This is a genomic window from Agromyces sp. NPDC056965, from assembly GCF_042673425.1.
GTDB lineage: Bacteria > Actinomycetota > Actinomycetes > Actinomycetales > Microbacteriaceae > Agromyces.
In genome coordinates this window covers 1-57,671 of the sequence record NZ_JBHURI010000010.1, presented here as the reverse complement: position 1 = coordinate 57,671, position 57,671 = coordinate 1, and the positions used below count along the sequence as shown (strand labels likewise).

Sequence of the window (57,671 nt, the reverse complement as noted above, 5' to 3'; positions counted from 1 at the left end):
CTTCGAGCGTTCGTTCGTCGGTGGAGCCGCGTGGGAGACGGCGGCCGAGGAAGTCGGCTCGGCCTGGTACGTCGATCCGGCCGATCGCGCCGTCGTCCACTCACCGAGCGGTGCGCATCCGGCGCCGTGCGCGACGGTCGTGCAGCTCGCCGTCGGCGGTGACACGCTCGCCGCGGTGCTGTGCGACGACGGGTCCGTGCACGCGACCGTCGACGGAGCCGGGAGCTGGCTGCCGCCTGTCGCGGTGCCGGGCGCCGCAGCCATCGCGGCCGGCGGTGCCGGGTACCGTGTCGCCGTGCTCAACGAGGGCGACTGCGCGGGGGCGCAGCTCGTCGAGATCGCGTTGACGGATGCAGGGCTCGATGCGGGCGCCCCAGGGGCCTGCCTCGCAACCACGGTGGCGGCGGGTGGAGCAGCGGTCGCGACCGGAGAATCCGGAACGACATGGCTGTGGGCGGGCGACGCTCTGGGACGCACTGACGACGGGGGAGCGACATGGCAGTGAACGAGGAGCGCCAAGGCATCATCGATCGTGGATATCGGTCGCGCCCGGTGCGATTCGGTACGCAGTTCGGTCTCGATGCGATCTCATGGGCGTTCGCGATCGCCCTCGCGGAGGTGTTCAGGTACGAATTCGATCTGGCCCGCATCGCCGTCGTTCCGATGCTCCTGCTCATCGCGTGCGCCGTGGTGTTGCAACTCGTGATCGGGTGGATGTTCCACCTCTATCAGGGGCGGTTCACCTACGGCACGTTCGAGGAGGTTCGAGCGCTCGGGGCAGCGGTGCTCGTCGTCGCGGGAATCCTCTCGGTGCCGGTCGTATTGTTCGGAACCTCCGTCGGCGTGCCTCGGAGTACTGTCCTGATCGCCGTGCCGATCGGATTGCTCTTGATGTTCGCCGCCCGCTACCTGAAACGGCTGTACGTCGAGCGCCAGCAACGGCCGCGGGCGGACGCGGATCGCACGCTCATCTACGGAGCGGGCGATCTGGGTGCTTCCCTCGTTCGCCGCATGAAGACCGAGACCGAGTCCGGATTCCTGCCGGTCGGCCTGCTCGATGACGACGTGACCTACAGCAACGTTCGCTATAGCAACGTTCCGGTTCGCGGTACGCTCGCCGACCTCGATCAGGTCGTCCGCGATACGAAGGCGACCGTCCTCGTCGTCGCGATCGCCCGAGCGGATTCAGTGATGCTCCGACGAGTCTCCGACGACGGTCGCCACCTTGGGCTGCAGGTCAAGGTGCTTCCCAGACTCGACGAGATTCTGGCCGGTGGGACCGGTCTCCACGAAGTGCGGGATGTCTCGATCGAAGACCTCATCGGGCGGAACCCCGTCGACACCGATGTCGGGTCGATCGCCGGATATCTCGCGGGCAAGCGAGTACTGGTGACCGGTGCCGGCGGCTCCATCGGGTCGGAGCTCTGCGGACAGATCCTGAAGTACGCTCCTGCCGAGCTCATCATGCTCGACCGCGACGAGACCGGGCTGCAGGGTGCTCAGCTGCGCACCGTCGGCCATGGGCTGTTGGACACTCGTGATGTCGTACTCGCCGACATCCGCGACGGCGGAGCGATCGATGGACTGTTCGAAGAGCGGCGGCCCGAGGTCGTCTTCCATGCGGCGGCGCTGAAGCACCTGCCGATGCTCGAGCAGTATCCCGATGAAGCCTGGAAGACGAACGTGCTCGGCACCCTGAATGTGTTGAACGCGTCGCGTCGCGTCGGCGTCGAGACATTCGTCAACATCTCGACTGACAAGGCGGCGAACCCTACGAGCGTGCTGGGGCACTCCAAGCGCGCTGCAGAGAAGTTGACCGCCTGGATGGCTTCCGAGACCGGTCTCCGCTACTTGTCTGTGCGGTTCGGCAATGTGATCGGCAGCCGCGGTTCGATGCTGCCGACGTTCAACGCGCTCATCGAAGCAGGCGGACCGGTAACAGTGACACATCCAGACGTGACTCGGTTCTTCATGACGATTCCGGAGGCGTGTCAGCTCGTGGTGCAGGCCGGTGGCATCGGTGCGCCGGGAGAGGTGCTCATCCTCGACATGGGAGAACCAGTGCGGATCCTCGATGTCGCGAAACGGATGATCGAGATGTCGGGCAAGGAGATCGCGATCGTCTTCACCGGTCTGCGGGACGGTGAGAAGTTGCATGAAGAACTCGTCGGCGCAGCCGAGACGACGGAGCGTCCGCGTCATCCGAAGATTCGGCATGCCATGGTGCAGGGCGCTTCGCCGAGTGAACTCGAACTGGATGGTTGGCAGACACTCGTCGGGATGTTGCGGGGTGAAGGCGATTCCAGGCGCGCTCTTCGTGTTCAGCCAGAGGCGCCAGGGAAGAGCAGAAATGTCTGACCGCATCTACCTGTCGTCGCCCGACATCGGCCCGCTCGAGGAGGAGTTCGTCATCCGCGCCCTGCGTTCGGGTTGGATCGCTCCGTTGGGTCCTGAAGTCGACGGCATCGAGGCCGACTTGGCTGCACGAGTGGGCAGGCAGCACGCCGTGGCGCTCTCATCGGGAACGGCCGCCCTGCACCTCGGGCTCGTTGCACTCGGTGCAGGCGCCGGAGACGTCGTCGTCACCTCGACGATGACATTCGTCGCAACTGCGAACGCCATCGTCTACACGGGCGCTGAGCCGTACTTCGTGGATTGCGATCCGACGACCGGCAACATGGATCCCGCCCTGCTCGCCAGTGCGCTGGACGAGCTGATCGACGAAGGGCGTCGGGTCGCGGCGGTCGTGCCGGTCGACCTGCTGGGCAAATGCGTCGACTACACCTCGATCGAGCGCATCGCCGCGGACCGAGGAATCCCGTTGATCGCCGACGCTGCTGAATCGCTTGGCGCTTCGCATCGCGGTCGGGCGGCCGGTTCGTTCGGACGAGCGGCGGTCTTCTCGTTCAATGGGAACAAGATCATGACGACGTCGGGCGGCGGCATGCTGCTGACCGACGACCCATCGCTGGCGGCTCGCGTGAGGTACCTGTCGACGCAAGCGCGGCAGCCTGTCGCGCACTACGAGCACACCGAGGTCGGCTTCAACTACCGCATGAGCAATGTGCTCGCCGCATTGGGACGTGCCCAGGCCTCCAGGCTCGACGGGATGATCGCGCGTCGGCGCGCGCACCGCGAACGGTACTCGGCACAGTTCGCCGGTGTCGCGGGTGTGGAGATATTCGGGGCGGAAGGCGATGAGCACGACAATGTGTGGTTGACCGCCATCATTGTGGATGAGGACGTCACCGGGTGGGGCTCGACCGACCTCATGAGCTGGCTCGACGCTTCATCGATCGAGTCGCGCCCGCTGTGGAACCCGATGCATCGGCAGCCCGTGTTCGCCGGGGCTCGCAGAAAGCTCTCTGGTGCCGCCGACGAACTGTTCCGCACCGGCCTCACGCTGCCGAGCGGGTCCGCGCTCGCACCTGAGCAAGTGGAGCGTATCGATGATCGCATCGAGGCGTTTTTGGAGGCGAGAGCGTGACGACGGTACGAGGCTATGACCCCGTAAAGCGGGCGTTGGACGTGATCGGAGCAACGCTCGGCCTGATCGTGCTCTCACCGGTGATGCTCGGCGTCTCGATCGCCGTCGTGGTCCGATTCGGGCGACCGATCCTCTTCACGCAGGAACGTCCCGGACTGGACGGCAGGCCCTTCCGGCTCGTCAAGTTCCGCAGCATGCTCGACGCGGATCCCGTCAGGGGGCTGACGAGCGACGCGGACCGGCGCACGCCATGGGGGAACGCCTTCCGTTCGACGAGCCTCGATGAGCTGCCCGAACTCTGGAATGTGCTCCGCGGAGAGATGAGCTTCGTCGGACCACGGCCATTGCTGCCCTCGTACCTCGACCGGTACACGCGACAGCAGTCTCGCCGGCATGAGGTGCGGCCGGGCATCACCGGCCTGGCGCAAGTGAACGGGAGGAACATGCTGTCCTGGGATGACCGTCTCCGCCTCGACGTGGAGTATGTCGATCATCGGAGCCTCCTGTTCGATATCCGAATACTGGCCCGAACGGTCCTTCCGGTACTCCGAGGCGCGGGCATCACCGCGCCCGGAGGTGCAGCATCGGAGGAATTCCTGGGCACCGCCGAGAATGCCGCGGAATGAGCGTCGATATCGTGATCGTCGGTGCCGGAGGGTTCGGTCGCGAATGCGCGAGCACCGCCGCCGCGCGGAACCGCGCCTTCCCGGACTCGATCCGCGTCCTCGGCGTGCTCGATGCGTCGCCGTCGACGCGCAATCTGGAACGACTCGAAGCGCTCTCGATGCCCTACCTGGGAACCCCCGAAGACTGGATCGCCGGCGCGGTCGATGCCGAGCACGTGATCGCGATCGGCGATCCGACCGTCCGGTCGCGGATAGCGGAGCAGTTCGCCGTGCACGGCAGGACCGCACACACACTCGTCCATCCGGGTGCGTCGATCGGTGAGGAATCGGTGCTCGCGCCGGGCGTCGTCGTGTGCGCCGGAGCGACGGTCTCGACGAACGTCGTCCTCGAGCGAATGGTCCATGTGAACCCCGGCGCGGTCGTCGGGCATGACAGCATCCTGCGCGAGTACGTCTCCGTGAACCCCGGCGCAGTGATCTCCGGCGACGTGTTGGTCGAATCGCAGGCGCTCATCGGCGCAGGGGCGGTTGTTCTTCAGGGGCTTCGAATCGGGACGGGAAGTGTGGTGGGCGCTGCGGCCTGCGTGGTTCGGGACGTGCCGGACCGAGTGACAGTGAAAGGAGTGCCCGCGAGATGACTCGTACGGTACTGATCACCGGCGGAGCGGGCTTCATCGGCTCGAATCTGGCTCGCCGCCTCAGCGATGACGATTCGACCTCCGTTCGGGTGCTCGACGACCTCAGTACCGGTCGGATCGAAAGTGTGCGTGATCTCGACGTCGATGTGATCATCGGGTCGATCCTCGATCGCGCCGCGCTGAGCGATGCGATGAACGAGGTCGATGCCGTCGTGCATCTCGCCGCACTGGGCAGTGTGCCGGCGTCGGTCGCCGACCCGCGCATGACCCATGACGTCAACGTCAATGGCACGCTCAACGTCCTGGAGGAAGCGAGAGTCGGTCGCCCGCACGTGATCTTCTCCTCTTCGAGCGCCGTGTTCGGCAGCAATCCCAAACTGTCGAAGGATCCTGAGGACTGGACGCGCCCGATCAGCCCGTATGGGGCCAGCAAGCTCGCGGCCGAGGGGTACGTGAATGCCTACGCGACGAGCTACGGGCTTTCGACACTGGCACTGCGGTTCTTCAACGTGTACGGTCCCGGCCAATTCGCCGACCACGTGTACGCCGCGGTGATTCCCCGCTTCGTCGAGGCGGCGCTCACCGGCGACCCACTGGAGATCCACGGAGACGGACTGCAATCGAGGGACTTCACCTTCGTCGACACGGTCTGCGAGGTGATCGTCGACGCCCTCGATCGTCGCTTCGAGCTTCCACATCCGGTGCACTTGGCCTACGGCACGTCGACGTCGTTGATCATGGTCGTCGATGAACTCGAGCGCGCCGTCGGCCGGCCGCTCGATCGTCGATTCGTCGCTGCGCGCATCGGGGACGTCCGGGCATCGCAGTCGAACACCGACGGCGTCTTCGAGTACTTTCCCTCCGTGTCCTCGATCGGCCTGGAAGACGGCCTCGCTCGGACCCTCGAATGGGCGAGGATGCAGCCTCGATGACCCGTATCGCCGTGATCGTGAAGACAAGCGAAGGCGCGAGATGGATCGTGCCCCAGATCGAGTCGCTGCTCGTGCGCGGAGGCGAGGTCGTTGCAGTGATTCCGTCGGGGCCGGGCCGGCTGGCGACGGAACTCGATCGGCTTGCAGCAGACGAACGTCGGTTCGAGGTGATCCGCACGCCGTTCGACTTCAGGTTCGCACCGCGCATCCGGACGCTGCGGGGGCTCCTGCATCTGCGCCGGACCCTTCGCCGGGTCGACGCAGATGCTGCGCTCTATCACCTGTACGCGAGCGCGCTTGCGAGTCGTTTCGCGCTTTCAGGCACCCGAACCAGACGGGTGCACATGGTCGCCGGTCCGCTGTACCTCGATTCGCCGGTGATCAGGGCCGTCGAGCGTCTCGCCGCACACTGGGACGATGTGCTGATCGCGGGCAGCGAGTACACGGCGGGACGCTACGCCGCGTTGGGCATCGCAGCCGACCGGATCCACTCGATTCCATATGGCGTCGACGTCGAGCGATTCGCCCCGGGCGAGCCGATCGGGGCAGCCCCATCCCCGGGCGCAGGGCAACGTGGGGCCTTCCGAGTCGTCATGGTCGCCTACGTGTACGCCCCGAAGCGCCTCGCGCACGCAGGTCGTGGCATCAAGGGCCACGACGTGATGCTCGAGGCCTGGAGCCGATTCTCTCGACGACATGGGGAAGCGGAGCTCCATTTCGTCGGCGGCGGATTCGACGCGGCGGGGGAACGCTACCGTCAGCGGGTGATATCCGAGTTCGAGTCGGTCATCCTCGACCGGGGGATCACCTGGTCGGCGTCGCTCGATGAAATCCGCACCGCCTACGCGCAGGCCGATCTGAGCGTCAGCCCGTCGCTGTCGGAGAACCATGGCGCAGCTCTGGAGGCTTCGGCGATGGCCGTACCATCGATCGTCAGCGACGCGGGGGGCCTGCCGGAGACGGTGCTCCCCGAAACGGGCTGGATCGTCCGCGCCGGATCCGTCGATGACCTCGACTCCGCCCTCGAGTCCGCCTTCCACGAGTGGCGCAGTGGTGTATTGGCAGATCGTGGTCTGCGAGCACGGATGTACATGACGCGACGGTTCGATGGGCGCGCCGCAGCCGACCGCGTCGCTGACGTGGTGCTTGATTCGGGCGGAGTCCGCCGATGAGCGGCCGGCGTGACGGCGCCATCGCCCTCTTCGTCGAGTCTCGAGCGACGCGGGGGGACGGCGGCCGGGGCACGTACACCCGCGATGCCGGAGTGGGCGGGCGGAATTGGCAAGCTGACCTTCGTGAGCACCAGGATCTTCGTCTCGTGCTCCGCGTCGATGACGCGTCGGCTCTCGAGGGCGCGCAGATCGATGGCACGGTCGTGGCTCTCCCCACTTACGTTGGACTCGTCGCGATGGTGCGGAGATTGCCGAGACTCGTCATGTCGATAGATCGCGCCGTACGGAACTCCGATGTGACGTGCGTCAAGCTTCCTGGGATCATCGGGCTGATCGCGGTCTGGCGGGCGTACCGCCGACGGAGGCCGATCGCTGCGCAAGTCGTGGGAGACATCGACGAAGTATTGCGAACCGGGGTGGCCGGGAAGGTCGGGTCGATGCTCGCACCGCTCGCCGTGCGACTCACGCGTCGTGCCATCCGTCGTGCTGACACTGTGCGCTACGTGACCGAGCAGTCACTCCAGCGCAAGTACCCGGCGCATACCGGAGCAGTGCGCGTGGCCTACACCGACGTTCGTGCCGAACCCATCGCCGTCCCGGCATCGCGCGTTTGCATCCCGGGAAGAATCATCGCGGTGGGATCGCAAGAACAATTGTACAAAGGGCACCCAGTACTCATCGAGGCCGTCGCAGCCCTCGTGCGAGACGGAATCGATGCCCAGCTCGATCTTGTCGGCGACGGGAGGAGGCAACCGGAGCTGAGCGCACTCGTCGGCTCACTCGGCATCACCGGTCGGGTGCGCTTCCTCGGGCACATCGACGATCGACCGTCGTTGCTCGCGCTGCTCGACCAGGCAGAGGTGTTCGCGATGCCGTCACTGACAGAGGGTCTCCCGCGGGCACTGATCGAGGCGATGGCCAGGGGCCTCCCGTGCATCGGTTCCGATGTGGGAGGCATCCCGGAACTACTGCCGCGGGTCGCGCTCGTGCCGCCGGGCGACGTGGTCGCGCTCACGAGAAGGCTTCGGCGCGTGCTCACCGACCCGTCGTTCCAGGCCGATCTCGCGGCTGCGGCGATCGAGTCCGCGGAGCGATTCAAGCCAGAGGCGCTCGAGCGCAGGCGACAGATCTGGTCCGCAAGCGTCGGTGCTCTCGTCAGCGGTCGCGGGAGCGGCTCATGAGCGCCACCACGGTTGTCCACCTCATCGGGTCTCTCGACCGAGGCGGCGCGGAGTCGGTCGCGCTCGACCTCTGTCGGCGAATCCCTGCTGGGGAGGTGCAGCAGGTATTCCTGTGTCTGTCGGGCAGAGTCGGGATACTCGCGCCATCGTTCGAGACGACTGGGGCGATCGTCGAGGCGATGAACATCCGTTCTCCGATCGAGGCCGCGAGACTCGTACGAGCGGCGGTGCAGCGCTACCGACCTGACGCCGTCGTATCCCACGTGTCACTCGCGAGCGGATGGTTGTTGACAGCGGCATGGACGGCCGGTGCGAGGATCAGGATTGCTCGCCTGCATTCGGTCGGCGACGGACGGGGTAACGGCTTCGGACGTCGGGCCTACCGTGTCGTATCGCGACTTCTCATGGTCGGCTTCGCGACACGGATCGTTGCAGTCTCTCGCTCGAGCCTTGAATTCGGCCTCGGAAGATGGGCGCCGTTCATCCGTCAGGGTCGATCGTTCGTTTTGGGGAACGGTGTGGACACGGAGCGATTCGCGCCGTCCGTCGAGGTCCGATCTGAGGGGGAGCCGCGAGTGATCCACGTCGGCCGCGGCTCCCCGGAGAAGAACCGAGCGGCACTCGTGCCCATCTTCCTCGCGCTCGAGCGAACGATTCGCACTCGTTGGTGGATCGTTGGCCCGGGCGACACCGCGGATCTCGGGACGCTGCCCGGAGATCGTTTCGAGGTGCTCGGGGACAGGTCGGACGTGCCATCGCTGCTCGGAAGGTCCGATGTGCTCGTCCTGCCCTCGCTCCGCGAGGGGCTCCCCGGAGTCATCCTCGAAGCGCTCTCAACGGGTGTGCCGGTCGTCGCATCCGAACTGGAGACCCTCCGAGAGCTCGCGACGGCTCTCCCGGGCATCCGGCTGGTATCGCCGCACGCCGCACCGGAGGTCTGGGCGGACGCGATCGCCGAGGTGATCGCGCTCGCTCATCGTGACGCGGAGGGACTTCGATCCGCCGTGGTCGACTCCGACTTCGCCATCGAGAGGAGCGTGCGTGACTGGCGTCACCTCTTCGGCGCCCGGTGACACGCTCGTGAATGACGAGCGAGTCGCGGGCAGTCCACTTCGCCGCATGTTCGGTATCGCATGCAGCGCTGCGGCGCTCGTGACGCAGCTGAGTGTTCCGGCGACGTTGCAGCTGTCGGCCGTTGTGCTCGCCGTGAGCCTGCTCGGCGCGATGATCGTCTCCTGGCGGCGCGACCGCGGCGTGGGCGGGGCGGCGTTCATCTACACCCTGGTGTTCGGGCTGTTCCATGGCGGGCTCGTATTCGCCGTCGCCCTCGGTGGTGAGCGCATGATCATCGGTCAGGGCAACAACGATTGGGTGCTCTCGAGCGAGGTGCACGGCGCCGTGACGGCTGTCTGCGTGGCCGTCATCGCCTGGGAGGTGGGTCTGCTCGCGAGCCTGCCGGGTCGTCGGGCACCGCAATCGCGTATGGCGCGGACCAGTCGGAGCAGGACAGATCTCGTCGGGTACGCGGGGGTCGTCCTCGGGCTTGGTCTCATCACACTGGCTCTGCAGCCGGGTGGTGGCATCGGTGTGCTGTTCTCCGGATATCTCGTGTTCCTCGAAAAGGTGGCGAACGACGGAATCTTCGGATACGGAATCGCGATGCTGGGGTACGGAGTGGGATTCCTCGTCGCCAGCGGCGGGCGTGAGCGACTGATCGGGTGGGCGTTGATGGGGGCGATCGCGCTCGTCGGCCTCCCGCTCGGCCTACGTGGCACCGTCCTCTTCTTGCTCGCAACGGTGCTGGTTGTGGAAGCGAAGCGCACGCGGATTCGCTCGGGGCTCTTCGCCCTCGCCGCGTTGCTCATCTTGGCGCTCGTGTCTGTGCTGCGGACGACGCGGACCGGCGGCCTCAGCGCTCTGCTCGATGATGGTCTTGCCCGGGCGACGCCGCTCGAAGCCGCAGCGGAGATGGGGTACTCGCTGTACCCCGTCGTCGTGGTGCAGCACTGGCTCGAGAGCGGCGTCGAGGTTCGCGGTGGAGTCACGTTCGTCGCGCCGATCGTGAGGTTCGCAGAAGGCCTACTCGGAATGGGTACCGTGCCCGGCGCGAGCGATCTTCGCATCTTCAACGTCGAGATGCTCACACTCCAGGGGCCGATCGGCGGGTCGCCAGTGGCGGAGGGGCTGCGAAACGGTGGAATCCTCGGGGTCTGCTTGCTGATGGGGCTGTTGGGATGGGTGATCGGCCGTGTCGACCGCCTGCCGGCGACCGTCGACGGCGGGGCACTCACGGCCGTCGTCTTCCTGCCGCTCATCATCGCGGTGCGGAACTCGTTCGCGCCCGTGCTCGTGCAGCTCGCGATCGGCGTCAGCATGCTGTTCGTTGCTCGGATGATCGGACGGAACCATCCGAGGAGTGAACCGTGACGAAGGCATCAGGGGTTTCCTTCACCAGGAATGTCGGCGCGCTGCTCGTCGGCTCCGGTGCGCAGCTCGTCGCCAGCGTCGGCGGCGCCCTGATCACCACCCTCGTGCTGCCTGTCGATCAGCGGGGTCTGATGGTCATCGTCGTCACCATCGCGTCGCTGGTCGCGCTGATCGGCGCGGCGGGCATCGGCAACGCGTACCGGCATCGTCACCCGGGTGAAGTCGACCAGGATGCGCTCTCGGCGGACTTCACCACGGTGTCGCTGGCGCTCATCGTCGTGTCTGGTCTCGGCGGTGCCATTGCCTGCGTCGCAATGGCCGGCCTCGCAGATGCTCGCCTGCTCGAATGGAACTACGTGCTCGGGGCAGCGCTTGCGGCGTCGGCCCAGGTTGCGACGCTGCTCGTCACGGAAGCGCGATTCGCGCTCGGACAGTTCGTCGAGGCGTCGCGGTGGGCGGCGGCTTCGGCGATCGTCGGATTCACCGGCGTCGCTGTCGCCCTCGCGGTCGGGGGCGATGCCGCAGCCGTCATCACCGCCCAAGCCTGCTGCCAGTTCGTCGTCGTCGTCGCGGCCGCGGTTGCGTCGACGCGTGCACGAGCGCTCGTGTGGGCCTCGACGAGCCGGCGCCGTGCAGGCCTACTCCTCAGCCACGGGCTGAGGTCCCTCGTGCTCCCGGTTGCGATCGTCGTCATCTCCCGGTTCGATCGTCTCGTGGTCGCCGCGTTCGACACGGCCGACGCCGTGGCGGTCTACGCGCTCGCAGCGACGGTCGTCGAGGTCGCCCGTCTCGCGCCGACGGCGATCGGACAGCTGGCCACCAGGGAGGTCGCTACAGGTTTGGCCTGGCGCGCTTTTCGGAGTCGACTCCTGCTCGCTACCCTCGCTGCCGCACTCGTCGGCATCGTGCTCGTCGCCTCGGCATTCTTGATCGTCGTGCCGGTGTTCGGCATCGAGTACGCCGAATCGCCCTTCTTGGCGGCGGTGCTGCTCTGGTCGGAGGTCGCGTATGCCGTGATCGTCGTCGCGAACCTCGCGATCATCGGCGGAGGGTGGTCGACGGCCGCGCTTCGGCTCGGTATCGCGGCGATGGGCATCGCGATCCCGCTCTACATCGCGGGAGCCGCGATCGCCGGGCCCTTCGGTGTGGCATGGGCTCGGCTTCTGGTCTTCGTGCTGATCGCGGTGCTGATGCTCGCCTCCGTCAGGAGCCGGCTCATTCGCGTCGCCGTGTGAGTTCTCGAGCAGGAACACCGGCCACGGTGCTACCCGGGCGGACGTCCTTCGTCACGACTGCGCCCGCCGCGATCGTCGCACCGTCCCCGATGGAGACGCTGCTGAGGATGATCGCTCCTGCACCGACCCAGACATCCGCGCCGATCCTCACCGGTGCTGCGGTGAAGCGCATCGCTCGAAGCGGCACGGTGTGGTCATGGTTGCCATCCCGGATCACGGTCCGTTCGGCGAGTTTCGAGCCCGGGCCGATCCGTATCGACCGTCGGGCGACGATCGTGGAGGAGGGGCCGATGTAGTCGGCCTCGATCCGCAGATCGGCGTCAGGGCCAGCGGTGACGACGCATCCGTGCGAGACATGGCATCCATCGAGCACGAGCCGGCCCGCTCCCTGGACGCTGATTTCGCAGTTCTTGCCGATGAACACCTCACCGTGCACGATGAGGCCGGGGTACATGGCCCGCAGTGCGAGCAACCGAGTGCGCGATGCGAAACGCTGTGCTACGAGTCGCGATCCGCGAAGGATGCGTGCGGAGGAGGCGCGCGCCCAGCCGTGGTCGACGACGACCATCGCAGGGCGGCCCGGATCCTCGCCGGCGTCGTGCATAGAGCTCCTCAGTCGGTGACCGTCCACGGACGGGTCTGTCGTTCGACACTACGCCGCCGGCCATCGCGGAGTGCCCGCCACGCTGCGGAGGTGGATCTTCGTCACGTGCGTGCGAGTCGAGGTGAGCTCCACGGGCGAATACAGATGGTCCTGCCGATTCGCGGCTGTAACGACGCCGATTCATCGACGGGACCCGCGTCGCACTGCTTCGCGACGATGCACTGAACCGACACCGGTGTCGGCGCACGTCCGCGCGCTCGTGTCGGCTAGCGTGGTCGAATCATGGAGCGCCGCGAAGGGGATTCCCGCCGACCGCTGATTCGGCGGCCCGTGTTCTGGGTGCCGCTGGCAGCGCTCGTGCTGCTCATCGTCGTCGGCGGCATCGTCGCGGCCATCCTCGTGCCACGGGCAATGGACGCCCGAGACCGGCTCCAATCGGCGCCGCAGCTCGTCGTCGAAGTTCAAGAGCACATCCTCGCCGGGGATACGCAGGGTGCGACGCGAGCCGCCGCCGAGCTCGCTACTCTCACTGATTCGGCCCGAAGGCAGACCAGCGGGGGATTCTGGCAGGCGTTCGAATGGGTGCCGTTCGTCGGCCAGAACCTCCAGGCCGTGCGCATGGCAGCCGCTTCGGCCGACGTGATCGCCCGCGATGCAGTCGTGCCCGCGGCATCCCTCAGTCTCGATGCGCTGAAGCCGGTCGACGGACGCATAGACCTCGCAGCGGTCAGCGCCGCCGCCACGACCGTCGACGGTGCGGCCGATGCGGTCACCGAGGCGACATCGATGCTCGAATCGGTGGATCGTTCGATGCTCGTGCCCGAAGTCGCTTCGGGGCTGCAGCGCCTCGATGACGCGACCTCGTCGGCCGGGCAGGTGCTCGAGCCCCTCCGAGAGGTGGTCGCGATCCTCCCCGGCCTGCTCGGCGCCGACGGCCCGCGCGACATCCTGTTCCTCTTCCAGAACAATGGGGAGGTCATGCCACGCGGTGGCACCGTGGGCTCCCTCGCGCAGATGCACATCGAGAGCGGGGCGATCACGCTCGCCGCGCAGTCGTCGGCGGCGCCCGTCGACATGCCGATGTACGACGCCGACGTCGTGCCGATCGCGGCGGATGTGCGAGCGACCTACCCGTTCGGGCTCGGCCGTTACGTTCAGAATCTGACGCGTACGCCGAGATTCTCCCTGACCTTCGACATCGCGAAGGAGATGTGGAAGCGAACCCACGGCGTCGACGTCGACATGGTCGTCGCGATCGACACGGTGGCGCTGAGTTACTTCCTCGATGCGACAGGGCCGATCGATCTTCCCGGCGGCCTTCAGCTGACGAGCACGAACGCCGTGCCGATGCTGCTCGGCGATCTCTATCAGACCTTCGAGCCCGATGAGGTCGATGCGATCAACCAGGCCTTCGCCGCCACGACGATGTCGCGGCTGATGTCCGGATCGGTCGAGATCCGTGCACTGGTCTCGGTCGTGCAGCGCGCGGCCGACGAGGGACGCATCCTCGTGCGGAGTGCGCGGCCCGCGGAGCAGGACCTCATCGCCGGTTCATCGTTCGAGGGGGAACCCCCGAGTGGAGACGCTCCCGCGGATGGGTTCGGTGTCTACTTCATCGACTCCACGCCGGGCAAGATGCAGCGCTTCATGACGCAGAACGTCGACCTCTCGCAGGCGGTCTGCGCCGCCGACGGACGACGGAATGTGCGAGTGACGGTCGTGCTGGGAAACGCAGTCGATCCAGCGGCCGTCGAGAGCCTGCCCGGCTACGTCACCGGTGGCGGGCAGTCGACCGAGGTCGGGAGCATGCGAGTCGAGGTGCTGTCGTACTCGCTGCCCGGCTACGAACTCGTCGCGCAGAGTGCGGACGGGACCGCCGAAGCCGTTCGCACGGGCACCGACGGCGAATCCGCGGTCGCGCAGCAGACGGTCACGATCGCCCCGCAGGAGTCCCGGACGCTGACGTTCGACTACGTCTCGGCGGATCCGACCGAGGTCGAGCTCGTCGCCGATGTCACACCGGTCGTGTCGCCGAATCAGATCACGACCGGACCGCTGGACTGTGCGGTGATCGCGGTCGGGTGACCCAGCGCCCCCGAGGCCATCTGTACGGCAGAATGGAAGCCGTTCGACAGAGACGAAGGGTCGACATGCGTATTTCGGTCATCGGCTGCGGCTATCTCGGCGCGGTGCACGCCTCCGCGATGGCCGAACTCGGCCACGACGTCGTCGGCATCGACGTCGACGAACGCAAGATCGCGGCGCTCGCGGCCGGCCGCCCGGCGTTCTACGAGCCCGGGCTGCCTGAGATCCTGGCGACGGCGACCGCGAGCGGGCGCCTGCGATTCAGCACCGACATCGCCGAGGTCGCCGATGCCGAGGTGCACTTCCTCGCCGTCGGCACACCGCAGGCCGCCGAGACGGGTGCCGCCGATGTGTCGTACGTCGATGCGGCGTTCACCGCATTGCTGCCGCACCTGGCCGAGGGGGCGCTCATCGTGGGCAAGAGCACGGTGCCCGTCGGCACCGCAGCCCGTCTCGCCGAGCGGCTCGCGGCCGAGGCGGGCCACGCCGGTCTCGCATGGAACCCCGAGTTCCTGCGCGAGGGGTTCGCCGTGAAGGACACCCTCTCGCCCGATCGCCTCGTGTACGGCGTCGCCGACGGCGACACCCACGCGGCGTCCGTGCTCGATCACGTCTATCGAGCCACGATCGAGGCCGGCACGCCCCGCATCGTCACCGACTACGCCACGGCCGAGCTCGTGAAGGTCGCCGCGAACGCCTTCCTCGCGACGAAGATCAGCTTCATCAACGCCATGTCGGAGATCGCTGATGCGACCGGCGCGGATGTCACGGCGCTCGCCGACGCGATCGGACACGATGCGCGCATCGGCCGGCGGTTCCTCAACGCCGGCGTCGGCTTCGGCGGCGGCTGCCTTCCGAAGGACATCCGCGGGTTCATCGCCCGGGCCGAGGAGCTCGGCCTGAACGACACCCTCGCCTTCCTCGGCGAGGTCGACGAGACCAACCTGCGGCAGCGGCGCCGTGTGGTCGACCACGCGGTGCAGGACCTCGGCGGTTCGGCGGCCGGCAAGAAGATCGCGGTGCTCGGAGTGACCTTCAAGCCCGACTCCGACGACGTGCGCGATTCGCCGGCGCTCGACATCGCGATCCACCTGCAGGAACTCGGCGCAGAGGTCGTCGTCACCGACCCCGAAGGGCTCGAGAACGCCCTCGCGCGGCGCCCTGATCTCGGCACGGCATCGACGACCCGGGCGGCCCTGTTCGGGGCGGACCTCGTGATCCTCGCCACCGAATGGAACGAGTACCGCACGCTCGATCCCGAAGCGACCGGGCGGCTCGTGGGGGAGCGCCGGATCATCGACGGACGGAACGTGCTCGATCCCTCGGCCTGGCGCGCTGCCGGCTGGCAGTACCGCGGCATCGGCCGGCCGTAGTGGGATCCGCCGGCCCGAGTGGCATCAGCCGGCCGGCCGTAGCGGCGACAGGCGCATCGGTCGTGCCGCAGTCTGCGCTGCGCTGACCGACCCGCGCCGGGTATGAGAAAACCCCCTCCCGAAGGAGGGGGTTTCACCCGGTCGGGGTGACAGGATTTGAACCTGCGACCTCGTCGTCCCGAACGACGCGCGCTACCAAGCTGCGCCACACCCCGGATCGGCCCTTGCGAGCCTCAACAAGAATAGCCGATAAATCGAGGCTGCCAGACCAACCGGCGTGCGAGATGGTGAGGGTTCCGCAGATCTTGCTGTGGGGGATCGACTACGCGGTGGGGACGAGTGTCAGCAGCGTCGCCTCCGGCGGGCAGGCGAAGCGGACCGGCGCGTAGATCGAGGTGCCGAGACCCGCGGAGACGTTCAGGAAGGCCGACCGCAATCCGTGACGCCAGACGCTGAGACCCTTCACCTGTTCGCGGGGGATGTCGCAGTTCGTGACGAGCGCTCCGAAACCCGGGACGCACACCTGGCCGCCGTGCGTGTGCCCGGCGAGCAGCAGCTGCGCGCCGTGGTTCACGAACGAGTTGAGCACCCGCTGGTAGGGGGCATGCGCGACGCCCACGGTCACGGTGGGGCGATCGACAGCGGATGCCTCATCGGGCCACGTCTCGTCGCCGAGCGGGTCTTCTGCACGCAGCTCGTCGATCGCCGCGGTGATGAGGTCGAGCCGGTCGTAGCCCCGGTGCGGGTCGTCGACCCCGAAGAACTCGAAGTGCGTGCCGCGCAGGTCGAGTGCCGTCGCGGTGTTGTCGAGGTCGCGCCATCCGAGCTCGGCGAAGTAGGCGTGCAATTCGCCGATGTCGAGGGACTTCGAGCGAAGGCCGAAGCGCGACGGCCCGGTGAAATAGGCGAACGGGTTCTTCAGGACCGGCCCGAAGTAGTCGTTCGAACCGTTGACGAAGACTCCGGGGATGCCGCGGAAGGGCTCGAATGCCCGACGGATCCCCTCGACGCCGCGCTCGTGCCCGAGGTTGTCGCCCGTGTCGACGATGAGGTCGGGCTGCAGCGCGGCGAGGCCGCGCACCCACTCCTGCTTGTCGCGCTGCCACGGGGCCATGTGCAGGTCGGACAGGTGCAGCACGCGGATCGGCTCCGCGCCCGGCGGAAGCACGGGGACATCCACTCGGCGAAGCGTCCACCGCGTGCGCTCGACCAGGGATCCGTACGCGAATGCGGCAGCGCCCGCCGCGACGACCGCAAGGGCGATCGTCGCGACGGGCGACATGCGAGTCGACGCCATGAATCGCGACTAGTCGTCGCCGGGGGCGGTGCCGCCCCCACCGAGCTTGCCGACCGAGATCGTGATCTGATCGCCCGGCTTGGCGAAGCCGCCGCCTGCCGGGTTCTGCGAGATCACCACGCCGACCTTCGTCGGGTCGGTCGTGTTCTCGTTCTGACGCTGCACCTTGTAGCCCGCCTGCTTCAGCGCGGCCTCAGCCTGATCGCCCGTCATGCCGACCACGTTCGGAACCCCTGTCATCGAGCCGTTGCTGGTGAAGATTCGGATGGTCGTGCCCTTGCCGGCCTGACCGGACGGGTCGGTTCCCGACACGGTACCCGCGGGGAGGTTCGAATCCTGCTGCCCGCCGTCTTCGGCGACGAAGCCGGCCGTCTCGATCGCCTGCTTCGCGGCGTCGAACGAGAGACCCGCGACCTGCGGGATGTCGACGAGCACCTGCTTGAACGCCGATTGGTCGGGCTTCGTGAACTCGCCGCCGCCGTACTTGTCGTCGGCGAGGGTCATGATCGATTTCCACATGCGGTGTCGGGCCGTGGCAACGGCGCCGCTGTTCCAGCTGTCGAGGCGACGCTGGTCGGCCTTGCCAGTGACGCTGCCGACCCAGACCGCCGTGGCGACGCGAGTGGACGCGCCGTTCATCCAGGTGTCCTTGTTGTCGTCGGTGGTACCCGTCTTGCCGATGTGCGGCACGCCGGAGCCCGTGTTCGATGCGCTTGCCGTGCCGCCGTTGAACGTCTGCGCCATCGCATACGACATTCCGGCCGCCACATTCGGCGCAACCGACTGGGTGCAGGTCGAGGCGGGCGGCGCCACCGGTTCACCGTTCGACTTGGTGATCGCGGTGATCGCGATCGGCGAGCACGTCGACCCGTTGTTCGCGATGCCGGCGAATGCGTTCGCCATGTTGAGGGGCGAGACCTCCTCGGTGCCGAGTACAGCAGAGGGCTGGAACGTCCAGTCGGGTTCGGAGACCGGCGTGCCGAGCGGGTTGCCGTCGGCGCGCTTCACGCCGAACGCCTCGGCGGTCTGCTTGATCTTGCAGAGGTCGAGCTGTTGCGCCATGGCGACGAACGAGGTGTTCACCGAGAACTTCGTGGCGTCGACGGCGTTGTTCGCACCTCTCGAGTCGTCGTTCTTCGGATCGAAGCTGCCACGCCACGTGCCGTTGCAGCTGTCGGGGAAGGAGGTGAATACGCGTCGGTTGCCATTGAACGTCTCACTGAGCGAGTGGCCCTCGTTCAACCATTCACCGAGGGTGAAGACCTTGAACGTCGACCCGGGCTGGAACCCGTTCGAGCCGCCGTAGGCGTAGTCGGTGGCGTAGTTGATCGACTCGAACTCGGCACTCGACGCGAGTTGCTCCTCGTCTTGCGAGTACTTCTTGTTCTGCACCATCGCGAGAACCTTGCCAGTGCCGACTTCGACGCTCACGGCGACCGAGCCGACATCGAACCGCTCATCGACCATCGGGACGTTCTCGGTCATCGCCTGCTCAGCACGGCCCTGGAGTTCGAGGTCGAGGGTCGTGTCGATGTCGAGGCCGCCAGTTCGGAGCATCATGGAGCCCTCGTTGACGTCGGGGGTCTCCGGGTCGTCGTAGTGATTCTTGATGATCCATGTGACGTAGTCGCAGAAGTACGCCGAACCGTTCGCCGTCTGGCAGCCGGTGCTCGGGGGCTGGATCACCGGCGCCACCGGTGTCGCTACCGCTGCTGCGTGCTCTTCGGGCGTGATCTTCTGATATTCGAGCATGCGATCGAGGATGTAGTCGCGACGCTCCTTGTTCGCGGCATACGGCGTCGGTTCGCCCTTGTCATTGACCGACGCGGCGCCGTTCGTCTCGTCTTCGGGCTGGTCGAGTCGGAGCGCCTCGGGGAAGTTCACGATCGCGATGAGGCTGGCCGCCTCCGGCAGCGAGAGAGTGGCGGCCGTCTTCGAGTAGTAGTACTGGGCAGCCGACTCGATGCCGTACACGCGCCCGCCGAACGCGGCGATGTTCAGGTATCCCTTGAGGATGTCGTCCTTGGGATACTCCTTCTCGAGCGAGATCGCGTAGCGGATCTCCTTGAGCTTGCGCGAGACGCTGACCTCGGTCGCCTCGTCGTAGGCCTTCTCGAATTCCTCTTCGTTCGTCGCCTTCTTCGTGTTGTTGTTGATCAACACGTTCTTGACGTACTGCTGCGTGATCGAGGAGCCACCCTGCGTGTCTTCGCCGGTGAAGGTCTTCAGCGCGCCGCGGATCGTGCCCTGGATGTCGACCCCGCCGTGTTCGTAGAAACGGGGGTCCTCACCCGCGACGGCCGCGTCCTTCACATACTGGTTGATCGCATCCCATCCGACCTCTTCGCGGTTGTCGTCGAAGAAGGAAGCAAGGAGATAGCGGGAACCGTCGGCCTGCGTTGCATAGATGTTCGACTTCTGCGAAAGCTCACCGGGCTCGAGGTATCCGGGCAGGTTCTCGAACATCGAGATGCTGTTGTTCGCGGCCATGCCGGTGACAGCGAGAGCCGGAGTCACTGCGGCGGTGACGAGCACGCCGGCGAGAGCGCTCATGCCGACGAAACCGAGGATTCCGGCGCCGACGTCGCTCATCGTACGTTTTTGGGCAGACATATAGTGGAGCTTAACGGAGAAGACTGACAAATCCCGCTATGCAGGCTGAAAGCCCGATCATGGCGGAGGCGCGCCGATCCATGCGAATGCCGCGCTCCGTTCGACACCGCGGGCATGGGGCGGCAGCGACCGCCGCACTCACGCGACACAGAGACGAGGAACAATGACGACCTGGGAGTACATCACCACTCCGCTGCTGATCCACAACACGGCGGCGATCCTGAACAACTGGGGATCCGAGGGATGGGAGCTCGTGCAGATCGTGCAGGGCCCCGAGGGCGGCCTCGTCGCCTACCTGAAGCGCCCCACCGGCGGCGAGTCGTCCGCCGCCGCGTCCGCGGGCGCAGCTGCCGCAGCGCAGGCCGCGAAGCAGTTCGAGGGCGAAGCCTGATGGCCGCCGTCGAGGCGCGTCTCGCCGAGCTCGGCATCGAGCTGCCCGACGTCGCTCCACCGGTCGCGGCGTACGTACCGGCCGTCGTCACCGGTTCCCACGTCTACACCTCGGGTCAGTTGCCCTTCACCGCCGGCGCCCTGCCCGCGACCGGCAAGGTCGGCGACGGCCATGGACTCGTGCCCGCCGACGATGCGAAGGCCTACGCCCGCACCGCGGCGCTCAACGCCCTCGCGGCCGTGCGCGCCGAGATCGGCTCCCTCGACAGGGTCACCCGCATCGTGAAGCTCGTGGGCTTCGTGGCGTCCGACCCCGCGTTCACCGGTCAGCCGGGCGTCATCAACGGGGCATCCGACGTGCTCGGCGAGATCTTCGGCGACGCGGGCCGTCACGCCCGCTCGGCGGTCGGCGTCGCAGTGCTGCCGCTCGACTCGCCCGTCGAGCTCGAACTGGTGGTCGAGTTCGCCTAGTCGAACTCCGCCACGAACGACGGATGCCGCATCGGGATCGCTCCCGACGCGGCATCCGTCGTCTCAGGGCCGGCGCGGCCTACTTCACCTGCTCGCTGATGACCTGCATGATCGAGGTGTCGGCGAGCGTCGTCGTGTCGCCGATCTCGCGGCCCTCTGCAAGGTCGCGGAGCAGGCGCCGCATGATCTTGCCGGAGCGCGTCTTCGGCAGCTCGTTGACGATGAACACCTGGCGGGGCCGGGCGATCGCGCCGATCTGCTGGGCGACGTGCTTGCGGAGCTCGTCGCTCGCGGCCGCGATGTCGGTCACCTGGTCGGCCTGGCTCGACTTCAGGATCACGAACGCGACGACGGCCTGGCCGGTCGCCTCGTCGGACGCGCCGACGACCGCGGCCTCCGCGGTCCACGGGTGCGCGACGAGCGAGGATTCGATCTCGGCGGTCGAGAGACGGTGGCCCGAGACGTTCATGACGTCGTCGACCCGGCCGAGCAGCCAGATGTCGCCGTCCTCGTCACGGCGGGCACCGTCGCCGGCGAAGTACTTGTCGCCGAACTTCTCCCAGTACGTCTCCTTGAAGCGCTCGGGGTCGCCCCAGATGCCGCGGAGCATCGACGGCCACGGCTCGGTGATCGTGAGGAGGCCGCCGCCCTCGCCCTCGATCGGAACGCCCTCGTCGTCGACGATGTCGATCGAGACGCCGGGCACCGGAACCTGGGCCGAACCGGGCTTCAGGTCGGTGATGCCGGGCAGGGCGGAGATCATGATCGCGCCCGTCTCGGTCTGCCACCAGGTGTCGACCACGGGGATGGAGCCGCCGCCGATGACGTGGCGGTACCAGATCCAGGCCTCGGGGTTGATCGGCTCGCCGACCGAGCCGAGCAGGCGCAGCGACCGGACGTTATAGCCGTGCACGACGTCGCGGCCCTGCTTCATGAACGAGCGGATGGCGGTGGGCGCCGTGTAGAGGATCGAGACCTTGTACTTCTCGACGATCTCCCACCAGCGGCCGGGGTGCGGGGTGTCGGGCGTGCCCTCGTAGAGCACCTGCGTCGCGCCGTTGGCGAGCGGCCCGTAGACGACGTAGGAATGGCCGGTGATCCAGCCGACGTCGGCCGTGCACCAGTACACGTCGCGCTCGGGGTGCAGGTCGAAGACGTTCTTGTGGGTGAAGGCCGTCTGGGTGAGGTAGCCGCCCGAGGTGTGCAGGATGCCCTTGGGGTTGCCGGTCGTACCCGAGGTGTAGAGGATGAACAGCGGGTGCTCGGCGTTGAAGCCCTGGGCCTCGTGCTCGGCGTCGGCCGCGGCGAGCTGCTCGCTCCACGACACGTCGCGCCCCTCGACCCAGGCGACGTCGTCGCCGGTGCGGTTCACGACGAGCACCGATCGCACGGTGGTCTCCGCGGCCGCGATGGCCTCGTCGACCGTGGGCTTCAGCGGGAAGGCCTTGCCCTTGCGGTAGCCGCCGTCGGCGGTGATGACGACCTCGGCCTGGGCGTCGTCGATGCGCGACTGCAGGCTCTTCGAGGAGAATCCGCCGAAGACGACGGAGTGCACGGCGCCGATGCGCGCGCACGCGAGCATCGCGATGACGGCCTCGGGGATCATCGGCAGGTAGATGGCGACGCGGTCGCCCGCCTGCACGCCGAGCGCGAGGAGCGCGTTCGCGGCGCGCTTGACCTCAGCCGTCAGTTCGGCGTAGGTGATGGAGCGGGTGTCGCCGGGCTCGCCCTCGAAGTGGAGCGCGACGCGGTCGCCGAGGCCGGCCTCGACGTGACGGTCGAGGCAGTTGTACGCGACGTTGAGCTCACCGTCGTGGAACCACTTGGCGAAGGGCGGGTTCGACCAGTCGAGGGTCTGCGTGAACGGGGTGCTCCAGGTGAGCAGGTCGCGGGCCTGGTCGGCCCAGAATCCGAGCCGGTCGGCCGCGGCGTCTTCGTAGAGACGCTCGTCGGCGACGGCTTGGGCGGCGAACTCGGGACTCGGGCGGAATCGCCGGATCTCCTCGAGCGCGTGATCGATCTGAACGGTCATGGTTCTTCAGTCGCTCCTTCGCGAGTGTTCTTCGGATGGGTCGCCTGCCCCACGCAGCACACTACCCGCCGCTCCGATCAGGCGCGGAATCGTGTCGACGTGTAGCGTCGCAGAGGGGATTCCCGGCCGAACGGCGCGCGTTCCTGTGTCTAAGCGCAGAGAATTCTGTATGTCGGCACAAATGAGGACAAAAAATGCTTGCGCATCCTTCCGCAGGCCGTATGCTGAGTACCGCCCGAACACTCGTTTCGTGGCCTGCAGCGCTCGCGATTCCCCCCAATCCTTGCGCTGCCGAGGCGGCACCTGTTCCCCCCAATGGGTGCCGCCCCCTTTCGTTAACAGGCATCGCACGTCGTGCGCTGCAGCACGATCGAGTCCTCCTCCACAACGATGTGGGGGAGGCTCTTTCCGTATCAGGGGTCGATCGGATGCCGCGGGGCCCGCGCCGGTTCCTACGCTCGCGACATGACCCATCCCTTCGTCGCGTCGCCGTCATGGCAGCGTGAACCGCCGGTGTCGCCCGCGACCGAGCGCACCTTCGGGCCGCGCGATCCGGCATCGCCGCGCGACCCGGCATCGCCGGGCGCATCGCGCCCGGGGCCCGGGCATCGGAGCGGCATCGATCTCTCGTTGCTCGGCCCGCTCGAGGCGTTCGCCGTCGACGGACCGGTCACCGATCTCTTCGTGAACGGCGAGCGGGGGCTCTGGATCGATCGGGGTGGCGGCGCCGAGCGGGAGCCGGCCTGGGCGGCCGACGAAGCAGAGGTGCGCGCGCTCGCCGTGCAACTCATCGCCCGTGGCGGGCGCCACATCGACGAGGCGACGCCCGCGGTCGATGTGCGGCTGGGCGCGGGCATCCGGGTGCACGCGGTGCTGCCGCCCGTCTCCGTGAGCGGAACGACGATCTCGGTGCGCGTGCCGCGGGCCGGCGGGTTCTCGCTCGCGGCGCTCGCGCGGGCGGGCATGGTCGACGCAGCCCACGAGGCGATGCTGCGCGAGGCGGTCCGTTCACGTCAGAACCTCCTCGTGACGGGCGCGGGCGGCACCGGCAAGACGACGCTGCTCGCCGCCCTGCTCGCAGAGGCGCCCGATGGCGAGCGGCTCGTCGTGATCGAAGACGTCGCAGAGCTCCAGGTCGATCACCCGCACGTGATCTCGCTCGAAGCGCGGCAGGCGAACCTCGAGGGCACGGGCAGGGTCGGGCTCGACGCACTGCTCCGGGAGGCGCTGCGCATGCGCCCCGATCGCCTGGTCGTCGGCGAGTGCCGAGGCGCCGAGCTCCGCGAGCTCCTCGCCGCGCTCAACACCGGGCACGACGGAGGCGCGGGCACGCTGCATGCGAACTCCCTCGCCGACGTCCCGGCGCGGCTCGAGGCGCTCGGCTCGATCGCCGGTCTCTCTCCCGATGCGCTCGCCCGGCAGACCGTGAGCGCCTTCGATCTCGTGCTCCACCTCGACCGCGCCGGCGGACGGCGCAGGCTCGCCCAGATGGGGCGATTCGAACAGCAGGGCGACCGGCTCGCCGTCGAGGCGATGTGAGCGAGCGGATGCCTCGGACGCCGCGGTTCGTCGAACGCCTCATCGCTCGCCGGCGCACCGACCCCGCGGCCGAGGTCGACGCGATCGCCGCGGTCACCGAGCGACTGGCGGTGCTGCTCGCTGCCGGCGTGCCCGCCGCGAGCACCTGGAGCAACGTGGTCGATGACTCGATCCCGGCTGCCGATGCCGCAGTGCTCGCGAACGCCGCGTCGGCCGCGCGGAACGGAGTCCCCATCGCACCGGCCATCGCCGGGTCCCTCTCCGCCCACCCGACCGCGTCGACGGCCTGGCCGGTGCTCGCGGCGGCATGGGCGGTCGCGTCGGAGTCGGGCGCGCCGCTCGCCGGGAGCCTCCGCGAACTCGCGGCGGTGCTGCGCGACGAGGCGCAGCTCCGCCGGGAGGTGCGGGCGGCGCTCGCCGGACCCGCCGCGAGCGCTCGCCTCGTCATGGCGCTTCCGGCCGTCGCACTGCTGTTTGGTGCGACGCTCGGGTTCGACACGATCGGCGTGCTGTTCGGCAATCCGATCGGACTCGCCTGCCTCGCGCTCGGGGTCGCATGCCTCTGGGGCGGCCATCGCTGGAACCGGGCGCTCGCCGCACGAGCCCGGCGCTCGCGCGTCGATGCCGGCCTCGAACTCGAGCTGCTGGCGATCGCGATGTCGAGCGGAGTGTCGATCGACCGGGCGCGGGGCCTCACTCGCGACACGATCGTGCAGTTCGTTCCGCATGCCGGCGATGGCGCCGAGGTCGATGCGGTGCTCGGGCTCGCGGCGCGAGCGGGCGCCCCGGTCGCCGACCTGCTGCACGCCGAGGCGTTCCGGCTGCGCAGGGCCGCGAGATCGGCGGGCGTCGAGCGTGCGGCCGCGCTCGGCGTGCGCCTCATGCTGCCCCTCGGCCTCTGCGTGCTCCCGGCCTTCGTGCTCCTCGGCGTCGCGCCCCTCATGATCTCGGTCGTCACCGGCACCCTCGGCGGTGCCTGGTGACCCGACTCGACTCGTGCCACTCGAGAGCCGGTCAACCGGCACTACAGAAGGGAACACCATGCACGAAGACTTCGGCATCGAACACCGCGACCGGCGCGTCCGCCGCGGTCGGGCTCTCCTCCTCGTCAGGCGGGTCGGCCTCCGCCTCGCGGGCGAGCGCGGGGCCGCGACCGCCGAGTACGCCGTGGCGACGATGGCGGCGGTGGGGTTCGCCGGGCTCCTCGTCCTCATCCTCCGCGGCGACGAGGTGCGCGGCATCCTCACCGACCTCGTGCGGAATGCGCTCACGGTCGGCTGAGCGCGAACGCGGCAGCGTGACCGCGGAGTTCGCGGTCGCGCTGCCTGCCGTCGCACTCGTGCTCGCCGCGTGCCTCGCCTCGGTGCAGCTGGCGGCGCAGCAGGTGCGACTGACGGATGCCGCGGCAGACGCCGCCCGAGCGCTCGGGCGAGGCGAGCCCGACGCCGTGGCGGCGTCGATCGCCGATCGCGTCGCGGGCGGGGCGGCGCTCTCGGCGGCGACCGATGGGCAGTTCGTCTGCGCCACGCTCACGAGTTCCGGGGGCGGGCTGCTGGCCGCGATCGAGTTGCGCGCCGAGTCCTGCGCCGTGACGGGAGGCCGGTGATGGCGCGGTGCGCAAGGCGAGCGCGGGGCCGCATGGCCGCTCGTGATCGCTTGACACGTCGTGATCGCACGACAAGAAGGGAGAGCGAGGAGAGGGGAGCGGCATCCGTGCTCGCCATCGGCATCATCGGAGCCATGACGGCGCTCGCCGTGGCCCTGCTCGCGCTCCTGGGCGTCTTCGTGGTGTCTCAGCGCGCGGCGAACGCCGCCGATGCCGCCGCGCTCGCCGCGGCGGATGCGATGTCGGGTGCCGTCGCGGGCGTGCCGTGCCGGCTCGCGGGCGAGGTCGCCGCTCGCAACGGAGCACGGCTCGGCGCCTGCGAGGGCGACGGCGCCGTGGCATCCGTCACGGTCGTCATCGAGGCGGCGCCGGGGTTCGCGGTCACCGCATCCGCGCGAGCCGGGCCGCCGGGCCGCCCGGCCGCCGTGCCGCCGTGATCGCGATCGATCAGTCGAACACGGTCTCCACGAAGCGGTACTCGACGGCCGTGGGCCGGTCGTCTCCGGGCGCTGCGAACTCCATGCCCGCTGCGCGCGAGTACACGTAGTGCTTGCCCTGGTCGGTGTTCAGCTCGATTCGCGGTCGAGGGTCGCCCGACTCGAGGAAGGCGGTGGCCACCGTCTTTCCCTCGAGCGGTCCGTCGATCAGCATCGCCGTGTACGAACTCGTCGTTGAGGTGTCCATGATGGCCATTCTCCTCAGCGCTCCGAGAACCGCAAGGGGGTGCGGGGAGGGTCGTCGAACCGGTTCCGCCCTGCCGTCCGTGCGCCTCCTCTCGGCCAGTGTGTGTATGGTGTGGCTGTCGGCGCAGCAATTTCGCCGGCTGATGGCACACCGCTCGGGGGCGCGGCTTCGAATGTGCGTTCTCGTCCCAATTGTCAACAAAGAGGAGTCTGGTGTCAGGCGCGAAAAAACTGGTCATCGTCGAGTCGCCCACCAAGATGAAGTCGATCGCCCAATACCTGGGCGACGGCTACGAAGTGCTGTCCTCCGTCGGGCACATCCGCGATCTCATCGAGCCGAAGAACCTGCCCGCCGAGCTCAAGAAGGGCCCGCTCGGCAAGTTCTCCGTCGACGTCGACAACGGCTTCGAGCCGTACTACGTGGTCTCCGACTCCAAGAAGAAGACCGTCGCCGAACTCAAGCGCGCGCTGAAGGGTGCCGACGAGCTCCTGCTCGCCACTGATGAGGACCGCGAGGGCGAGGCCATCGCGTGGCACCTGCTGCAGGAGCTGAAGCCGAAGGTGCCCGTGCGCCGCATGGTCTTCCACGAGATCACGAAGGACGCCATCCAGAAGGCGAAGGACAACACCCGCGAACTCGACACCGCACTCGTCGACGCGCAGGAGACCCGACGCATCCTCGACCGTCTCTACGGATACGAGATCTCCCCGGTGCTCTGGCGCAAGGTCGGCCCCGGCCTGTCAGCGGGCCGCGTGCAATCGGCGGCGACCCGACTCGTCGTCGACCGCGAGCGCGAGCGCCTCGCCTTCGTCGCCGCCGGATACTGGGACCTCGCGGCGCGGTTCTCGGCCGAGGCATCCGACAACGCGACCTCGTTCGAGGCCAAGCTCGTGCGCCTCGGCGGCGAGCGGGTCGCGACCGGCCGGGACTTCGACGACGCCGGCACGCTGAAGAGCAAGGCCGTCGTGCTCGACGAGGCGACGGCCGCTGCGCTCGTCACGGCGCTCGCCGATGACGCCGTCTCGCGCACCGTCTCGAAGGTCGAGTCGAAGCCCTACTCGCGCCGCCCGGCGGCGCCCTTCACGACGTCGACGCTGCAGCAGGAATCCGCTCGCAAGCTGCGGCTCTCGGCGAAGGACACGATGCGCGTGGCGCAGTCGCTCTACGAGAACGGCTACATCACCTATATGCGCACCGACTCGAACTCGTTGTCGCAGCAGGCGATCACCGCCGCCCGTGCGCAGGCGACCGCGCTCTACGGTGCCGACTCGATCCCCGACCAGCCCCGCGTGTACGCCGGCAAGTCGAAGAACGCCCAGGAGGCGCACGAGGCCATCCGCCCGTCGGGCGAGGTGTTCCGCACGCCGGGAGAACTGCAGAGCGTGCTGCGCGGCAGCGAGTTCAAGCTCTACGACCTGATCTGGAAGCGCACGGTCGCCTCGCAGATGGCCGACGCCAAGGGCCAGACGGCCACCGTCACGATCGAGGTCGGGCCGACGGCAGCGGATGCTCCTGCCCCCGCCGAGGCGTCGGCTCCGGTGGGCGGCACGATCGCAGAGTTCACCGCGAGCGGTACCGTCATCACCTTCCGCGGCTTCCTCGCCGCGTACGAAGAGAGCCGTGACGAGGAGCGCAACGCCGACGAGACGCCCGGCGAGGCGAAGCTGCCGCCGCTGAAGGAGGGCCAGTCCCTCGCCATGGCCGACCTCGAGGCCAAGGGCCACGAGACGTCGCCGCCGCCGCGCTACACGGAGGCGAGCCTCGTGAAGCGGCTCGAGGAGCTCGGCATCGGCCGGCCCTCGACGTTCGCCTCGATCATCTCGACGATCATCGACCGCGGATACGTCACCCAGCGCGGTCAGGCGCTCGTGCCGAGCTGGATCGCGTTCTCGGTCGTTCGCCTGCTCGAAGAGCACTTCGGCGACCTCGTGGAGTACGACTTCACCGCCGAGATGGAGGACGACCTCGACCACATCGCCGCGGGCGACGCCGACCGCGTCGACTGGCTCTCGAGCTTCTACTTCGGCTCCGACAAGCATCGGGGCCTCCGCCAGGTCGTCGACAACCTCGGCGAGATCGACGCCCGTGAGATCAACTCCGTGCCGATCGCGCCCGACATCACGCTGCGCATCGGCAAGTACGGTCCGTACCTCGAGGTCGTCGAAGCGGGCGCCGCGCCCGACGCGACGCCCCGCCGGGTGAACCTGCCCGAGGGCCTCGCCCCCGACGAGCTCACCGAGGCCAAGGCCCGCGAGCTCATCGACGCGCCCGTGCAGGAGGCGCGCGTGCTCGGCGTGAACCCCGAGAACGGCAAGGAGGTCGTCGTGAAGGACGGCCGCTTCGGGCCGTACGTCACCGAACTCGATCCCGAACCCGCCGCAGCGCCCGAGGCCGTTGCCGAGGCCTCCGTCGACCAGGCCACCGGTGAAGTGGTCGACGCGCCGAAGCCGAAGGCCAAGCGCGCCGCGAAGAAGCCCCCGGCCGAGAAGCCGCGCACGGCGTCGCTCTTCAAGAGCATGCAGGTGGCCGAGATCGACTTCGAGACGGCCCTGAAGCTCCTGAACCTGCCGCGCGTCGTCGGCGTCGACCCCGAGACCGAGACCGAGATCACCGCGCAGAACGGTCGCTACGGGCCCTACTTGAAGAAGGGCACCGACACGCGCACCCTGCCGAGCGAGGATGCGATCTTCGAGATCGGCCTCGACGGCGCACTCGAGCTCTTCGCCCAGCCGAAGTACGGCGGCCGCGCAGCATCGAGCGCGCTGAAGGAGTTCGAGGCCGACCCCGTGAGCGGCAAGCCCATCAAGGTGAAGGACGGCCGATTCGGGCCGTACGTCACCGATGGCACCACGAACGCGACCATCCCGCGCTCGGAATCGGTCGAGGAGATCACGTTCGAGCGCGCCGTCGAGCTGCTCCAGATCAAGCGCGACAAGGGCCCGGCGGCGCCGCGCGCCAAGAAGGCTCCCGCCAAGAAGGCTCCGGCGAAGAAGGCCCCGGCGAAGAAGGCTCCCGCGAAGAAGGCGGCGACCGAGAAGTGAGCGACGGGCTCTTCATCACCCTCGAGGGCGGCGACGGGTCCGGCAAGACGACCCAGGCCGAGCTGCTCGGTACCTGGCTCGTCGAGTCCGGACGCACGGTCGTGCGGACGCGCGAGCCCGGCGGCACCGAGGTGGGCGTCGAGGTGCGCGAGATCGTGCTGCACCATCGCGGCGACATCGCGCCGCGCGCCGAGGCCCTGCTCTACGCAGCCGATCGGGCGCATCACGTCGCGACGGTGGTGCGGCCGGCGCTCGCCCGCGGCGACGTCGTCCTCCAGGACCGGTACATCGACTCGTCGGTCGCCTACCAGGGCGCAGGACGGGTGCTCGACGCCGAGGCCGTGCGCGGGCTCTCCGAGTGGGCGACCGAAGGGCTCGTTCCCGATCTGACGATCCTGCTCGATCTCGACGCTGCGTCGGCGCGCACACGTCTCGACGACGCGCGCACGCGCTACGACCGGCTCGAGGCCGAGGCGTCCGAGTTCCACGACCGGGTGCGCGGGGCCTACCTCGAGATCGCGGCCGCAGAGCCCGAGCGCTTCCTCATCGTCGACGCGGCGCGGCCGGTCGAGGAGATCGCCGCGGCGATCCGCGACCGAGTGGCCGGGCTGCTCTGAGCGCGCCGAGTACATCGTCAGCCGCTGACGGTAGCGTTGAACCGTGAGCGTGTGGACTGAGTTGACCGGGCAGGATGCCGCGATCGCACTCTTCCGGGCCGCAGCGGAGTCGGCCGGCGCAGGCGAGGCATCCGGGCCGGGCGCCCAGCAGATGACGCACTCGTGGCTCGTGACCGGCCCACCGGGGTCCGGGCGCTCGAACCTCGCCTACGCCTTCGCGACGGCGCTCATCTCGGGGGTGCCCGACGGCGACGAGCGAACGCAGGCTCAGGTCGAGGCGCGCAGCCACCCCGACCTGCACGTGCTCGCGACCGAGGGCGTCATCATCAAGCGAGACGACGTGCGCGACATCGTGCGCCGCTCGCACTACGCGCCGTCGATCGGCAGGCACCGGGTCATCATCGTCGAAGACGCCGATCGCATGACCGAGCAGACCTCCAACTTCCTCCTGAAGGAGCTCGAGGAACCGCCCGAGCGCACGGTGTGGATCCTCTGCGCGCCGAGCGAGGCCGACCTCATCCCGACGATCCGCTCGCGCGTGCGCTCGGTGCGACTCCAGGTGCCGAGCATCGCGGATGTCGCGGCGCTCCTCGAACGCCGCGACGGCGTCGATCCCGTGCTCGCCGAGCGCGCCGCCAGGGAGGCGCAGAGCCACATCGGCATGGCGCACCGGCTCGCTACGAACGAAGAGGCGCGTCGACGCCGCTCCGAGACGCTCGAGCTCGCGCTCGCGGTGCGATCGGCTTCGGGCGCGGTCGCCACCGCCGCGCGGTTCATCGAGATCGCCGGTGAAGACGCCAAGGCCATCGGCGAACTGCGCGACGCCGAAGAGCGTGCGCACGCGCTGCACTCGCTCGGCGTCGCTCCCGGGCAGGCCGTGCCGAACGCCCTGCGACCGCAGTTGAAGGCGCTCGAAGACGACCAGAAGCGCCGCGCCACGCGCAGCCTCCGCGACGGCATCGACCGCATCCTCGTCGACCTCGCCTCGCTCTACCGCGACATCCTGCTCATCCAGCTCGACGCCGACGTGCCGCTCGTGAACCGCGAGCTCGAGGTGGGCATGCAGCGGGCCGCGGCATCCGCTTCGCCTGCTCGCACGCTCGCGACGCTCGACGCGATCCAACAGGCGCGCACGCGCATCGACGGCAACGTCTCGCCGGCGCTCGCGCTCGAGGCGATGCTCGTCTCCGCCATCCGACGAACGACCGAACGAGGGGCCGCATGACCGAAACGACCAGCGCACGACGACGGATGCCGCGTGGCACGCGCGCGATCGCGATCGTCGGCGCCCTCGCGGCCATGCTCGCGCTGAGCGGCTGCGTGCCCGAGTTCCTGAGCCCGAAGCAACCGGTCTCGACGCCGACGGGCGAAGAGGTCTCGGCCGATCTCGAGCCCTTCTACACGCAGGTGCTGGAGTGGGAGCGCTGCGGCGACGGCATGGGCTGCGCCACGGCGAAGGCGCCCCTCGACTGGAGCGACCCCTCGGCCGGCGAGACCGAGCTCGCCCTCGTGCGTCATGTGGCCACGGGCGAGAAGCTCGGCTCACTGCTCGTGAACCCCGGCGGACCGGGTGGCTCGGGCTACGACTTCGTGATGGATTCGCTCGACTACGCGGTCGGCCAGCCCCTGCAGGAGCGGTTCGACGTCGTCGGCTTCGACCCCCGTGGCGTCGGCCGCTCATCGGGAGTGGCCTGCTACGACGCCCCCGAGATGGACGAGTACCTCTACGGCATCACGCCGGGCGTCCGAGGCAGCGACGAGTGGATCGCCGAGGTCGAGTCGACCGAACGGGCCTTCGGCGAGGCGTGCGCCGAGAACACCGGCGAACTGCTCGGCAACGTCGACACCGAGAGTGCGGCGCGCGACATGGACCTGCTTCGGGCGATCCTCGGCGACGAGCAGCTCAACTACCTCGGCTTCTCGTACGGCACGTTCCTCGGAGCGACCTACGCCGAGCTGTATCCCGACAAGGTCGGCAAGCTCGTGCTCGACGGTGCGCTCGACCCCTCCGCGAGCGAGACCGAGGTGGGGCAGGCGCAGGCCGTGGGCTTCGAGAACGCGCTGAAGGCCTACCTCGAGTACTGCCTCTCGGGCAGCGAGTGCCCGTTCGACGGCACCGTCGACGACGCACTCGACGAGATCAGCCGGCTCCTCGCCTCGGTCGATGCGAGCCCGCTGCGCGGCACCGACGGTCGCCTCGTCGGCGCCGACACCCTCGTCACGGCGATCATCTACCCGCTCTACAGCGAGGACTCCTGGCCGTACCTGGGCGACATGTTCGAGTCGGTCATGTTCGGCGACGCCGACATGGCGCTCGCCTTCGCCGACGGGTACAACGGCCGCAGTGAAGACGGCACCTACCTCGACAACTCGGCCGAGGCGTTCACCGCGGTCAACTGCCTCGACTACACGTACCAGTCCGACGTCGCGGTGATGCGCGAGAACGCCGCGGCGACCGCCGAGGTCGCACCGATCATCGGGCCCTACTTCGGGTTCGGAGACCTCGGCTGCATCAACTGGCCGTACCAGAGCGATGTCGAGCGCACCGAGATCCACGCAGCGGGCGCTGCGCCGATCCTCGTGATCGGCACGACGGGCGACCCTGCGACGCCGTACGAGTGGGCGGTCGCGCTCGCCGAGCAGCTCGACAGCGGCGTGCTCATCTCGTACGAGGGCGAAGGTCACACGGCGTACAACAAGTCGAATGCGTGCGTGAACGACGCCGTCGAGGCCTACTTCATCGACGGCACCGTGCCCGCAGGGGACCCGAAGTGCTGAAGGTGGTCATCGAGGCTCCCGAAACCCGCTAACATGGATTCTCGTGCCAGTCGGTGCGCTTCCAGCGCTCCGGATGCCACGCCGCCTTAGCTCAGTCGGCAGAGCGTCTCACTCGTAATGAGAAGGTCGTGGGTTCGATTCCCACAGGCGGCTCCAGTGAACAGAAGGGCCCGGAGAGATCCGGGCCCTTCTGCGTTTCGTGCGACGGAGTCTGCGTTTCGTGCGACGAGGCCGGCACGATCCGGAGTGCGAAGCGGGAGCTGGCTCGGTGCCAGCCCTGACTTTCGTGTCGGCGTCTCGCTCCTCACGCCGTGCCCCGATAGTGTCCAGCCATGCGTACATCAGCCCTCGTCACCGCCATCGCAGCGGTGCTCGTCCTCGCGGGGTGCTCTTCCTCCGCCGAGGGGTCGACTCCGACTGCTTCCGTTCCGTCGGCGACCACTCCGCCTGCCATCTCGGAGCCGGCCGAACCCACGCCGGTCGACGTCGACGACCCCTCGACGTGGATCATCGACGGCGCCGGAATCGGGCCGGTCGAGCGCGGTGCGGCGCTTCCCGCGCAGGGGAGCAGCCTGGGGCCGTACGCGACCGTGCAGGACGACTGCCCGAACCCCGGAGTACGCCACTTCACCGCCGACGAACTCCCGAATCTCACCGTCGTCGACGGTGACGGGGATGAGCTGGTCAAGTGGGTCGGTGTCGACGGATGGAACGTCTCCGGCGCACTCGAGAACTCGGCGTCGACGGCAGCCGGCATCGCGCTCGGTTCGGACCTCGCCGAGGTCGAGTCGGCGTACCCCGACCTCGAGCTCACGCGTGAATACGGCACCACGACTTTCCACAGCACCGCCGATTCCGGCGCCTGGATCGTCTTCACCGTCGAGGACGGCGTGGTGGCTGCGATCACCTCGTCGCCGGATCCCACCGTGCCCACCGAGTACTGCGGCTGAGTTCTCGCCCACGCGCACGAACGGCCCGGGGTCTCCGGGCCGTTCGCCTGCGCAGGAGAAACAGGCGCTACGCCGAAGCTAACCTGAACATCGCCCGGCCGCAGCTCCCCGTACAGAGGGCGTCGCCGTCGGCTCCGCGGTCGAGCCGTGGGCGCCGGCGGCATAGGCTGTCGACATGACGGAACGACTGCGCTGGGGCATCCTCGCGACGGGCGGCATCGCGCACGCCTTCACCAACGACTTGAAGCTCAACGGATTCACCGTGCAGGCGGTGGGGTCACGCTCGCAGGAGAGTGCCGACGCATTCGCCGCCGAGTTCGACATCCCGAACGCGCACGCCAGCTACGAAGCACTCGTCGCCGACCCCGAGGTCGACGTGATCTACGTGTCGACGCCGCATCCGATGCACGCCGCCGGCGCGACGCTCGCGCTCGAAGCCGGCAAGCACGTGCTCGTCGAGAAGGCGTTCACCGTCAACGCGGCCGAGGCGCGGGCACTCGCGGAGCTCGCCTCCGCCAAGGGGCTCCTCGTGCTGGAGGCGATGTGGACCAGGTACCTGCCGCACATGGCGCGGATCCGCGAGATCATCGCCGCCGGCACGCTCGGCGACGTGCGCACGCTCATCGCCGACCACACGCAGTTGCTCTCCGACGACCCGGCGCACCGCATCAACGCGCTCGAGCTCGGCGGCGGCGCGCTGCTCGACCTCGGCATCTACCCCATCTCCTTCGCATGGGACCTCTTCGGTGCACCGGCGACGACGCAGGCGTCGGCGACCTTCAAGTCGACGGGTGCCGACGCGCAGGTGGCCGTGGTCTACGGCTACGAGGGCGGGCGCATGGCCTCGACCCTGTCCGCGAGCGACGTGAAGGGGCCGAACACCGCCGTCGTGCTCGGCACGAAGGCCCGCATCGAGATCGACCACGTCTGGTACACGCCGACGACCTTCCGGGTCATCGCGGCCGACGGCACGCAGCTCGAGGAGTATCGTTCGGAAGTCGTCGGTCGCGGCATGCAGTTCCAGGCCGAGGCGGTCGAACGGCTCGTGGCCGCAGGCACCCTCTCGGGCGACCTGCTGCCGATCGACGAGACGGTCGCGATCATGGCATCGCTCGACGAGATCCGCCGGCAGATCGGACTCGCCTACCCGGGCGAGTGATCGGCCGCCCCCGATCGACGGGCTCGATCGGGGGCATGATCAGGTTCTCTTGAGGATGGCTCGCGTAGGATCACCCGGGTGATCGACGAGACGGATGCCACGGGGGAGACCCCCGACGACGGCGACCCCTTGCGCGTGCCCGCCGACGCGGATATGCCCACGGACGCGGACGTGCCCACGGACGCAGAACTGCCCACGGACGCAGAACTGCCCACGGACGCAGACGCACTCGCCGACGCGGACGTGCTCGCCGCCACGGACGCACCCGCCGACACCTCGGCAACCGATGCAGCCGCCTCCCCGAAGACCGGCGTGCTCGCCTCGATCTCCGCATTCGCCCGCAAGCACCGGCTGCCGCTCATGATCGCGGGCGGCGTCGTCGCCTTCGGCCTGATCGGCGGCGGTGCGGTCGCGGCCGGCATCGCCAGCGGCGGCGGCGGAGCGGCATCCGTTGCCGCCATCACCACCGCGACGCCCACGCCAACCGTCGACCCGGCGCGGCCGGTGCCCGAGACGATCGCTGCGGCGGCTCGCCTCCGCACCTGCTCGGTCGCCGATCGCGCGGCCGACGGGCGTCTCGCGAACTTCCAGGCGCAGGTCGTGAACGCCGCGACGGGTGAAGTGCTGTACGACCGCGGCGGCACGACCGCGTCCCGCACCGCGAGCGTCATGAAGGTGCTGACCTCGGCCGCCGCGCTCTCGGTGCTCGGTCCCGACTACCGCACCCCGACGACTGTCGTGAAGGGCTCGGAGCCCGGCTCGGTCGTACTCGTGGGCGGCGGCGACGCCACCCTCTCGCGCACCTCGAGCGGCACCGAGACGGTCTACCCGGGCGCCGCCCACCTCGACGACCTCGCGGCCCAGGTCGAGGCGGCGTGGGCCGCCGACCCGGCGAACCCGCCGCTCACGAAGCTGATCCTCGACGCGAGCTACTTCAGCGGCGACGAATGGGAGCCGAGCTGGGCCATCAAGGAGCGCGAGGACGGCTACATGTCGAACATCGCAGCGCTCATGGTCGACGGCGATCGCGACAACCCGGGCGCCAACACGTCATGGCGCAGCGGCGACCCGGTCGGCCGGGCCGGCGAAGCGTTCGCGAGCGAGCTCGGCGGCATCAGCGTGGTCGAGCGCGGCGTCGCGCCCGCAGGGGCGCAGCAGCTCGGCCAGGTGCAGTCGCCGACCGTCGCGCAGCTCGTCGACAAGGCGCTCGTCGTCTCCGACAACACCGCGGCCGAGATGCTCGCCCGCCTCGTGGCGATCGAGACGGGCGCCGGCAACACCTTTGGCGCCATCAACGCCGGCGTGCTGCAGGGCCTCGCAGCCTACGGCATCGACACCACGGGCATCACGGTCGTCGACGGTTCCGGACTGTCCGACAACAACGCCGTGCCGCCCGCGTACTTGACGCGTCTGTTCGTGAAGATCAACGCCCGCGAGGGCAACCTCGGCGTGCTCATGGACGGCCTGCCGGTCTCGGGCGAGCGCGGCTCGCTCAGCTACGACGACCGCTTCTCGGGCGACAACGCGGTCGCCGACGGTGCGGTCTCGGCGAAGACCGGGTGGATCGACACCGGCTACACGCTCTCGGGCGTCGTGCGTGCGCAGGACGGCTCCACCCTGACGTTCGCGATCTACGCCCTCGGCGACGTCACCGACGAGGCGAAGCAGGCGATCGACACGCTGACGACCGGCTTCTACCTCTGCGGCGACAACCTCTCGAACCAGTGATCGCGCGGTTCGCGGAACGCTGAACACTGCGCCCCGACGCCGATCGCTGGAAGAATGGGTGCATCGGCCGAGCAGTGCCGTCTTCAACGTGCGAAGGAGCGAGCCATGACGCGGGCCCTGTTCATCATCGACGTGCAGAACGACTTCACCGAGGGCGGCGCACTCGGCGTCGACGGGGGAGCGGCCGTCGCCGCCGGCGTCACGCGCCTGCTGCAGCAGCACCGGGGCGAGTACGCGCTCGTCGCGGCATCCCGTGATTGGCACTCGGGCGAGCACGACAACGGCGGCCACTTCGCCGTCGACGCCGAACCCGACTTCGTCGACACCTGGCCGCCGCACTGCGTCGAGGACACTCCGGGGGCCGAGTACCACCCCGATTTCGACACCTCGGGCGTCGAGGTGCACATCCGCAAGGGGCAGGGAGTGCCCGCCTATTCGATCTTCGAGGGCACGGATGACGCGGGCGCGAGCGTGAGCGACGTGCTCGCCGCCCGGGGCATCACCGACATCGACGTCGTCGGCATCGCCACCGACTACTGCGTTCGAGCGAGCGCGCTCGACGCGGTCGAGCACGGCCAGCACGTGCGCGTCTTCACCGACCTCATCGCGGGCGTCGCGGCGGAGTCATCGGCGTCCGCACTCGCCGAGCTCGGCCACGCCGGCGTCGTCATCGCCGAGTCGACGGTGCTCGACGAGGCCGCCTCGTGAGGCAGGCCGGCACGGCGACGACCCCGACCCTCTACGCGGAAGCCCCCGACGGGGTGCTCATCGGATACCGAGTGCACGCGGTCGAGCCGGCTGAGCGGGCCGACGGGAGCGCAGCCCCGGCCGCCGCGCCGCCGCCGGTGCTGCTCGTGCACGGCTTCGCGTCGGACGCCGCGATCACATGGGAGGGCACCGGTTGGGTGCGCGCCCTCGACGACGCCGGCCGAACGACGATCACGCTCGACCTGCGCGGCCACGGTGCGAGCGACAAGCCGATCGATGCCGCGTCGTACGCCCCCGAACTGCTCGGGGCCGACCTCGTCGCGGTGCTCGACTCCGCCGGCGCCGACGTGGTCGACGTCGTCGCGTACTCGATGGGCAACCGCGTGCTCTCGGCGCTGGCGACGAGTTCCCCCGAGCGGGTGCGCCGGGTCGTCGTGGGCGGCGCAGGCCCGAACGAGCTCTTCGCCACCTGGGCGATCGACGACGCGCGCGCAGTGCTGCTCCGCGACGAGACGCCCCGCGACCCGGTGATCGAGCAGGTACTGCGCCCCGCGATCGCGGCGGGTGCCGACCGCGAAGCACTGCTGGCCGTCATCGAGGGCGTCTCGGGTGCGCCGCTGGCGATCCCCGGTGGCATCCCGGTGCTCTTCGTCGTGGGTGAGAACGACCCCGTGCCGGTCGGCGCGCAGGAGCTCGCCCTCGAGTGGGGCGCCGATCTCGTCTCGGTGCCGGGTCGCGATCACGTCTCAGCACTCACATCGAGGGCGTTCAAGGCGGCGGCGATCGCGTTCCTCGCCGAGGGCGACCGCCCCGCCGAGGCCGGCCGAGGCCGGCCCGAGGCGTAACCCACGAGTGGCAGCGGGGCGGGCGGCCCGTTCACGCCCACCCGCCCCGCCGCACGTTCCGCCGAAACCTCAGATCGCCGCCTGCTTGGGCGCGAGCGGCGTCGGCTCCATCGGCTGGTCGTTCGCCGTGAGGTCGATGCCGTAGTCGCGTGCGTAGACCACGCGCGTGGCGATGTCGACCTCGTCGCCCGCCTGCGTGAGCTCGAAGACCCGGCCGCCGCGCATGCGGTTGCGCTCGTCCCCGGCCAGCCCGTAGGCGCCGAAGCCCGTGCCGGGCGCATAGCCGAGCAGCACGCCGTAGTAGTTGCCCACGTAGTCGTTGACGTGGTCGTGGCCGACGAAGACGCCCTTGACGTCGCCGCGCTCGAGGATCGCGTTGTACATGCCCGAGTTGAAGGGGCCGGGGCACTCGTCCTCGTTGCGCTCGCCGACGATCGCGTGACGGGTGCGTCCGCGCGCGGCATCCGCTTCGGTGCGCGTGTCGACGCCGCCCCACCACATGAACCGGTGCTCCCAGAGCGCGATGTGGATGAACATGAGGCCCGGCACCTTTCGCTTGAACTTCTTCTCGAGGCGCTGCGATTCCTCGCGGTACCACGAGACCTGGTCCATGCGCAGCCAGTCCCACGTGGGGTAACCGGCGAAGTCCTGCCCGTCGATGGCGCCGGGCGCGTAGCGACCCGAGTCCAGGAGCCACAGGCTGAACGCGGTGTCGTTGCCGCGGCCGGCGGTGCGGATCGGCACGATCGTGTTGCCGGTGCCCGTGACTCCCGCGATGTTCTCGGCGTTCATGTTGAAGTCGTAGCTGCGGTAGAAGTCGAGCATCATCGCCTCATCGACGCCCGACTGCGGCAGCGAGTCCTCGTCGTGGTTGCCGTAGGTGACCGCCCACGGGATGCCGCGGCTCTCCATCGGCCAGACGACGTTGTTGATCGCCTGCTTCACGGCGAGACGCGTCTCGCAGCCGCCCGTGATGACGTCGCCGTTGATGAGCACGAAGTCGGGCGCCTCGGCGTCGAGGGTCTTCTCGATGAGCTCGACGGTGCGACGGTCGGTCAACTCGTCGTCCTGCGTGTCGTTGAACTGCACGACCTTGAAGGTGCCGTCGGCGCGGAAGCGCAGCTTCGGCGCCTTCGCGCGCGGGCCGCCGGTGGCCCCGCGCTCGGCGTCGCCGGCTTCGGCGTGTGCAGCGGTCGGGAGCGCAGCGGCACCGAGCACGCCGAGGCCTCCCGCGGTGAGGATGGTCCTGCGGCTGATGGGCGACTTGCCTGGCATCGATCGATCTCCTGTTCGTCGGTGGCGCGCGGTCGGGCGCGCCCCCACCGACGGTAGGGATGGCGGATGACCCGCGGGCGACCTGAAGGTGAACGGTGCGGTGCCGCTCACCGCGGCGACGACGCGGATCGCAGTGCCGCGGAACACACCGGACGCCGCGGTATCGGCAAGAATGGTGCAATGGGAGACACGACCGCCGATCAGACGCCGAAGTCCGGCGTCGCTCGCCGAACGCGGTCGCCCGCAGGATCCGTCCGCCTCGCGGAGGTCGCCGCGATCGCCGGTGTCAGCGAGGCCACCGTGAGCCGGGTGCTCAATCGCAAGTACGGCGTCTCGGCGAGCACCCGGGAGCAGGTGGAGCGCGCACTGGCGAAGATCGGGTACGAACGACCGGTCAAGGGCGAGATCGTGCTGCTGCTCATTCCGGCGCTCAAGGATGCGATCTTCGCCGCGATGTGCACCGCGGTCGAGAGCGAGCTGAGCCCGCACGGGCTCCGTGCCGTGATCTGTCCCGTCGTTCCGGGCTCGGTCGTGGAGCGCGACTACATCGAGGTCATGCTCGACGCGGGCATCGCGGCTGCGGTGTTCCTCTCGTCGAGCAACACGCTGCGCAACGCCGATCCCGTCGCCCGGGAGCTGCTCGAGTCCCGCGGCATCCCGTACATGAGCGTCAACGGCGCCTTCGTCGACTCGCGCACTCCGGTCGTCTCCACCGACGATTGGCAGGCTGCCGAGATCGCGGTGTCGCACCTGTACGACCTCGGCCATCGGCGCATCGGGATGTGCGCAGGGCCGGTCGGCAACACGCCCGCCGATCGACGCGTCGAGGGGTTCCTCGAGGCGATGGACGCGCGTGGCTTGAACGACGCGGAGGACCTCGTGGTGCGACACCACTTCAGCGTCGACGGCGGACGCCACGCCGCCGAAGAACTGCTGCAGCTCGGGGTCACGGCGATCGTCGCCTCGAGCGACGACATGGCGCTCGGCGCGATCCGGGCGGCGACCCGGCGCGGCCTCGAGGTGCCGAAGGACCTCTCCGTCATCGGCTACAACGACTCCTACCTGCTCGACTTCACCGATCCGCCGCTCACGACGGTGCGCCAGCCGGTCGAGAGCCTCGCCGAGAGCTGCGTTCGGACCCTCGTCACCATGATCCAGAACCGCGCGGTGCAGACGACCGAGGCGCTCATCGACCCCGAGCTGCGGCTGCGGCAGTCGACCGGCCCCGTGCCGGTCTGACGTCGATCGAACGCTCGACGTCGATCGACGCGCTCGACCTCAGAGGCGGATCGAGCGGCGCTCTCCGGGCGCCACGCGGTGAGCGCCCTCCGAGCGGGCCCGGCCGAGTGAGCACGGCCCGCCGAGGTGCGGGTCGTGGAACCGGTCGTCGCGGGCGATGACCGGTCTCCACTCGAGATCGCGTGCGGTGAGGTTCTCGAGCCACAGCTCATCGTCGAGCTCCACGCCGACGCCGATGAAGCCGTCCCCGAAGGGGATGTCGAATGCCGCGAGGCGGCTGACGCCGCTCGGCAGCGCGTGCCGCGTGGTCACGGCCGAGGCGGCCGCGTTCGGCTCGAGGCCGAGGAAGCCGGCGACGATCTGCGCGACGAGGGTGAACGACACCTCGGGGTAGTCGCCGTTCGCCCCCTGCGCGGCGACCTCGTGCTGCTCAGCGCGCGCGTCGTACACCGTGCGCATCCACTCGTACGCGGTGTCGGGGCGTCCGTGCCGAAGGAACACGTCGGGCAGGTAGCTCAGGGCCTCGACGTTGCGCGGCGCGGTGGTGTCGTGACGGCACGCGCGGTCGATGTGCTCGAGCACCGCGGCGCGGTTCGGGTGGTCGGCGTCGACGAGACCCTTGAGGGGCGGGAACCAGTTCGCCTCCTTCAGCCATTCCCGGAGCGGCGTCCCGTCGGCGTCGCGTGCGGAGACGAGTTCGCCGGCCGATCGACCAGCAGCGCCCCACTCGTCGGCGAAGACCGCGGCGAGCCGTTCGGCGGCCGCCGCGAACCGGTCGGCCGCTTCGTGCTCGCCGAGTGCGGACTCGAGGCTCACGGCATGCAGGTTCGCCGCATACTGCGCCGCGAACGCGTCACCGGCTTCCAGCAGCGCTCCCGCGGGTCGCTCGTTGTAGCTCGCCGCGCCGTCGAAGATGCCGGGTCCGTCGGCCTCCGCCACTCCGTTCGGGAGGATCCGGTCGTGCGCGGCGACGAAGTCGGTCAGCGTGCGCCGCCAGTACCCGTGATGCTCGAGGAGGGCCGGATCGCCGGTCCAGCGATAGAGCACATGCACGAGCTCGACGAGCTCGAACACGGCGGGGAGCTCGCGCACGAAGCGGTCGGGGCCGCGATAGTCGATGGCGAGCGGGGTGACCCGGTCGAAGTTCAGCGCCCACACGGGCCAGCCGCCGTGCTCGGGCGTCGCGGTGCGGACGAAGCTCTCGAGCATCGAGGCATTGTGCCGCGCCAGCCCGAGCAGCTGGGCACCGACCGCCTGATGCGCGAAGTCTCGAAGGTAGTAGCCGCTGCGGAACCGGTAGCCGGCGTGATAGCTCGCCCGGTAGTCGGCCGTGCGGTACGGGCCGGAGTCGGCCTCCGACACATCGAGCGGCCCGTGGTCGCCGTCGGCCACGACGAAGCGGGCGGCGGCCTGCGTCGCCCAGCCGAACATCTCCGCGAGCGATGCGTCGTCGGTCGCGATGCGGAGTCCGGTCACAGCGCGACCAGCTCGATCAGTCCGGCCTCCTGGGGGCGCAGGACCGGCATCGGCAGCCCCACCTCGGCGAGGACGGCGCCCGGCCAGATGCCCGCCTCCGACCACCAGTCCGGCTGTCGGCGGGTCGACGTCGGGTCGGCGGCGACTTCGGGCCGCACTCGGGCCACGCGGTAGCTCGCCGCGGGGTCGAGTCCCGCGAGCCGGAGTGCCGGTCCGGGCACGTGCGCGGGGGAGTCGATCGTCGCGATCGTCGCGATCGCATGCCGACGGTCGGCTGAGACGATGGTCTGGGCGAGGATCGCCGGCTCGCTCTCGAGGCGGTGCAGCCTGCCGCGTTCGATGAGCGGACGCAGGCGCACGAACTCGGAGATCCACCCGGTGAGCGCGGCACGCTCGTCGGGGGTCGCCTGGCGCAGGTCCCATTCGATGCCGAAACTGCCGATCATCGCGGTGATCGCTCGGAAGTCGATCGAGCTGGTGCGACCGGTGACGTGGGCGGTCGCCGCGCCCACGTGCGCTCCGAGCAGTTCGGGCGGCATCAGCAGGCTCGTCCAGCGCTGGATGCGCTGGCGCTCGAGCGGGTCGTTCGAGTCGCTCGTCCAGAACCGGTCGGTGCGCTCGGCGATGCCGAGGTCGATCCGGCCGCCGCCGGCCGAGCACGATTCGATCTCGAGCCATGGGCAGGCCGCGCGGATCTCGTCGATGAGGGCGTAGACCGCCTGCGTCTGGCGATGCACGCCCGCCCGGCCGGTCACGCGATCGACGGGTTCGACGAGATCGCGATTGTGATCCCACTTGACGTAGTCGATGCGGTGCTCGGTGACGAGCTCGACGATGCGATCACGCAGGTGGGCGCGCGCATCGGGGTGGCCGACGTTGAGCACGAGCTGCTGCCTCGCGAGCGGGGCGTCCCGGTGCTGCGGTGAGAGGATCCACTCGGGGTGGGCGCGAGCCAGCCGGGAATCGGGGTTGACCATCTCGGGCTCGAACCAGATGCCGAACTGCATGCCGAGACCGCGGACGCGATCGACGAGCGGTGCGAGTCCGCGCGGCCACACCTCGGGGTCGACGACCCAGTCGCCGAGCCCTGCGCGGTCGTGCCGGCGGCCGAGGAACCATCCGTCGTCGAGCACGAACCGCTCGACGCCGACCTCGGCGGCGATCCCGGCGAGTTCGTGGAGCGGCTCGAGCGTGTGGTCGAAGTACACCGCCTCCCAGGTGTTCAGCGTGACCGGCCGCCCGACGGCGGGGTGCGTCGGCCGGGCGCGCAGGGCGTCGTGAATGCGAGCGGATGCATCGTCGAGGCCGACGCCGTATGCGGCGTACAGCCAGGGCATCTCGTACTCCTCGCCGGGGTCGAGCTCGACCTCGCCGGGCAGCAGGAGCTCGCCGCCGCCGAGGGCGGTCCGCCCGCCGTTCGTGCGGTGCGCCCAGAGACGCAGGTTGCCCGACCAGCCGAGGTGCACCGCCCAGACCTCACCGCGGTCGAAGGCGAAGCCCTCGGTGCCGGCGACGAGCAGCGTCGTCGCGTCGGGTCCGGGGCGCCCGCGGCGCTGTTCGCGCACGTGGGTGCCGTCGGTGATCGTCGCGCGCTGGGGGCGCCGTTCGCCGCCGTGACGCCCCGAGAAGTCGAGCAGCTCGGCCGTGCGGCCGGGCACCGGGAGGGCGAGGTCGAGCCCATCGAGCCGGTACCGCTCCTCGCCGTTATTGCGGACGACGGCGTGCACGCGCAACAGGCCGGAACGGAGGAGCTCGAACTCGAGGCGGACGGCGAGTCGGTTCGCGGCATCCGTCGCCGTGGACACGAGCCGGTGCGCGATCGTCGCCGAGTCGACCTGTTCGACGTCGACGACGACGTCGTCGAAGTCGGGGAAGCCCGCGCGCCCGGCGCGATCGCCGGTGAGGCCGGGCGGACCCATCCAGGCCTGCTTCGGCTCGGGCAGCACGCCGACCGCGACGGGCTGGTCCGGTTCGCTCGTCACACGGGTGACGCGCGCATGCTCGGCGACCCGGGCGAGGGCGGCCTCGTCGAGTGGTCCGAGGTCGCGTCCCCAGTGGCAGATCACGGGCAGCGTGCTGCCGGATGCCTGGATGACGACGCTCACGCCCCCCGCGCGCAGATGGAACACCGATTCATCCATTTTCGCCTCCGTTGCAAGTTTGCAGACTCTTGCTGCATATATACACGCAATATGTTACTGTCGCCGAGTCGCCGATGACGCGACTCACCGAGAAAGGACTGCGAACAATGAGGTTCACGTTGAACAAGCGATCACGCGGGGTGGCGGTCACAGCAGCCGCCATCGCGACCGCTACGGCACTCGTCGGATGCTCGGCCGCCTCGGCCGACAACAGCGCAACCGATGGCGACGTGTCGGGCAAGATCACGATCTGGACGTGGGATGCTCCGGGCGACGGGCTCAAGGCGGCGATCCCCGCCTTCCAGGAGCTCCACCCCGATGTCGAGATCGACGTGCAGGACGTCGGCAACCCGGCGATCTGGGAGAAGATCACGACCGGAATGGCAGCCGGGGGCTCCGGACTGCCCGACGTGCTGAACATCGGCATCGACTACATGGGCAACTACGTCGAGAAGTTCCCCGGCGAACTCGTCGACCTGCGCGACTTCGGCGCGGACGAGCTCGCCGACGACTTCCCGTCGGGAGCGTGGAAGAGCGGCTCGGGCGCCGACGGTGCCGTCTACGGCATTCCGTACGAGGTCAACGCCACCGGCTTCTTCTACCGCACCGACGTCTTCGAGGCGGCCGGCGTCGACATCGACTCGATCGAGACGTGGGACCAGCTGCTCGAGGCGGGCGTCACGATCAAGGAGAAGACGGGCGTCAACCTCTACAACCAGGACAAGGCGGCGTCCGCGGCGGACTCGGCCGGACTCTGGCAGCTGCTCACGGCGCTGCAGGGTTCGTTCTACTTCGACGAGCAGGGCGAGATCACGATGAACGACGAGGCCGGCGTGCACGCCCTCGAGCTCATCAAGAAGGCGAACGACCTCGGCATCGTCGGCGACCAGCAGGGCAGCTGGGACACGCTGCTCGAGTCGCTCCGCGGAGAGACCGACGTCGCGATCATGCCGTCGGGCGGATGGATGGCCGGCGTCATGGAGAACGAGGCGCCCGACATGGCCGGCAACTGGGGCGTCCGCCTCCCACCGGCCGTCGAGCCCGGCGGCATCACGGCGGCGGTGAACGGCGGCACCTACCTCTCGATCCCGACCGAGAGCAAGAACCAGCGCACGGCATGGGAGTTCGTGAACTTCGCGCTCGGCACGCTCGAGGGACAGAAGGTCGTCTACGACGGCGGAGGCATGTTCCCCGGCTACAAGCCGATGCTCGAATCCGAGGGGTTCGCAGAACCGAGCGAGTACTTCAACGGGCAGTCGCCGAACGAGATCTTCATCGCCGAGCTGGCGCAGGACACCCCCGTCGTCAACTTCACGAGCGACTACGCGCGCGCGTTGAAGGCCCTCACCGACGCGCAGACGCGCGTGCTCCTCTCCGGGGCCGACCCGCAGGACGCGCTGGATGAGGCCGCCGAACAGGTGGCGCAGCAGACGAACCGCAAGCTCGCGTCCGACTGACCGGCCGGGTGCGCCGGCGCGACCCGCCGGCGCACCCCCTGACGAAGCGACTCACACGTGAACGCACTCCTCGAGACCGTCGACGAGCGGCCGGCGACCGACCGCCGCCGTCCGCCGTCGCGCCGCCGCCGTTCCTCGATCGGCCACCCCCGGCTCACGCCGTACCTCTTCCTCCTGCCGACGATCCTGTTGTTCCTGGGCTTCAAGCTCTATCCGTACCTCTCCGCATTCTGGGTCAGCCTGACGCAGAACGTCGGCGGCGTCACCGCCTTCGTCGGCCTCGACAACTACATCCGCCTCGCGCAGGACCCCCTGTTCTACACCGCGCTCGGCAACACGTTCCTCATCCTGGTCGTGCAGGTCCCGCTCATGCTCGCCCTCGGCATCGTGCTGTCGGTCGCGTTCAACTCGATGCTGCTCAAGTGGCGGGCGTTCTGGCGCACCACCTACTTCGTGCCGATCGTCATGGGCCTCGTCGCCTACGGCATCCTGTTCAGGGCGCTGTTCGACTCGGGCGACGGCGTGGTCAACGAACTGCTCGGCGCGATCGGCATCGGTCCGATCCCATGGCTCGTCGACCCGTTCTGGGCGAAGATCTCGATCGTGCTCGCGATGACCTGGCACTACACGGGCCAGAACGCGATCATCTACCTCGCGCAGCTGCAATCGATCCCGGGCGAGCTCTACGAAGCCGCCCAGGTCGACGGCGCGAATGGGTGGCAGCGCTTCTGGAACATCACGATGCCCGGGCTGCGACCCGCGCTGCTGCTCACCGTGATCCTCTCGACCATCGGCACGCTCCAGCTCTTCGACGAGCCCTACGTGCTGACGAACGGGGGTCCCGACAACGCGACGCTGACGATCGGCATGTACCTCTACCAGAACGGGTTCCGGTACTTCGACTTCGGCTACGCCTCGGCGATCGGCTATGCGCTCACGCTCATCATCGCCGTGATCTCGCTCATCCAGTTCCGCCTCTTCAAGGAGAAGACCCGATGACCGACGCACTGGTCGGCGTCCGCGGCCGACGCACCAGATCGCTCGTCCTCACGACGGTGATCGCCGCGGGCAGCGTCGTGATGATCCTGCCGTTCTACTGGCTCATCATCGCGACGACGTATCCCTCGAGGGAGATCTTCGCCTCGCCGCCGAACCTGCTGCCCGGCCCCGCCTTCCTCGACAACCTGTCGGGCCTGCTCACCGAGACGCTCTTCGGCCGCGCGATCGGCAACTCCGTGCTCGTGGCGTCCGTGTACACGGTGCTCGGCCTCGTCGTCTGCACCGCAGCGGGCTACGCCTTCGCGAAGTTCGAGTTCCGCGGGCGCGGCGTGCTGTTCGGCGCCGTGCTGGTCACGCTCGCCCTGCCGTCGCAGGTGACGCTCGTGCCGCTCTTCCAGATCATGGTGACCCTCGGCTGGCTCGACACCTATCAGGCCCTCATCCTGCCGAGCCTCGCGATGCCGTTCGGCATCTTCCTCATGCGCCAGACGATGCTGGCCGTCCCCGACGAGCTGCTCCAGGCCGCCCGGGTCGACGGCGCGGGGGAGTTCCGGGTGTTCAGCAGGATCGTGCTGCCCACGGTGCGTCCCGCGATCGCCGCCCTCGCGATCTTCCTGTTCCTCGGCCAGTGGAACGAGTTCGTCTACCCGCTCGTCGTGCTGCGCACGCCGGAGTCGTTCACCATCCCCGTCTCGCTCGCCTCGCTGCAGGGCATCGGCACCACCGACTACGGGCAGCTGATGACGGGAACGCTCCTGTCGGTGCTGCCGATCCTGGTGCTGTTCCTGTTCCTGCAGCGTCATTTCGTCGCCGGCATCCTCGCCGGCGCAGTCAAGCAATAGGAGTCCTGCACGTGCTACTTGAAGACCATCACCTCTCGCTGATCGAGTGGACCGAGCTCCCCAGGGGCATCCGCCTCGGCACCGGGGGCGCGGTCCGCGTGTCCGAGCAGTCCGAGGACGGCGGTCTCGTGCGGATCGGCCTCGCCGTGCAGGGCGAGGGGCAGGTCGTGCTCGAACTGCCGTTGGGAAACGCCGCCGGCTACTGGAATCCCGGACTCTCGGCCGATCGCGGCCTCCCCGCCGACTGGAAGGGGCGCGATCGCTTCAGCGCGGTGAGGTCGGCGCCGATCGGGGTGCTCTACGACGCCGACGGCGACAGCCGGCTCGCCTTCGGCTTCGACTGCCTGGTGCACGAGGGCGAGCTGCAGTACGGCGTCTCCGAGGAGGAGAAGACCTTCGTCGTGCGCCTGCCGATCGAGGGGCGACTCGCCGAGCTGGAGGCCGGACTCGGCCTCGTGCTCGTCGGCGAGGCGATGCCGTACGGGCGCGCGGTCCGGGCGATCTCAGGGGCGGTACGGGCCGACCTGCCGGTGCGACCCGCGTCGACGGCGTCGCGGGAGCCGGTCTACTCGACCTGGTACGCCTACTCGCAGCGCATCTCGGAGCAGATCATCGAGTCGGATGTCGCGGTCGCCGCCGAGCTCGGCTGCCGATCCGTCTTCATCGACGACGGCTGGCAGCGCTTCGGCGACGGCCGATGGTACGCGGGCTGTGGGGACTGGGTGCCCGACGAGTCCAAGTTCCCCGACCTCGCGGCGCTCTCGGGCCGGCTGCATGCGCAGGGTCTCGACGTCGTGCTGTGGATCGCGCCGCTCCTGCTCGGCGAGCAGAGCGAGGCGTTCGACCGGCTGCGTCCCTTCGCGACGCACTACGCCGAGGGTCTGCGGGCATGGGTGCTCGACCCGAGGCATCCGGAGGTGCGCGCGCACCTCGTCGAGACGTGCGCTCGGCTCATGCGCGTCTACGACCTCGACGGGCTCAAGATCGACTTCCTGAACAACGCGATGGCGTACGCGGGCGAGCCGTCGAACGGCGACCTCGCCGACGTGGGAGAGGCGATGACCGTGCTGCTGAGGGGGGTCGCCGATGCCGTCGACCTCGAACGCCCCGGCGCCCTGATCGAGTTCCGCCAGCCGTACGTCTCCCCGGCGGTCGCGTCGTACGCCGACGTCGTGCGGGCCGACGACTGCCCGGCGGACGCCCTCCAGAACCGTCGGTCGATCCTCGACCTCCGGCTGCTCGCGAGCGGGCAGGTCGTGCACGCCGATCCCGTCATGTGGGATCCGTCGGCGAAGCCCGGTGCTGCGGCACGGCAGTTGTTCGGCGCCTTCTTCGGCGTTCCCCAGATCTCGATGCCGCTCGCCTCGCTGCCGGCGGCGCATCGGGACGAGGTCGCCGCGGTGCTCGCGGTGTGGCGCGAGCTGCGCGACGTGCTGCTCGACGGCGAGATCACGGCCGGCCTTCCCGTCGACGGCTATCCGTCGGCGGCGGCCCGGCTCGGCGACACGCTCGTGGTGGGCGCGTACAGCGGAAGCGTCGTCGACCTCGACCTCGAGGGGGTGCGCCGGCTCGTCGTCCTGAACGCGTCGGAGTCGTCGCACGTGGCGTACCGACGTGACGCGCCGGCGTCGTCGACGGCCGAGCTCGCGATCATCACGGGTTCGGCGAGTGCGGCCCCGGCGCGGGTGGAGCTCACGACGCAGGGCTTCCTGGCGATCCCGTCGTGGTCGATCGCGGTGCTCGTCATCGACTGAGCGCGGCGGAGAACGCGAACGCCGCCCGGCGGCCCCGGTGATCCGGAGCGCCGGGCGGCGTCATCGCGCGCGTCGTTCGCGCCTACAGCGTGTTGCCGAGCTTGAAGCCCTGCTCCTCGTCGCCCGAGCGCGTGTACGAGAAGCCGTCGGCGCCGATGGTGACGGCCATCTCCGAGGAGTCCGTGCGGGCGACGACGGGCTTCGGGTTGCCGTCGAGGTCGAGCACCAGCGAGGCATCCGTGTACCAGCTCGGGACGACGGGGTTGCCCCACCAGTCGCGGCGCTGGTTGTCGTGCACGTCCCACGTGATGACGGGGTTGTCGGGGTCGCCCGTGTAGTAGTCCTGCGTGTAGATCTCGACGCGGTGGCCGTCGGGGTCGCGCAGGTAGAGGTAGAACGCGTTCGAGACGCCGTGACGGCCCGGGCCGCGCTCGATCGCGTCGGAGCGGCGGAGCGCGCCGAGCTTGTCGCAGATCGCGAGGATGTTGTGCTTCTCGTGCGTCGCGAAGGCGACGTGGTGCATGCGGGGGCCGTCGCCGCCCGTCATGGCGGTGTCGTGCACCGTGGGCTTCCGGCGCATCCACGCCGCGTAGACGGTGCCCTCGTCGTCCTGGATGTCCTCGGTGACGCGGAAGCCGAGCGACTGCATGAAGTTCACGGCGCGCGGGACGTCGGGGGTGACCTGGTTGAAGTGGTCGAGGCGCACGAGCTCGCCGGGCGTGTGCAGGTCGTAGCGCCACGAGAGCCGCTCGACGTGCTCGGACTGGTAGAAGAACTCGTACGGGAAGCCGAGCGGGTCCTCGACGCGCACCGAGTCGCCGATGCCCTTCGTGAAGCCCTCCGCCCGGCGCTCGATGCGGCAGCCGAGCTCGGAGTAGAAGGCGACCGCCCTATCGAGGTCCTCGGGGGTGCGCACGCGGTACGAGAACGCGGCGACGGCGGCGACGTCGCCCTGGCGCAGCACGAGGTTGTGGTGGATGAACTCCTCGGTCGAGCGGAGGTAGATCGCCTCGTCGTCCTCCTCGGTGACGTACAGGCCGAGCACGTCGACGTAGAAGACGCGCGAGGCGGCGAGGTCCGTCACGACGAGCTCCATGTAGGCGCAGCGGAGGATGTCGGGAGCGGGGACCGACGGGGTCGGCACCGGGTTGTCGCTGTGGATCGGGGCCTCCTGGCTCACGAAGAAGCCGGAGGAGGTCTTGACTCGGTCGTTGAGTGCAGACATGTGGATTCGTCCTTCAGTTGTGATGCGGTCGAGCAGTTGCGATGCGGCCGAGGGCGGGCTACTTCGTGCCGAAGCGCGGCGAGTGCGCTTCGTTGAGCGTGATGTGCACGGCCTGCTGGTCGGTGTAGAAGTCGATCGAGCGGTAGCCGCCTTCGTGCCCGAGGCCCGAGGCCTTGACCCCGCCGAAGGGGGTGCGGAGGTCGCGCACGTTGTTGGAGTTCAGCCAGACCATTCCGGCCTCGACCGACTGGGCGAAGTTGTGGGCGCGCTTCAGGTTGTTCGTCCAGATGTAGGCGGCGAGGCCGTAGCGCGTGTTGTTCGCGAGTTCGAGCGCCTCCTCGTCGGTGTCGAACGGCGTGATCGCGACGACCGGTCCGAAGATCTCCTCCTGGAAGATGCGGGCGTCGGGCGAGACGTCCGCGAACACCGTGGGGGCGACGTAGTTGCCGGTGTCGAGTCCCTCGGGGCGGCCGCCGCCGGCGACGAGCCGGCCCTCGCCCTTGCCGATCTCGACGTACGACATGACCTTCTCGTAGTGCTCGGGGTGCACGAGCGCCCCGACCTCGGTCTTCGGGTCGTGCGGGTCGCCGACGACGATGTTCTTCGCACGCTCGGCGTAGCGGGCGACGAAGTCGTCGTAGATCGAGCGCTCGACGAGCACGCGGGAGCCGGCGGTGCAGCGCTCGCCGTTCAGCGAGAACACGCCGAACACCGTCGCGTCGAGCGCCGCGTCGAGGTCGGCGTCGGCGAAGACCACGGCGGGCGACTTGCCGCCGAGCTCCATCGAGAGGCCCTTCAGGAACGGCGCCGCGTTGCCGAAGATGATCTGGCCGGTGCGGCTCTCGCCCGTGAACGAGATGAGGGGCACGTCGGGGTGCTTGACGAGCGCGTCGCCGGCCTCTTCGCCGAGGCCGTTCACGAGGTTGAAGACGCCGTCGGGCACACCGGCCTCGCGGAAGATCTCCGCCCAGAGCGAGGCCGACAGCGGCGTGAACTCGGCGGGCTTCAGCACGACGGTGTTGCCGGTGGCGAGCGCGGGGGCGAGCTTCCACGACTCGAGCATGAAGGGCGTGTTCCACGGCGTGATGAGGCCCGCGACGCCGATGGGCTTGCGGTTGACGTAGTTGACCTGACGACCCGGCACCTTGTAGGTGTCGTCGCGCTGGGCGACGATCAGGTCGGCGAAGAAGCGGAAGTTCTCAGCGGCGCGCTGCGCCTGGCCGAGCGCCTGCGTGATGGGCAGGCCGGTGTCGAACGTCTCGAGTTCGGCGAGCCGGGCGTCGCGGGCCTCGACGAGGTCGGCGATCCGGTGCAGCACGCGCGAACGCTGGCGGGGGAGCATGCGGGGCCAGGGGCCATCGTCGAACGCGCGCTTCGCTGCGGCGACGGCGAGGTCGATGTCGGCCTGCTGGCCGGCGGCCGCCTGCACGTAGGTCTCGTTCGACACGGGGTCGAGCACGTCGAACGTCTCGCCGCCGACGGAGTCGACGAACTCGCCGTCGATGAAGTGGCGGATGCGGTCGGGCAGGCCCACGGGGATGTAGTGCGTCATGTCATTCGGCTTTCGGTGTGTTGGAACGGGAAGTGTGTCGGGGAGGCGCCTCAGGGCGCGGGCCGCGGATGCCGCGACTGGGCGGCGAGCACCGCGTCGAGCGTCGCGGTGCGGTGGTGCCGCGCGGCGAGCTCGATCTCGAGGGCGTCGGCGCTCGATTCGATGAGCGCGAGGATGCGTTCGTGCTCCTCGACGGAGTCGCGCGCGCGGCCGGGCACGAAGCTGAACGAGGAGTCGCGCAGCACCTTCATGCGGTTCCAGCCGCGGTGCACCAGGTCGAGGATGTGCGGGTTCGGGCACTCCTCGAAGAGCACGGCGTGGAACTCGAGGTTGAGCTCGGTGAACCGCGTCGGCTCGAAGTCGTCGAGCGTGCGACGCATCCGCTCGTTGATCTCGCGGGCCCGCCTGATGTGGTCGGGGGAGATGAAGGGCGCGGAGAGCGCCGTCGCCGCGCCCTCGACGAGCGCGAGCGTCTCCATCGTGTGCAGGTACTCGGTCTCCTTGACGAGGGCGACCTGGGCGCCGACGTTCCGCTCGAACGTGACGAGTCCCTCGGCCTCGAGCAGCCGGATCGCCTCACGGACCGGCACGACCGAGACGTCGAGCTCGCGGGCGATCGCGCCGAGCACGAGTCGGTAGCCGGGCACGTAGCGGCCGTCGTCGATGCGCGTGCGGATGAAGCGGTACGCCTGCTGCGACTTGCTCTCGGTGGACCGGATCACCTCGGCGTTCATCATGCCTCCGTCGCTGCTCGATAGCGGGCGAGCCATTCGGCGTTCATGGGGAAGAGCCCGTCGACGGATGCCCCGGCCGCGACCTGCTCGGCGACGTACGCCTCCTGCCGCTCCTGTTCGAGGGCCTCGGCGAGCACCTCCTCGACGAGCTGCGGGGGAATCACGATGACGCCGTCGCCGTCGCCCACGATGACGTCGCCGGGCTGCACCGCCGCGCCGCCGCACGCGATCGTGACGTCGACCTCCCACGGCACGTGGCGCCGGCCGAGCACCGAGGGGTGGGCGCCTTGCGAGAACACGGGGATCTCGAACCCGGCCACGGCGTCGAAGTCGCGCACGCCGCCGTCGGTGACGATGCCGGCCGCGCCGCGCACCTGGGCGCGGAGGGCGAGCACGTCGCCGACGGTGCCGGTGCCGCGCTCGCCGCGGGCCTCGACGACGAGCACCTCGCCGGGCGCGACGGTGTCGAAGGCGAGCTTCTGCGCGTTGAACCCGCCGCCGTGGCTCTGGAACAGGTCGGGCCGGAACGGGATGAACCGGAGCGTCTTCGCGCGGCCGACGATGCGATCGCCGGGGTGGTTGGCGGCGACGCCCTCGATGAAGATGTCGTGGTATCCGCGCTTGCGGAGCACCACCGAGAGGGTGGCGACGGCGACGCGGCCGAAGTCGGCGCGGAGCTCGTCGGTGAGCTCGAAGGAGGGAGCGGCCGGGGTCGTGACCTCAGTTGCGCCGGCCGCAGCGGGCGTCGAAGCGCGGCCCGCGGCGACGGCCGCGGCGAGCTCCTCCTCGCCGCCCCAGGCCTCGACGCGCTGGAGGTCGTCGGTCGCGGGCCTCGTGCCGAACTCGCCGAACTCGGCGACGCCCTGCGTGATGGTCGTGACGAGCCGGCCAGTGCTCGGCGCACCGGGAGCGCCCGGGGCGTCGACCTCGACCTCGACGACGTCGCCCGGCAGCACGACCGAGGAGCCGGCGGGCGTTCCGGTGAGGATCACGTCGCCGGTCTCGAGGGTCATGAGCTGCGACAGGTCGGCGATGAGACGGCCGAAGGGGAAGAGGAGGGTGTCCGAGGTGTCCTCCTGCACGAGCCGCCCGTTCACCCAGGTGCGGACGCGCCAGTCGCCCTCGGCGATGCCGGCCGCGGGGATCGCGACGGGGCCGATCGGCGTGAAGCCGTCACCGCCCTTCGAGCGGACGTTGGAGCCCTTGTCCGCGGCCCGCAGGTCGTAGAGCCCGAAGTCGTTGGCCGCCGTGACGGATGCCACGTGGTTCCAGCCGTCGGCGGGGGAGACGCGGCGGGCGGGCTCGCCGATGACGATCGCGATCTCGCCCTCGAACGCGAGCAGCTCGGTGCCGGCGGGGCGTTCGAGCGTTGCGCCGGTGGCGGCGAGGGACGAAGCCGGCTTCAGGAAGTAGCTCGGCTGCGCGGGCGTGCGGCCGCGCTGTGCTGCGCGCGAGGGGTAGTTCAGGTGCACGGCGATGATCTTGCCGGGGGTGGCGATGCCGAATGTCATTGACGTCCTCGTCTCTCAATATCTGAAATGATATACGATCCAGTCGCCCCTGTCGAGGGGCGATCGAGCCGGCTCGTCAGTAGCTCGCGCGAGGCGCCGACGCGTCCGCCGGGATGAAGCGATCGGCGAACGCCTCCGAGGCGCGGGCGACGATCGCGACATCCGCCCCCACCGAGACGAACGCCGCGCCGGCGGTCAGGTAGCGCTCGGCGTCGGCGGGCACGAAGGCGTTGACGCCGACGGGCTTGCCCGTGGTCGCGCCCGCACGGATCGAGCGCAGCACGCCCTCGACGACGTCGGGGTGCGACTGCTGGCCGAGCAGTCCCATCGAGGCGGCGAGGTCGGCGGGTCCGACGAAGAGGGCGTCGACGCCGTCCACCGCGGCGATCTCCTCGACCGCCTCGACGGCGGCGGCCGACTCGATCTGCACCGTGAGGCTGATCGTCGACGCGGCGTTCTGCAGGTAGCGGTCGACCCGGTTCCAGCGCGCTGACCGGGCGAGGGCGGCGCCCACGCCGCGCACGCCGTCGGCGGGGTATCGCACCGCACGGGCGAGCTCGGCGGCCTGTGCCGCGGAGTCGACCATCGGCACGAGGAGGTTCTGCACGCCGAGGTCGAGGTACTGCTTGATCAGCACGGTGTCGCCGATCGGCGGCCGCACGACGGGTGCGACCGGGTACGCCGAGACCGCGTAGAGCTGCGCGAGGATCGACTCGAGTCCGTTGGGGGAGTGCTCGGCGTCGATGAGCACCCAGTCGAGGCCGCTGCCGGCCGCGAGCTCGGCCATGATGGGGCTGCCGGAGCAGACCCACATGCCGACGAGCGGGCGGTCGGATGCCGCGATGCGGGCCGTGAGCGTCTCGGGGAGGTTCATTCGAATCGGCATGTCACGGCTCCAAGCTGTCCGTAGTCGGCGTGCACGGTGTCGCCGCGCTCGACCCACATGGGTCGGGTGAACGAACCGGCGAGGATGATCTCGCCGGCCTCGAGCGACTGCCCGTGCTGTGCGAGCTTGTTCGCGAGCCAGGCGACGCCCATCGCGGGGTGGCCGAGCACCGCAGCTGCGACACCCGATTCCTCGATCGTCTGGTTCCGGTAGAGCAGGGCGGAGATCCAGCGGAGGTCGACCTCATCGACCTTCACCGGCCGGCCGCCGACCACCATGGCGCCCATCGCGGCGTTGTCGGAGATCGTGTCGACGATGGTGCGACCCTCGAGCTCGATGTGCGAGTTCAGGATCTCGAGCGCCGGCACGACGTAGGCGGTGGCGTCGAGCACGTCGAAGATCGTGACATCCGGGCCCTGCAGGGGCTTCTCGAGCACGAACGCGAGCTCGACCTCGATGCGCACGTTCGAGAACCGGTCGAACTCGACGGATGCCCCGGACTCCACGACCATGTCGTCGAAGATGACGCCGTAGTCGGGTTCGGTGATGCCGGTGGCGACCTGCATGACCTTCGAGGTGAGGCCGATCTTGCGGCCGACCACGCGGTGGCCGGCGGCGGCGCGGCGCTCGGCCCAGAGCTGCTGCACCGCGTACGAGTCCTCGACGGTCATCTCGGGGTGCCGCGCGGTGAGCCGCGGCACGATGGTGCGGTCGCGATCGGCGACGAGGAGCTCGTCGGCGATCGCCTCGATGGTGGACTGGTCTAGCACACGGGCTCCACTTCGTCGTCAGGGCGTGGCTTGATCGTATACGATCACCGCCGTCCTCGGCGTCACGGGTCATCGTCGTATTTGAAATCGTATATTATGGCCCGATAGCTCGTCTCGAGCTCGACGACGAGCTGCCCATGACCGCGGACCCGACAGAGGAGTCGCCCCCGCATGACCACGACATCCGCCCCCGCCCCGGCCCAGAGCGACGCGCGACGACGGGAGCTCCGCCGCGTCGCGTTCGCCACCGTGATCGGCACCACCATCGAGTGGTACGACTTCTTCCTCTACGCGAGCGCCGCCGGCCTCGTGTTCCAGGTGCTCTTCTTCGCGCCCGCCGGCCCCGAGTTCGCGACGATCCTGTCGTTCGCGACGATCGGCGTGAGCTTCCTGTTCCGGCCGCTCGGCGCGTTCCTCGCCGGCCACTTCGGCGACAAGATCGGCCGCAAGGCGATGCTCGTCGTGACGCTCGTGCTCATGGGCGCGGCGACGACCCTCATCGGCGTGCTGCCGACCTACGAGCAGGTCGGCATCCTCGCGCCGCTCCTGCTCGTCGTCCTGCGCATCCTGCAGGGCCTCTCGACGGGCGGTGAGTGGGGCGGCGCGGTGCTCATGGCGGTCGAGCACGCGCCCGACGGCAGGCGCGGCCGCTACGGCGCGTTCCCGCAGATCGGCGTGCCGATCGGCCTCCTCCTCGCCTCGGGCGTGCTCGCGCTCATGACGGGCGTCATCTCTCCCGGCGACGCATTCCTCGAGTGGGGCTGGCGCATCCCGTTCCTGCTGAGCTTCGTGCTCATCATCGTCGGCATGATCGTGCGCCGATCGGTCGACGAGAGCCCCGTCTTCACCGAGATCGCCGCTCGCAAGGAGCAGACGAAGACGCCCATCGCCCAGCTCTTCAAGCGGCACTGGCTGCTGGTGCTCCTCGCCGCGCTGACCTTCGCCGGCAACAACGCCGCGGGCTACATGACGACCGGCGGCTACATCCAGAACTACGCCACCACGCCGATCGCCGACGGCGGCCACGTCGGGATGGAGCGCACGCCCGTGCTGCTCGCCGTCGCGGCATCCGCTGTCGTGTGGCTCATCGTCACGTGGATCGCGGGCTCGGTCTCCGACCGGATCGGCCGCCGGAACACCTACATCATCGGCTGGATCGCCTTCCTCGCCACGGTCTTCCTGCTGTTCCCGCTCGTGAACACCGGCAACGTGTGGCTGCTCTTCGCCGGCCTCGCGCTCTTCACGATCGGCAACGGCTTCACCTACGGGCAGCAGGCCGCGTACTTCACCGAGCTGTTCCCGGCGTCGATCCGCTACTCGGGCGTCTCCATCACCTACGCCCTCGGCGCGATCCTCGGCGGCGCGTTCGCCCCGATGATCTCGGCGGCGCTCGTGCAGGCCACCGGCACCGCGACGTCGGTCGCGTTCTACATCGCGGGCATCATGGTGGTCGCCTTCATCGCGACCCTGCTGCTGAAGGACCGCACCGGCATTCCGCTCGGCCCCGATCACGAGGCCGAGCAGTCGGCGAGCGCCATCTACGGCGTGAAGTAGCAGCTGCAGGTACTCGGATGCCCCGGCGGGAACGTTCC

The 57,671-nt window shown here is 69.2% G+C and carries 49 protein-coding genes and 2 tRNA genes (1 of these 51 running past the window's edge); 36 read left to right on the top strand and 15 right to left on the bottom strand.

Going from position 1 to position 57,671, the window contains the following annotated elements:
• From ACFTQE_RS04290 to ACFTQE_RS04240, 11 genes are all read left to right on the top strand, one after another.
• Positions 1–505, top strand: partial view of a hypothetical protein gene (locus ACFTQE_RS04290; protein WP_376923898.1) — the 3' portion only. 437 nt of this gene lie to the left of the window's left edge; only the last 505 of its 942 coding nucleotides appear in the window; the start codon falls outside the window, past its left edge; the stop codon is at positions 503–505.
• A gap of 158 nt (positions 506–663) precedes the next feature.
• The gene (locus ACFTQE_RS04285) at positions 664–2,358 is read left to right on the top strand and encodes a polysaccharide biosynthesis protein (protein ID WP_376923897.1); all 1,695 of its coding nucleotides are present in this window, start codon (positions 664–666) and stop codon (positions 2,356–2,358) included.
• Positions 2,351–3,487 carry a DegT/DnrJ/EryC1/StrS family aminotransferase gene (locus tag ACFTQE_RS04280; protein WP_376923896.1) on the top strand — a complete coding sequence of 379 codons (1,137 nt, stop codon included), beginning with the start codon at positions 2,351–2,353 and terminating at the stop codon, positions 3,485–3,487. The genes ACFTQE_RS04285 and ACFTQE_RS04280 overlap by 8 nt, the downstream gene beginning before the upstream one ends.
• On the top strand, positions 3,484–4,113 hold the full coding sequence (locus tag ACFTQE_RS04275) for a sugar transferase (protein ID WP_376923895.1): 630 nt from the start codon (positions 3,484–3,486) through the stop codon (positions 4,111–4,113). The genes ACFTQE_RS04280 and ACFTQE_RS04275 overlap by 4 nt, the downstream gene beginning before the upstream one ends.
• Positions 4,110–4,751: a NeuD/PglB/VioB family sugar acetyltransferase gene (locus ACFTQE_RS04270; RefSeq protein ID WP_376923894.1), complete on the top strand. Its 642-nt coding sequence runs from the start codon at positions 4,110–4,112 to the stop codon at positions 4,749–4,751. Before ACFTQE_RS04275 ends, ACFTQE_RS04270 begins: the two co-directional genes overlap by 4 nt.
• Entirely contained in the window at positions 4,748–5,683 is a 936-nt protein-coding gene (locus ACFTQE_RS04265; protein ID WP_376923893.1) for an NAD-dependent epimerase/dehydratase family protein, read from the top strand. The genes ACFTQE_RS04270 and ACFTQE_RS04265 overlap by 4 nt, the downstream gene beginning before the upstream one ends.
• The gene (locus ACFTQE_RS04260) at positions 5,680–6,855 is read left to right on the top strand and encodes a glycosyltransferase family 4 protein (protein WP_376923892.1); all 1,176 of its coding nucleotides are present in this window, start codon (positions 5,680–5,682) and stop codon (positions 6,853–6,855) included. Before ACFTQE_RS04265 ends, ACFTQE_RS04260 begins: the two co-directional genes overlap by 4 nt.
• 146 nt (positions 6,856–7,001) lie before the next feature.
• On the top strand, positions 7,002–8,036 hold the full coding sequence (locus ACFTQE_RS04255) for a glycosyltransferase (RefSeq protein ID WP_376923891.1): 1,035 nt from the start codon (positions 7,002–7,004) through the stop codon (positions 8,034–8,036).
• Complete coding sequence (locus ACFTQE_RS04250; protein ID WP_376923890.1) at positions 8,033–9,109, top strand: glycosyltransferase; 1,077 nt, start codon at positions 8,033–8,035, stop codon at positions 9,107–9,109. The genes ACFTQE_RS04255 and ACFTQE_RS04250 overlap by 4 nt, the downstream gene beginning before the upstream one ends.
• A 133-nt stretch (positions 9,110–9,242) precedes the next feature.
• Positions 9,243–10,463, top strand: a complete 1,221-nt coding sequence (locus tag ACFTQE_RS04245; RefSeq protein ID WP_376923889.1) for a hypothetical protein — start codon at positions 9,243–9,245, stop codon at positions 10,461–10,463.
• Positions 10,460–11,698 (top strand): lipopolysaccharide biosynthesis protein, encoded by a 1,239-nt coding sequence (locus ACFTQE_RS04240; protein ID WP_376923888.1) that lies wholly within the window; start codon positions 10,460–10,462, stop codon positions 11,696–11,698. Before ACFTQE_RS04245 ends, ACFTQE_RS04240 begins: the two co-directional genes overlap by 4 nt.
• On the opposite strand, the gene ACFTQE_RS04235 is transcribed toward ACFTQE_RS04240, so the two are convergent.
• Complete coding sequence (locus ACFTQE_RS04235) at positions 11,679–12,302, bottom strand: acyltransferase (RefSeq protein ID WP_376923887.1); 624 nt, start codon at positions 12,300–12,302, stop codon at positions 11,679–11,681. The genes ACFTQE_RS04240 and ACFTQE_RS04235 overlap by 20 nt on opposite strands.
• 282 nt (positions 12,303–12,584) lie before the next feature.
• On the opposite strand from ACFTQE_RS04235, the gene ACFTQE_RS04230 reads away from it, so the two are divergent.
• Both ACFTQE_RS04230 and ACFTQE_RS04225 read left to right on the top strand, forming a co-directional pair.
• Complete coding sequence (locus ACFTQE_RS04230) at positions 12,585–14,387, top strand: DUF4012 domain-containing protein (RefSeq protein ID WP_376923886.1); 1,803 nt, start codon at positions 12,585–12,587, stop codon at positions 14,385–14,387.
• Between the two features lie 65 nt (positions 14,388–14,452).
• Positions 14,453–15,760: a UDP-glucose dehydrogenase family protein gene (locus ACFTQE_RS04225; RefSeq protein WP_376923885.1), complete on the top strand. Its 1,308-nt coding sequence runs from the start codon at positions 14,453–14,455 to the stop codon at positions 15,758–15,760.
• A 141-nt stretch (positions 15,761–15,901) separates the two neighbouring features.
• On the opposite strand, the gene ACFTQE_RS04220 is transcribed toward ACFTQE_RS04225, so the two are convergent.
• The 3 genes from ACFTQE_RS04220 to ACFTQE_RS04210 form a co-directional block, all read right to left on the bottom strand.
• Positions 15,902–15,975, bottom strand: a tRNA-Pro gene (locus ACFTQE_RS04220).
• A gap of 107 nt (positions 15,976–16,082) precedes the next feature.
• Positions 16,083–17,057 (bottom strand): metallophosphoesterase, encoded by a 975-nt coding sequence (locus tag ACFTQE_RS04215; protein WP_376923884.1) that lies wholly within the window; start codon positions 17,055–17,057, stop codon positions 16,083–16,085.
• A gap of 9 nt (positions 17,058–17,066) precedes the next feature.
• Positions 17,067–19,649 (bottom strand): transglycosylase domain-containing protein, encoded by a 2,583-nt coding sequence (locus ACFTQE_RS04210; protein ID WP_376923883.1) that lies wholly within the window; start codon positions 19,647–19,649, stop codon positions 17,067–17,069.
• 184 nt (positions 19,650–19,833) lie between these two features.
• On the opposite strand from ACFTQE_RS04210, the gene ACFTQE_RS04205 reads away from it, so the two are divergent.
• Together ACFTQE_RS04205 and ACFTQE_RS04200 are read left to right on the top strand one after the other, a co-directional pair.
• Positions 19,834–20,061: a hypothetical protein gene (locus ACFTQE_RS04205; protein WP_056010205.1), complete on the top strand. Its 228-nt coding sequence runs from the start codon at positions 19,834–19,836 to the stop codon at positions 20,059–20,061.
• Positions 20,061–20,531, top strand: coding sequence for a RidA family protein (locus tag ACFTQE_RS04200; RefSeq protein WP_376923882.1), 471 nt, complete (start codon positions 20,061–20,063; stop codon positions 20,529–20,531). The genes ACFTQE_RS04205 and ACFTQE_RS04200 overlap by 1 nt, the downstream gene beginning before the upstream one ends.
• 79 nt (positions 20,532–20,610) lie before the next feature.
• Here ACFTQE_RS04200 and acs read toward each other — a convergent pair whose 3' ends face one another.
• Positions 20,611–22,563, bottom strand: a complete 1,953-nt coding sequence (acs, locus tag ACFTQE_RS04195) for an acetate--CoA ligase (RefSeq protein ID WP_376923881.1) — start codon at positions 22,561–22,563, stop codon at positions 20,611–20,613.
• 465 nt (positions 22,564–23,028) lie between these two features.
• Between acs and ACFTQE_RS04190 the strand changes: the two genes are divergently transcribed.
• The 5 genes from ACFTQE_RS04190 to ACFTQE_RS04170 are packed head-to-tail and all read left to right on the top strand — an operon-like array spanning position 23,029 to position 26,145.
• On the top strand, positions 23,029–24,102 hold the full coding sequence (locus ACFTQE_RS04190) for a TadA family conjugal transfer-associated ATPase (protein ID WP_376923880.1): 1,074 nt from the start codon (positions 23,029–23,031) through the stop codon (positions 24,100–24,102).
• A gap of 8 nt (positions 24,103–24,110) precedes the next feature.
• Complete coding sequence (locus ACFTQE_RS04185; RefSeq protein WP_376923879.1) at positions 24,111–25,085, top strand: type II secretion system F family protein; 975 nt, start codon at positions 24,111–24,113, stop codon at positions 25,083–25,085.
• 58 nt (positions 25,086–25,143) lie between these two features.
• Positions 25,144–25,383, top strand: a complete 240-nt coding sequence (locus tag ACFTQE_RS04180) for a DUF4244 domain-containing protein (RefSeq protein ID WP_376923878.1) — start codon at positions 25,144–25,146, stop codon at positions 25,381–25,383.
• A gap of 16 nt (positions 25,384–25,399) precedes the next feature.
• Complete coding sequence (locus ACFTQE_RS04175) at positions 25,400–25,708, top strand: TadE family type IV pilus minor pilin (RefSeq protein ID WP_376923877.1); 309 nt, start codon at positions 25,400–25,402, stop codon at positions 25,706–25,708.
• A 50-nt stretch (positions 25,709–25,758) separates the two neighbouring features.
• Entirely contained in the window at positions 25,759–26,145 is a 387-nt protein-coding gene (locus ACFTQE_RS04170) for an Rv3654c family TadE-like protein (RefSeq protein WP_376923876.1), read from the top strand.
• Between the two features lie 10 nt (positions 26,146–26,155).
• Here the strand turns inward: ACFTQE_RS04170 and ACFTQE_RS04165 are convergent, their stop codons facing one another.
• Positions 26,156–26,392, bottom strand: a complete 237-nt coding sequence (locus ACFTQE_RS04165) for a hypothetical protein (RefSeq protein WP_376923875.1) — start codon at positions 26,390–26,392, stop codon at positions 26,156–26,158.
• 212 nt (positions 26,393–26,604) lie between these two features.
• Between ACFTQE_RS04165 and topA the strand changes: the two genes are divergently transcribed.
• From topA to ACFTQE_RS04115, 10 genes are all read left to right on the top strand, one after another.
• The gene (gene topA, locus ACFTQE_RS04160) at positions 26,605–29,433 is read left to right on the top strand and encodes a type I DNA topoisomerase (protein WP_376923874.1); all 2,829 of its coding nucleotides are present in this window, start codon (positions 26,605–26,607) and stop codon (positions 29,431–29,433) included.
• A complete protein-coding gene (gene tmk / locus ACFTQE_RS04155; RefSeq protein WP_376923873.1) occupies positions 29,430–30,050 on the top strand; it encodes a dTMP kinase in 621 nt (206 codons plus the stop codon). The genes topA and tmk overlap by 4 nt, the downstream gene beginning before the upstream one ends.
• Before the next feature lie 43 nt (positions 30,051–30,093).
• Entirely contained in the window at positions 30,094–31,275 is a 1,182-nt protein-coding gene (locus ACFTQE_RS04150) for a DNA polymerase III subunit delta' (RefSeq protein WP_376923872.1), read from the top strand.
• On the top strand, positions 31,272–32,828 hold the full coding sequence (locus ACFTQE_RS04145) for an alpha/beta hydrolase (protein WP_376923871.1): 1,557 nt from the start codon (positions 31,272–31,274) through the stop codon (positions 32,826–32,828). The genes ACFTQE_RS04150 and ACFTQE_RS04145 overlap by 4 nt, the downstream gene beginning before the upstream one ends.
• Positions 32,829–32,908: 80 nt before the next feature.
• Positions 32,909–32,984 (top strand) — tRNA-Thr (locus ACFTQE_RS04140).
• 176 nt (positions 32,985–33,160) lie between these two features.
• Positions 33,161–33,778 (top strand): hypothetical protein, encoded by a 618-nt coding sequence (locus ACFTQE_RS04135; RefSeq protein ID WP_376923870.1) that lies wholly within the window; start codon positions 33,161–33,163, stop codon positions 33,776–33,778.
• A 175-nt stretch (positions 33,779–33,953) separates the two neighbouring features.
• Positions 33,954–34,937 (top strand): Gfo/Idh/MocA family protein, encoded by a 984-nt coding sequence (locus ACFTQE_RS04130; protein ID WP_376923869.1) that lies wholly within the window; start codon positions 33,954–33,956, stop codon positions 34,935–34,937.
• A gap of 78 nt (positions 34,938–35,015) precedes the next feature.
• Positions 35,016–36,665 carry a D-alanyl-D-alanine carboxypeptidase/D-alanyl-D-alanine-endopeptidase gene (locus ACFTQE_RS04125; RefSeq protein ID WP_376923868.1) on the top strand — a complete coding sequence of 550 codons (1,650 nt, stop codon included), beginning with the start codon at positions 35,016–35,018 and terminating at the stop codon, positions 36,663–36,665.
• Between the two features lie 105 nt (positions 36,666–36,770).
• On the top strand, positions 36,771–37,373 hold the full coding sequence (locus ACFTQE_RS04120) for an isochorismatase family protein (protein WP_376923867.1): 603 nt from the start codon (positions 36,771–36,773) through the stop codon (positions 37,371–37,373).
• The gene (locus tag ACFTQE_RS04115; protein ID WP_376923866.1) at positions 37,370–38,218 is read left to right on the top strand and encodes an alpha/beta fold hydrolase; all 849 of its coding nucleotides are present in this window, start codon (positions 37,370–37,372) and stop codon (positions 38,216–38,218) included. Before ACFTQE_RS04120 ends, ACFTQE_RS04115 begins: the two co-directional genes overlap by 4 nt.
• Positions 38,219–38,287: 69 nt before the next feature.
• Here the strand turns inward: ACFTQE_RS04115 and ACFTQE_RS04110 are convergent, their stop codons facing one another.
• A complete protein-coding gene (locus tag ACFTQE_RS04110) occupies positions 38,288–39,493 on the bottom strand; it encodes a metallophosphoesterase family protein (protein ID WP_376923865.1) in 1,206 nt (401 codons plus the stop codon).
• A gap of 180 nt (positions 39,494–39,673) precedes the next feature.
• Here ACFTQE_RS04110 and ACFTQE_RS04105 point away from each other — a divergent pair, with 180 nt between their 5' ends.
• Entirely contained in the window at positions 39,674–40,732 is a 1,059-nt protein-coding gene (locus tag ACFTQE_RS04105; RefSeq protein WP_376923864.1) for a LacI family DNA-binding transcriptional regulator, read from the top strand.
• A 39-nt stretch (positions 40,733–40,771) separates the two neighbouring features.
• Here ACFTQE_RS04105 and ACFTQE_RS04100 read toward each other — a convergent pair whose 3' ends face one another.
• Both ACFTQE_RS04100 and ACFTQE_RS04095 read right to left on the bottom strand, forming a co-directional pair.
• Positions 40,772–42,208: a hypothetical protein gene (locus tag ACFTQE_RS04100; RefSeq protein WP_376923863.1), complete on the bottom strand. Its 1,437-nt coding sequence runs from the start codon at positions 42,206–42,208 to the stop codon at positions 40,772–40,774.
• Positions 42,205–44,349 carry an alpha-galactosidase gene (locus tag ACFTQE_RS04095; protein ID WP_376923862.1) on the bottom strand — a complete coding sequence of 715 codons (2,145 nt, stop codon included), beginning with the start codon at positions 44,347–44,349 and terminating at the stop codon, positions 42,205–42,207. The genes ACFTQE_RS04100 and ACFTQE_RS04095 overlap by 4 nt, the downstream gene beginning before the upstream one ends.
• A 119-nt stretch (positions 44,350–44,468) precedes the next feature.
• Here ACFTQE_RS04095 and ACFTQE_RS04090 point away from each other — a divergent pair, with 119 nt between their 5' ends.
• The 4 genes from ACFTQE_RS04090 to ACFTQE_RS04075 are packed head-to-tail and all read left to right on the top strand — an operon-like array spanning position 44,469 to position 49,401.
• The gene (locus ACFTQE_RS04090; RefSeq protein ID WP_376923861.1) at positions 44,469–45,806 is read left to right on the top strand and encodes an ABC transporter substrate-binding protein; all 1,338 of its coding nucleotides are present in this window, start codon (positions 44,469–44,471) and stop codon (positions 45,804–45,806) included.
• Positions 45,807–45,863: 57 nt separating this feature from the next.
• On the top strand, positions 45,864–46,805 hold the full coding sequence (locus ACFTQE_RS04085) for a carbohydrate ABC transporter permease (RefSeq protein ID WP_376923860.1): 942 nt from the start codon (positions 45,864–45,866) through the stop codon (positions 46,803–46,805).
• Positions 46,802–47,647: a carbohydrate ABC transporter permease gene (locus ACFTQE_RS04080; protein ID WP_376923859.1), complete on the top strand. Its 846-nt coding sequence runs from the start codon at positions 46,802–46,804 to the stop codon at positions 47,645–47,647. Before ACFTQE_RS04085 ends, ACFTQE_RS04080 begins: the two co-directional genes overlap by 4 nt.
• A gap of 11 nt (positions 47,648–47,658) precedes the next feature.
• Positions 47,659–49,401: a glycoside hydrolase family 36 protein gene (locus tag ACFTQE_RS04075; protein WP_376923858.1), complete on the top strand. Its 1,743-nt coding sequence runs from the start codon at positions 47,659–47,661 to the stop codon at positions 49,399–49,401.
• An 82-nt stretch (positions 49,402–49,483) separates the two neighbouring features.
• Here the strand turns inward: ACFTQE_RS04075 and hpaD are convergent, their stop codons facing one another.
• The 6 genes from hpaD to hpaH form a co-directional block, all read right to left on the bottom strand.
• Positions 49,484–50,626, bottom strand: coding sequence for a 3,4-dihydroxyphenylacetate 2,3-dioxygenase (hpaD, locus tag ACFTQE_RS04070; RefSeq protein ID WP_376923857.1), 1,143 nt, complete (start codon positions 50,624–50,626; stop codon positions 49,484–49,486).
• Between the two features lie 58 nt (positions 50,627–50,684).
• Positions 50,685–52,178 carry a 5-carboxymethyl-2-hydroxymuconate semialdehyde dehydrogenase gene (gene hpaE / locus ACFTQE_RS04065; RefSeq protein ID WP_376923856.1) on the bottom strand — a complete coding sequence of 498 codons (1,494 nt, stop codon included), beginning with the start codon at positions 52,176–52,178 and terminating at the stop codon, positions 50,685–50,687.
• 50 nt (positions 52,179–52,228) lie between these two features.
• Positions 52,229–52,912 carry a GntR family transcriptional regulator gene (locus ACFTQE_RS04060; protein ID WP_376923855.1) on the bottom strand — a complete coding sequence of 228 codons (684 nt, stop codon included), beginning with the start codon at positions 52,910–52,912 and terminating at the stop codon, positions 52,229–52,231.
• Positions 52,912–54,423, bottom strand: coding sequence for a fumarylacetoacetate hydrolase family protein (locus ACFTQE_RS04055; protein ID WP_376923854.1), 1,512 nt, complete (start codon positions 54,421–54,423; stop codon positions 52,912–52,914). Before ACFTQE_RS04055 ends, ACFTQE_RS04060 begins: the two co-directional genes overlap by 1 nt.
• Positions 54,424–54,499: 76 nt before the next feature.
• Positions 54,500–55,309: an HpcH/HpaI aldolase/citrate lyase family protein gene (locus ACFTQE_RS04050; protein WP_376923853.1), complete on the bottom strand. Its 810-nt coding sequence runs from the start codon at positions 55,307–55,309 to the stop codon at positions 54,500–54,502.
• The gene (gene hpaH / locus ACFTQE_RS04045; RefSeq protein WP_376923852.1) at positions 55,294–56,079 is read right to left on the bottom strand and encodes a 2-oxo-hept-4-ene-1,7-dioate hydratase; all 786 of its coding nucleotides are present in this window, start codon (positions 56,077–56,079) and stop codon (positions 55,294–55,296) included. The genes ACFTQE_RS04050 and hpaH overlap by 16 nt, the downstream gene beginning before the upstream one ends.
• Before the next feature lie 171 nt (positions 56,080–56,250).
• Here hpaH and ACFTQE_RS04040 point away from each other — a divergent pair, with 171 nt between their 5' ends.
• Positions 56,251–57,633 carry an MFS transporter gene (locus ACFTQE_RS04040; protein ID WP_376923851.1) on the top strand — a complete coding sequence of 461 codons (1,383 nt, stop codon included), beginning with the start codon at positions 56,251–56,253 and terminating at the stop codon, positions 57,631–57,633.
• Positions 57,634–57,671: the final 38 nt, after the last annotated feature.

Bases quoted from the DNA above. Each gene is read 5' to 3' on its own strand.
- ACFTQE_RS04260 (WP_376923892.1), top strand. From the start codon at position 5,680: ATGACCCGTATCGCCGTGATCGTGAAGACAAGCGAAGGCGCGAGATGG.
- ACFTQE_RS04235 (WP_376923887.1), bottom strand. From the start codon at position 12,302: ATGCACGACGCCGGCGAGGATCCGGGCCGCCCTGCGATGGTCGTCGTC.
- ACFTQE_RS04270 (WP_376923894.1), top strand. From the start codon at position 4,110: ATGAGCGTCGATATCGTGATCGTCGGTGCCGGAGGGTTCGGTCGCGAA.
- ACFTQE_RS04110 (WP_376923865.1), bottom strand. From the start codon at position 39,493: ATGCCAGGCAAGTCGCCCATCAGCCGCAGGACCATCCTCACCGCGGGA.
- ACFTQE_RS04080 (WP_376923859.1), top strand. From the start codon at position 46,802: ATGACCGACGCACTGGTCGGCGTCCGCGGCCGACGCACCAGATCGCTC.
- ACFTQE_RS04050 (WP_376923853.1), bottom strand. From the start codon at position 55,309: ATGCCGATTCGAATGAACCTCCCCGAGACGCTCACGGCCCGCATCGCG.
- ACFTQE_RS04120 (WP_376923867.1), top strand. From the start codon at position 36,771: ATGACGCGGGCCCTGTTCATCATCGACGTGCAGAACGACTTCACCGAG.
- ACFTQE_RS04250 (WP_376923890.1), top strand. From the start codon at position 8,033: ATGAGCGCCACCACGGTTGTCCACCTCATCGGGTCTCTCGACCGAGGC.
- ACFTQE_RS04180 (WP_376923878.1), top strand. From the start codon at position 25,144: ATGCACGAAGACTTCGGCATCGAACACCGCGACCGGCGCGTCCGCCGC.
- ACFTQE_RS04230 (WP_376923886.1), top strand. From the start codon at position 12,585: ATGGAGCGCCGCGAAGGGGATTCCCGCCGACCGCTGATTCGGCGGCCC.
- ACFTQE_RS04280 (WP_376923896.1), top strand. From the start codon at position 2,351: ATGTCTGACCGCATCTACCTGTCGTCGCCCGACATCGGCCCGCTCGAG.
- hpaE (WP_376923856.1), bottom strand. From the start codon at position 52,178: ATGACGCACTACATCCCCGTGGGCCTGCCCGACCGCATCCGCCACTTC.
- ACFTQE_RS04205 (WP_056010205.1), top strand. From the start codon at position 19,834: ATGACGACCTGGGAGTACATCACCACTCCGCTGCTGATCCACAACACG.
- ACFTQE_RS04130 (WP_376923869.1), top strand. From the start codon at position 33,954: ATGACGGAACGACTGCGCTGGGGCATCCTCGCGACGGGCGGCATCGCG.
- ACFTQE_RS04055 (WP_376923854.1), bottom strand. From the start codon at position 54,423: ATGACATTCGGCATCGCCACCCCCGGCAAGATCATCGCCGTGCACCTG.
- ACFTQE_RS04210 (WP_376923883.1), bottom strand. From the start codon at position 19,649: ATGAGCGACGTCGGCGCCGGAATCCTCGGTTTCGTCGGCATGAGCGCT.
- ACFTQE_RS04225 (WP_376923885.1), top strand. From the start codon at position 14,453: ATGCGTATTTCGGTCATCGGCTGCGGCTATCTCGGCGCGGTGCACGCC.
- ACFTQE_RS04190 (WP_376923880.1), top strand. From the start codon at position 23,029: ATGACCCATCCCTTCGTCGCGTCGCCGTCATGGCAGCGTGAACCGCCG.
- ACFTQE_RS04060 (WP_376923855.1), bottom strand. From the start codon at position 52,912: ATGAACGCCGAGGTGATCCGGTCCACCGAGAGCAAGTCGCAGCAGGCG.
- ACFTQE_RS04095 (WP_376923862.1), bottom strand. From the start codon at position 44,349: ATGGATGAATCGGTGTTCCATCTGCGCGCGGGGGGCGTGAGCGTCGTC.
- ACFTQE_RS04185 (WP_376923879.1), top strand. From the start codon at position 24,111: ATGCCTCGGACGCCGCGGTTCGTCGAACGCCTCATCGCTCGCCGGCGC.
- ACFTQE_RS04105 (WP_376923864.1), top strand. From the start codon at position 39,674: ATGGGAGACACGACCGCCGATCAGACGCCGAAGTCCGGCGTCGCTCGC.
- ACFTQE_RS04145 (WP_376923871.1), top strand. From the start codon at position 31,272: ATGACCGAAACGACCAGCGCACGACGACGGATGCCGCGTGGCACGCGC.
- acs (WP_376923881.1), bottom strand. From the start codon at position 22,563: ATGACCGTTCAGATCGATCACGCGCTCGAGGAGATCCGGCGATTCCGC.
- ACFTQE_RS04135 (WP_376923870.1), top strand. From the start codon at position 33,161: ATGCGTACATCAGCCCTCGTCACCGCCATCGCAGCGGTGCTCGTCCTC.
- ACFTQE_RS04265 (WP_376923893.1), top strand. From the start codon at position 4,748: ATGACTCGTACGGTACTGATCACCGGCGGAGCGGGCTTCATCGGCTCG.
- ACFTQE_RS04215 (WP_376923884.1), bottom strand. From the start codon at position 17,057: ATGGCGTCGACTCGCATGTCGCCCGTCGCGACGATCGCCCTTGCGGTC.
- ACFTQE_RS04040 (WP_376923851.1), top strand. From the start codon at position 56,251: ATGACCACGACATCCGCCCCCGCCCCGGCCCAGAGCGACGCGCGACGA.
- ACFTQE_RS04200 (WP_376923882.1), top strand. From the start codon at position 20,061: ATGGCCGCCGTCGAGGCGCGTCTCGCCGAGCTCGGCATCGAGCTGCCC.
- ACFTQE_RS04285 (WP_376923897.1), top strand. From the start codon at position 664: ATGCTCCTGCTCATCGCGTGCGCCGTGGTGTTGCAACTCGTGATCGGG.
- ACFTQE_RS04165 (WP_376923875.1), bottom strand. From the start codon at position 26,392: ATGGACACCTCAACGACGAGTTCGTACACGGCGATGCTGATCGACGGA.
- hpaD (WP_376923857.1), bottom strand. From the start codon at position 50,626: ATGTCTGCACTCAACGACCGAGTCAAGACCTCCTCCGGCTTCTTCGTG.